The organism is Egicoccus sp. AB-alg6-2, assembly GCF_041821025.1.
Lineage (GTDB): Bacteria > Actinomycetota > Nitriliruptoria > Nitriliruptorales > Nitriliruptoraceae > Egicoccus.
This window is the reverse complement of the sequence record NZ_JBGUAY010000012.1, coordinates 1-56923: the sequence shown is the minus strand read 5'-3', so window position 1 is coordinate 56923 and position 56923 is coordinate 1. Positions and strand designations below refer to the sequence as shown.

At 71.6% G+C, this 56923-nt stretch carries 53 protein-coding genes and 2 tRNA genes (1 of these 55 cut by a window edge); 29 read left to right on the top strand and 26 right to left on the bottom strand.

Translation table 11 applies throughout. From position 1 onward, the window contains the following. A protein-coding gene (locus tag ACERMF_RS17425; RefSeq protein WP_373670423.1) for a hypothetical protein crosses the window boundary here: on the bottom strand, positions 1-1860 show its 5' portion. It extends 351 nt beyond the left edge of the window; 1860 of the gene's 2211 nt are visible here — the first part of the coding sequence; it begins with the start codon at positions 1858-1860; the stop codon falls past the left edge of the window. Continuing rightward, positions 1860-2390: a SigE family RNA polymerase sigma factor gene (locus tag ACERMF_RS17420; protein WP_373670441.1), complete on the bottom strand. Its 531-nt coding sequence runs from the start codon at positions 2388-2390 to the stop codon at positions 1860-1862. Before ACERMF_RS17420 ends, ACERMF_RS17425 begins: the two co-directional genes overlap by 1 nt. 241 nt (positions 2391-2631) lie before the next feature. Between ACERMF_RS17420 and ACERMF_RS17415 the strand changes: the two genes are divergently transcribed. Then, on the top strand, positions 2632-3213 hold the full coding sequence (locus ACERMF_RS17415; RefSeq protein ID WP_373670422.1) for an AbrB/MazE/SpoVT family DNA-binding domain-containing protein: 582 nt from the start codon (positions 2632-2634) through the stop codon (positions 3211-3213). Here the strand turns inward: ACERMF_RS17415 and rsmI are convergent. Beyond that, complete coding sequence (gene rsmI / locus ACERMF_RS17410; RefSeq protein WP_373670421.1) at positions 3183-4019, bottom strand: 16S rRNA (cytidine(1402)-2'-O)-methyltransferase; 837 nt, start codon at positions 4017-4019, stop codon at positions 3183-3185. The two genes, ACERMF_RS17415 and rsmI, sit on opposite strands and share 31 nt — an antisense overlap. 98 nt (positions 4020-4117) lie before the next feature. Between rsmI and ACERMF_RS17405 the strand changes: the two genes are divergently transcribed. The 6 genes from ACERMF_RS17405 to ACERMF_RS17380 all read left to right on the top strand — a co-directional run bounded on the left by ACERMF_RS17405 (position 4118) and on the right by ACERMF_RS17380 (position 8499). After that, positions 4118-5740 (top strand): phospholipid carrier-dependent glycosyltransferase, encoded by a 1623-nt coding sequence (locus ACERMF_RS17405; RefSeq protein WP_373670420.1) that lies wholly within the window; start codon positions 4118-4120, stop codon positions 5738-5740. Between the two features lie 113 nt (positions 5741-5853). Next, positions 5854-6042, top strand: a complete 189-nt coding sequence (locus ACERMF_RS17400) for a hypothetical protein (RefSeq protein WP_373670419.1) — start codon at positions 5854-5856, stop codon at positions 6040-6042. Beyond that, positions 6042-6293 (top strand): hypothetical protein, encoded by a 252-nt coding sequence (locus ACERMF_RS17395; RefSeq protein ID WP_373670418.1) that lies wholly within the window; start codon positions 6042-6044, stop codon positions 6291-6293. Before ACERMF_RS17400 ends, ACERMF_RS17395 begins: the two co-directional genes overlap by 1 nt. Positions 6294-6323: 30 nt before the next feature. Next, a complete protein-coding gene (locus ACERMF_RS17390) occupies positions 6324-7283 on the top strand; it encodes an anion permease (protein WP_373670417.1) in 960 nt (319 codons plus the stop codon). A gap of 22 nt (positions 7284-7305) precedes the next feature. After that, positions 7306-7947, top strand: a complete 642-nt coding sequence (locus ACERMF_RS17385) for a DUF47 domain-containing protein (protein ID WP_373670416.1) — start codon at positions 7306-7308, stop codon at positions 7945-7947. 63 nt (positions 7948-8010) lie between these two features. Further along, the gene (locus ACERMF_RS17380) at positions 8011-8499 is read left to right on the top strand and encodes an OsmC family protein (RefSeq protein WP_373670415.1); all 489 of its coding nucleotides are present in this window, start codon (positions 8011-8013) and stop codon (positions 8497-8499) included. 132 nt (positions 8500-8631) lie between these two features. Here the strand turns inward: ACERMF_RS17380 and ACERMF_RS17375 are convergent. The 6 genes from ACERMF_RS17375 to galU all read right to left on the bottom strand — a co-directional run bounded on the left by ACERMF_RS17375 (position 8632) and on the right by galU (position 12750). Further along, positions 8632-8708: transfer RNA gene (locus tag ACERMF_RS17375), tRNA-Ala, on the bottom strand. An 82-nt stretch (positions 8709-8790) separates the two neighbouring features. Further along, complete coding sequence (locus ACERMF_RS17370) at positions 8791-9453, bottom strand: haloacid dehalogenase (protein WP_373670414.1); 663 nt, start codon at positions 9451-9453, stop codon at positions 8791-8793. After that, on the bottom strand, positions 9450-9989 hold the full coding sequence (locus ACERMF_RS17365; protein ID WP_373670413.1) for a hypothetical protein: 540 nt from the start codon (positions 9987-9989) through the stop codon (positions 9450-9452). Before ACERMF_RS17365 ends, ACERMF_RS17370 begins: the two co-directional genes overlap by 4 nt. 114 nt (positions 9990-10103) lie before the next feature. Next, positions 10104-10616, bottom strand: a complete 513-nt coding sequence (gene moaC / locus ACERMF_RS17360; protein ID WP_373670412.1) for a cyclic pyranopterin monophosphate synthase MoaC — start codon at positions 10614-10616, stop codon at positions 10104-10106. Continuing rightward, positions 10613-11875 (bottom strand): gephyrin-like molybdotransferase Glp, encoded by a 1263-nt coding sequence (glp, locus tag ACERMF_RS17355; RefSeq protein ID WP_373670411.1) that lies wholly within the window; start codon positions 11873-11875, stop codon positions 10613-10615. The genes moaC and glp overlap by 4 nt, the downstream gene beginning before the upstream one ends. Then, positions 11872-12750, bottom strand: a complete 879-nt coding sequence (galU, locus tag ACERMF_RS17350; RefSeq protein WP_373670410.1) for a UTP--glucose-1-phosphate uridylyltransferase GalU — start codon at positions 12748-12750, stop codon at positions 11872-11874. The genes glp and galU overlap by 4 nt, the downstream gene beginning before the upstream one ends. A 113-nt stretch (positions 12751-12863) precedes the next feature. On the opposite strand from galU, the gene ACERMF_RS17345 reads away from it, so the two are divergent. The 3 genes from ACERMF_RS17345 to ACERMF_RS17335 all read left to right on the top strand — a co-directional run bounded on the left by ACERMF_RS17345 (position 12864) and on the right by ACERMF_RS17335 (position 14594). Further along, positions 12864-13454: a 5-formyltetrahydrofolate cyclo-ligase gene (locus ACERMF_RS17345; RefSeq protein ID WP_373670409.1), complete on the top strand. Its 591-nt coding sequence runs from the start codon at positions 12864-12866 to the stop codon at positions 13452-13454. 99 nt (positions 13455-13553) lie between these two features. Beyond that, positions 13554-13871, top strand: a complete 318-nt coding sequence (locus ACERMF_RS17340) for an FmdB family zinc ribbon protein (RefSeq protein WP_373670408.1) — start codon at positions 13554-13556, stop codon at positions 13869-13871. Between the two features lie 138 nt (positions 13872-14009). Then, the gene (locus tag ACERMF_RS17335) at positions 14010-14594 is read left to right on the top strand and encodes an SAF domain-containing protein (RefSeq protein ID WP_373670407.1); all 585 of its coding nucleotides are present in this window, start codon (positions 14010-14012) and stop codon (positions 14592-14594) included. Here the strand turns inward: ACERMF_RS17335 and ACERMF_RS17330 are convergent. Continuing rightward, a complete protein-coding gene (locus ACERMF_RS17330) occupies positions 14583-16067 on the bottom strand; it encodes an SDR family oxidoreductase (protein WP_373670406.1) in 1485 nt (494 codons plus the stop codon). The two genes, ACERMF_RS17335 and ACERMF_RS17330, sit on opposite strands and share 12 nt — an antisense overlap. A gap of 88 nt (positions 16068-16155) precedes the next feature. On the opposite strand from ACERMF_RS17330, the gene ACERMF_RS17325 reads away from it, so the two are divergent. Beyond that, on the top strand, positions 16156-17046 hold the full coding sequence (locus tag ACERMF_RS17325; RefSeq protein WP_373670405.1) for an undecaprenyl-diphosphate phosphatase: 891 nt from the start codon (positions 16156-16158) through the stop codon (positions 17044-17046). A gap of 22 nt (positions 17047-17068) precedes the next feature. On the opposite strand, the gene ACERMF_RS17320 is transcribed toward ACERMF_RS17325, so the two are convergent. After that, positions 17069-18958, bottom strand: coding sequence for an alpha/beta fold hydrolase (locus ACERMF_RS17320; protein ID WP_373670404.1), 1890 nt, complete (start codon positions 18956-18958; stop codon positions 17069-17071). Positions 18959-19083: 125 nt separating this feature from the next. Here ACERMF_RS17320 and fdhD point away from each other — a divergent pair, with 125 nt between their 5' ends. Further along, positions 19084-20577 (top strand): formate dehydrogenase accessory sulfurtransferase FdhD, encoded by a 1494-nt coding sequence (fdhD, locus tag ACERMF_RS17315; RefSeq protein WP_373670403.1) that lies wholly within the window; start codon positions 19084-19086, stop codon positions 20575-20577. Between the two features lie 8 nt (positions 20578-20585). On the opposite strand, the gene ACERMF_RS17310 is transcribed toward fdhD, so the two are convergent. After that, complete coding sequence (locus tag ACERMF_RS17310; protein WP_373670402.1) at positions 20586-20957, bottom strand: cupin; 372 nt, start codon at positions 20955-20957, stop codon at positions 20586-20588. A gap of 259 nt (positions 20958-21216) precedes the next feature. On the opposite strand from ACERMF_RS17310, the gene ACERMF_RS17305 reads away from it, so the two are divergent. Continuing rightward, entirely contained in the window at positions 21217-23913 is a 2697-nt protein-coding gene (locus ACERMF_RS17305) for a S8 family serine peptidase (RefSeq protein WP_373670401.1), read from the top strand. Between the two features lie 67 nt (positions 23914-23980). Here the strand turns inward: ACERMF_RS17305 and ettA are convergent, their stop codons facing one another. The 5 genes from ettA to ehuB all read right to left on the bottom strand — a co-directional run bounded on the left by ettA (position 23981) and on the right by ehuB (position 29064). After that, positions 23981-25660 carry an energy-dependent translational throttle protein EttA gene (gene ettA / locus ACERMF_RS17300; RefSeq protein WP_373670400.1) on the bottom strand — a complete coding sequence of 560 codons (1680 nt, stop codon included), beginning with the start codon at positions 25658-25660 and terminating at the stop codon, positions 23981-23983. Between the two features lie 77 nt (positions 25661-25737). Next, positions 25738-26490: an ectoine/hydroxyectoine ABC transporter ATP-binding protein EhuA gene (gene ehuA, locus ACERMF_RS17295; RefSeq protein ID WP_373670399.1), complete on the bottom strand. Its 753-nt coding sequence runs from the start codon at positions 26488-26490 to the stop codon at positions 25738-25740. A 25-nt stretch (positions 26491-26515) separates the two neighbouring features. Next, positions 26516-27133 (bottom strand): ectoine/hydroxyectoine ABC transporter permease subunit EhuD, encoded by a 618-nt coding sequence (ehuD, locus tag ACERMF_RS17290; protein WP_373670440.1) that lies wholly within the window; start codon positions 27131-27133, stop codon positions 26516-26518. Between the two features lie 218 nt (positions 27134-27351). Next, positions 27352-28086, bottom strand: a complete 735-nt coding sequence (locus tag ACERMF_RS17285) for an amino acid ABC transporter permease (protein ID WP_373670398.1) — start codon at positions 28084-28086, stop codon at positions 27352-27354. Positions 28087-28158: 72 nt separating this feature from the next. After that, the gene (gene ehuB, locus ACERMF_RS17280) at positions 28159-29064 is read right to left on the bottom strand and encodes an ectoine/hydroxyectoine ABC transporter substrate-binding protein EhuB (RefSeq protein ID WP_373670397.1); all 906 of its coding nucleotides are present in this window, start codon (positions 29062-29064) and stop codon (positions 28159-28161) included. Positions 29065-29373: 309 nt separating this feature from the next. Here ehuB and ACERMF_RS17275 point away from each other — a divergent pair, with 309 nt between their 5' ends. Then, positions 29374-30861 carry a fused MFS/spermidine synthase gene (locus ACERMF_RS17275; protein ID WP_373670396.1) on the top strand — a complete coding sequence of 496 codons (1488 nt, stop codon included), beginning with the start codon at positions 29374-29376 and terminating at the stop codon, positions 30859-30861. Here ACERMF_RS17275 and ACERMF_RS17270 read toward each other — a convergent pair. Continuing rightward, positions 30847-31170, bottom strand: coding sequence for a helix-turn-helix transcriptional regulator (locus tag ACERMF_RS17270; protein WP_373670395.1), 324 nt, complete (start codon positions 31168-31170; stop codon positions 30847-30849). The genes ACERMF_RS17275 and ACERMF_RS17270 overlap by 15 nt on opposite strands. A 35-nt stretch (positions 31171-31205) precedes the next feature. After that, positions 31206-32978 carry an ATP-binding protein gene (locus ACERMF_RS17265; protein WP_373670394.1) on the bottom strand — a complete coding sequence of 591 codons (1773 nt, stop codon included), beginning with the start codon at positions 32976-32978 and terminating at the stop codon, positions 31206-31208. 263 nt (positions 32979-33241) lie between these two features. Between ACERMF_RS17265 and ACERMF_RS17260 the strand changes: the two genes are divergently transcribed. Continuing rightward, the gene (locus ACERMF_RS17260; protein ID WP_373670393.1) at positions 33242-33697 is read left to right on the top strand and encodes a response regulator transcription factor; all 456 of its coding nucleotides are present in this window, start codon (positions 33242-33244) and stop codon (positions 33695-33697) included. Here ACERMF_RS17260 and ACERMF_RS17255 read toward each other — a convergent pair. Continuing rightward, on the bottom strand, positions 33694-34776 hold the full coding sequence (locus ACERMF_RS17255; RefSeq protein WP_373670392.1) for a serine/threonine-protein kinase: 1083 nt from the start codon (positions 34774-34776) through the stop codon (positions 33694-33696). The two genes, ACERMF_RS17260 and ACERMF_RS17255, sit on opposite strands and share 4 nt — an antisense overlap. A 351-nt stretch (positions 34777-35127) precedes the next feature. Between ACERMF_RS17255 and ACERMF_RS17250 the strand changes: the two genes are divergently transcribed. The 4 genes from ACERMF_RS17250 (at position 35128) to ACERMF_RS17235 (ending at position 39359) form a co-directional block, all read left to right on the top strand. Continuing rightward, positions 35128-36450: a DEAD/DEAH box helicase gene (locus ACERMF_RS17250; protein ID WP_373670391.1), complete on the top strand. Its 1323-nt coding sequence runs from the start codon at positions 35128-35130 to the stop codon at positions 36448-36450. Positions 36451-36554: 104 nt separating this feature from the next. Continuing rightward, positions 36555-37679 carry an LLM class flavin-dependent oxidoreductase gene (locus ACERMF_RS17245; protein WP_373670390.1) on the top strand — a complete coding sequence of 375 codons (1125 nt, stop codon included), beginning with the start codon at positions 36555-36557 and terminating at the stop codon, positions 37677-37679. Then, on the top strand, positions 37676-38296 hold the full coding sequence (locus ACERMF_RS17240; RefSeq protein WP_373670389.1) for an FMN reductase: 621 nt from the start codon (positions 37676-37678) through the stop codon (positions 38294-38296). Before ACERMF_RS17245 ends, ACERMF_RS17240 begins: the two co-directional genes overlap by 4 nt. A gap of 1 nt (position 38297) precedes the next feature. Continuing rightward, positions 38298-39359, top strand: coding sequence for an NAD(P)-binding domain-containing protein (locus ACERMF_RS17235; RefSeq protein WP_373670388.1), 1062 nt, complete (start codon positions 38298-38300; stop codon positions 39357-39359). Between the two features lie 19 nt (positions 39360-39378). On the opposite strand, the gene ACERMF_RS17230 is transcribed toward ACERMF_RS17235, so the two are convergent. Then, positions 39379-40347, bottom strand: coding sequence for an NADPH:quinone oxidoreductase family protein (locus ACERMF_RS17230; RefSeq protein ID WP_373670387.1), 969 nt, complete (start codon positions 40345-40347; stop codon positions 39379-39381). Positions 40348-40510: 163 nt separating this feature from the next. Here ACERMF_RS17230 and ACERMF_RS17225 point away from each other — a divergent pair, with 163 nt between their 5' ends. Continuing rightward, positions 40511-41404, top strand: a complete 894-nt coding sequence (locus tag ACERMF_RS17225; protein ID WP_373670386.1) for a neutral zinc metallopeptidase — start codon at positions 40511-40513, stop codon at positions 41402-41404. 6 nt (positions 41405-41410) lie between these two features. Here ACERMF_RS17225 and ACERMF_RS17220 read toward each other — a convergent pair whose 3' ends face one another. Continuing rightward, positions 41411-43003 carry a helicase HerA-like domain-containing protein gene (locus tag ACERMF_RS17220; RefSeq protein WP_373670385.1) on the bottom strand — a complete coding sequence of 531 codons (1593 nt, stop codon included), beginning with the start codon at positions 43001-43003 and terminating at the stop codon, positions 41411-41413. Positions 43004-43176: 173 nt separating this feature from the next. Here ACERMF_RS17220 and ACERMF_RS17215 point away from each other — a divergent pair. From ACERMF_RS17215 to ACERMF_RS17185, 7 genes are all read left to right on the top strand, one after another. After that, positions 43177-43249: transfer RNA gene (locus ACERMF_RS17215), tRNA-Arg, on the top strand. A 198-nt stretch (positions 43250-43447) separates the two neighbouring features. Next, positions 43448-44599 carry a galactose-1-phosphate uridylyltransferase gene (gene galT, locus ACERMF_RS17210; protein WP_373670384.1) on the top strand — a complete coding sequence of 384 codons (1152 nt, stop codon included), beginning with the start codon at positions 43448-43450 and terminating at the stop codon, positions 44597-44599. Next, positions 44599-46380: a glycoside hydrolase family 2 protein gene (locus ACERMF_RS17205; protein ID WP_373670383.1), complete on the top strand. Its 1782-nt coding sequence runs from the start codon at positions 44599-44601 to the stop codon at positions 46378-46380. Before galT ends, ACERMF_RS17205 begins: the two co-directional genes overlap by 1 nt. A 34-nt stretch (positions 46381-46414) precedes the next feature. Next, positions 46415-47758, top strand: coding sequence for an ABC transporter substrate-binding protein (locus ACERMF_RS17200; protein ID WP_373670382.1), 1344 nt, complete (start codon positions 46415-46417; stop codon positions 47756-47758). Between the two features lie 7 nt (positions 47759-47765). Further along, a complete protein-coding gene (locus tag ACERMF_RS17195) occupies positions 47766-48722 on the top strand; it encodes a carbohydrate ABC transporter permease (RefSeq protein WP_373670381.1) in 957 nt (318 codons plus the stop codon). Further along, positions 48719-49615 carry a carbohydrate ABC transporter permease gene (locus ACERMF_RS17190; protein ID WP_373670380.1) on the top strand — a complete coding sequence of 299 codons (897 nt, stop codon included), beginning with the start codon at positions 48719-48721 and terminating at the stop codon, positions 49613-49615. The genes ACERMF_RS17195 and ACERMF_RS17190 overlap by 4 nt, the downstream gene beginning before the upstream one ends. Beyond that, positions 49612-50637 carry a family 43 glycosylhydrolase gene (locus ACERMF_RS17185; RefSeq protein WP_373670379.1) on the top strand — a complete coding sequence of 342 codons (1026 nt, stop codon included), beginning with the start codon at positions 49612-49614 and terminating at the stop codon, positions 50635-50637. The genes ACERMF_RS17190 and ACERMF_RS17185 overlap by 4 nt, the downstream gene beginning before the upstream one ends. A 37-nt stretch (positions 50638-50674) precedes the next feature. On the opposite strand, the gene galK is transcribed toward ACERMF_RS17185, so the two are convergent. Further along, positions 50675-51757 carry a galactokinase gene (galK, locus tag ACERMF_RS17180; RefSeq protein ID WP_373670378.1) on the bottom strand — a complete coding sequence of 361 codons (1083 nt, stop codon included), beginning with the start codon at positions 51755-51757 and terminating at the stop codon, positions 50675-50677. Positions 51758-51832: 75 nt separating this feature from the next. Here galK and galE point away from each other — a divergent pair, with 75 nt between their 5' ends. Continuing rightward, entirely contained in the window at positions 51833-52795 is a 963-nt protein-coding gene (gene galE, locus ACERMF_RS17175; protein ID WP_373670377.1) for a UDP-glucose 4-epimerase GalE, read from the top strand. Beyond that, on the top strand, positions 52792-53604 hold the full coding sequence (locus ACERMF_RS17170; protein WP_373670376.1) for a DeoR/GlpR family DNA-binding transcription regulator: 813 nt from the start codon (positions 52792-52794) through the stop codon (positions 53602-53604). Before galE ends, ACERMF_RS17170 begins: the two co-directional genes overlap by 4 nt. A 41-nt stretch (positions 53605-53645) precedes the next feature. Here the strand turns inward: ACERMF_RS17170 and ACERMF_RS17165 are convergent, their stop codons facing one another. The 3 genes from ACERMF_RS17165 to ACERMF_RS17155 all read right to left on the bottom strand — a co-directional run. Beyond that, the gene (locus ACERMF_RS17165; protein WP_373670375.1) at positions 53646-54440 is read right to left on the bottom strand and encodes a hypothetical protein; all 795 of its coding nucleotides are present in this window, start codon (positions 54438-54440) and stop codon (positions 53646-53648) included. Positions 54441-54651: 211 nt separating this feature from the next. Continuing rightward, a complete protein-coding gene (gene metG, locus ACERMF_RS17160) occupies positions 54652-56352 on the bottom strand; it encodes a methionine--tRNA ligase (RefSeq protein ID WP_373670374.1) in 1701 nt (566 codons plus the stop codon). Between the two features lie 46 nt (positions 56353-56398). Continuing rightward, on the bottom strand, positions 56399-56923 hold a 525-nt coding region (locus ACERMF_RS17155), incomplete at its 5' end, for an HNH endonuclease signature motif containing protein (protein WP_373670373.1).

Sequence of the window (56923 nt, the reverse complement as noted above, 5' to 3'; positions counted from 1 at the left end):
GATGGGGATCGCGACCCATTCGGTCGTGGCGTCCTCGGCGACCGCCCGGATGCCGGTCCGGACGGGGCCGTCGATCTCGACCCAGTCGACCGGCTCGAGGGCGACGCCCTCGTACTGCTCCAGCGGCCAGCTGGCATTGTCGTCGGCGGTGTCACCGGTCCCCGGTCCGGCGTCGGTCCAGCCGATGATGCGTAGGTGCGGCATGCCGCCGGTGCCCATCTCGATCCAGGCCAGCTTGTCACCCGCGGGGTGCCAGACAGGTCCGAACGCGGCCACCCCGTCGCCGGCCCCGCCACCGAAGCCGGGCTGCAGGTCCTGACGGTCCCAGTACTCGACCGACAGTTCACCGTCGACGAAGCGGTAGGTGCGGAAGTCGTGTCCCCCCTCGGCGAGGTGCAGGCCGACGATCGTGAGGTCGTCCACGGTCGATCCGGGCCGCACCGCGACCGACCGGAAGCTCGACTCGCCCTCGTCGGGCAGGGTGTAGAGCACCTGCTCGCCGTCGGGGCCGTGCAGCACCAGGTCCTTGATCGTCGCCGTCACGACCGGTTCGGGCAGCGCCGCACCCACGCCGGGCGCCGGCTCGGCGTCCGTCTCGGTCGGCGCGGGCTCCGGTTCGGGACCGGGGTCGGTCGTCGGTTCGCCGGTCGGCTCGGGCTCCGGCGTCGGCTCGCCGGGCCGGACGGCGTCGTACAGCGCCGCCCAGCCGTCGACCTGCACCTCGATGGCGGGGACGAAGTGGCCGCTGCCGTCGTGGGCGTACAGGAAGGTGCGGTTGCCGTCGCCGACCAGGGCAGCGTCCTGCTTGGCGTCCAGCCACAACGTGGCCGGGTCGACGTCGCCGAACGCACCGGTCAGGGAGATCTCGCCGGAGCGGTCGCCGTCCGCGCTCCACCGGAGCACGGCACCGTCCGCACCGTCGGCGATGGCGTAGTCGGGCGACTCGAGCGATCCGGGCAGCACGTGCGAACCTGCCAGGTCGGTGACGCCCTCGAGCACCCGCCCCTCGCCGGGCGTCATGCTGCCGTCGTCGGCCACCGTCAGAGGCTGCAGGTGCACGCCGAGGTCGTCACGGAAGACCAGCACGCTCTCGTCACCGGTCGTGGTGGTGCGGCCGAACCAGTCGAGCAGCTCCACGTCGCCGACGCCGAACACCAGTGCCGGCTCGGTGGTGACCATGCGGCTGTCGACGGGGCCATCACCCTCCGTCGCGCCGGGCTCCCACAGCACCAGCTTGGCCTGGTCGGTCTCGGGCATCGTGAACGCGACCAGGTCCTGGTCGGGGGTCCACGTCACGCTCGGCCGGAACCCACGCAGCGCGTTCTCGTCCGCGAGGGCGTGTGCGAGCGACTGGATCCACACCCGGTCCCCGTCGGCCGGGCCGGTCTCAGCGACCTCGAGGTAGGGAGAGCCGGTGCCGCTGCCGCGAATCGCGGCCACCGCACCCCCGTCGCGGGTGGAGCCGGGCCGCACCGCGAGGTCGTCGACCGCGTCCGCGAAGCGTCCGTCGTCGGCCGTGACCTCGGGAGTGAGGCGGTCGCCGGTCGTCAGATCCCGGATCTCGAGGGAGCCGTCGACATCGGTCACGTAGAACTCGGGCAGCACCCCGCCCGCCGGCAGGACGTCCACCGGCTGGATGTCGATGTCGGGACGGTCGTCGGTGACCAGGTCCAGGATGGCGGGCACACCCAAAACGCCGGCGAGCACGGCGGTGGCGCCCGCCAGCGACCAGGTGACGGCCTGGAACCGCTTGCGGCGCGACACGCGCCGGTCGACCTCGAGCCACAGCATCGGCGTGGGCTCGACGTCCTGCGCGCGGGCCTTGAGACTCTCGCGGATCAGTTCCTCGACGCGATCCATCAGAACGCACCTCCCTCGCTCGTCGCGGTGAGGCCGGACGCAGCGAGCAACTCCTGCATCCGGGCCAGACCGCGCGAGACCTGGGACTTCACCGTGCCGACGGAGCAGCCGAGGATCTCGGCGGTCTCGGCCTCGGAGAGGTCCTCGTAGTAGCGGAGCACGACCGCCTGCCGCTGACGGTCCGGCAGGCGTTGGATCGCCTGCCACACCAGGTCGTGGTCGGCCGCCTGGTCGTCGGCGAGGCGCACGCCCCGGTCGTCCCCGGACCGCTTCGCCGCCTCACGGCGCTCGAGATAGCGCCGTCGGAGCTTCGAGTTGGCCTCGTTGGCCACCGCACGTCGCAGGTACGCCCCCACGTCGCGGACCTCGCCCTTCTTCCAGCGGGCGTACACCTTCGTGAAGGCATCGGCGACGATGTCCTCGGCCTGGTGCGGATCGCTGGTGAGCAGGTACGCGAGCCGGACGGCCTGCCGGTGATGAGCGTTGAAGACCGCGGCGAACGAATCGCTCTGCGTCCCCTGTCGCACCATCGCGAGCACGTCAGCTCCTTCGCGGCGCGCCACGGGTGGGGCGTGCCTGCGCCTCACGGTCGAGACGGCCATCGGTCGTGTGACGCGGTGCCGGCACCGTGCCGACATCTCGCGTCCCTCCGCCCCCCACGACGCCGGGCACCGCGGGGAGGTTGCAACGGATCGAACGGAGTGTGCCGGGCCGGTTCCCGTTGCGGCCTCGATACGCTGCCCGACTCGCACCAGTGATCAGGAGGCGCACGTGGCCACCAGCGGGATCCGCCGCAAGGTCGACGACCTCGGGCGCGTCGTCATCCCGGCCAGCATGCGACGTGGCCTCAACATCCGCGAGGGCGACGCCGTCGAGGTGACCGTCGAGGGCGAGCGGGTCGTCATCGCCAAGCCACGTGACGCGTGCGTGTTCTGCGGCCGCGAGGAGGAGGGGCTGCGCGGCTTCCGGGGCCGCCTGGTGTGTCGCGACTGCCTCGGCAGCCTCGGTGTGCTCGACGAGCGCGCACGTGCGTTCGATATCGCCGAGCGCGAGCCTGAACCGGCGCATGTGGTCACGGAGCCGGCGGTCGCGCAGGCTGCGGTGCCCGAACCGCTGTCCGGGCCGGCTCCGGCGTCCGAACCCTCACGCCGACGGCCGGCCCCGGCAGCGGCCACCGCCGACGCGGGCGGCACGGAGGACACGACGCCCCAGCGGACCCCTTGGGAGCGCGCACGCCGCCCGGCGGCGCTGACGGGTCCGATCGACGGTGACGCGTACGCACGCCGGGCCGAGGAACCGCCGGTCGTGCGACGCCGACCGCCTCAGGACCCCGCGTCCACCACCGCCTGGTAGACGACCTTCTTGGGCACCCCCGCGGCCGTGGCGACGTCGGCGATCGCGGCCTTCTTCGGCACGCCCGTGGCGAGCAGTGCCCGCACCCGCTCGACCAGCTCGTCCTCCTCGAGCGCCGCGGGCGCCTCGTCGGGCGCGCCACCGACCACGAGGGTCACCTCCCCGCGCACGCCGTCGTCCCCGACACGCCGGGCGAGTTCACCCAGCGACGCGCGCACCACCTGCTCGTGGAGCTTGGTCAGCTCACGCGTCAACGCCGCAGGTCGGTCGCTGCCGAGCGCCTCGGCGAGGTCGGCGAGATCGGCGTCGGCACGGTGGGGCGAGACGAACAGCACCATGGTGCGTGGTTCACGGCGGAGTTCGTCGAGGCGGGCGCGGCGGGCGGCGCCCTTGCGCGGAAGGAAGCCCTCGAACGCGACCCGGTCGGTCGGGAGCGCCGACGCGATCAGCGCGGTGAGGACCGCCGACGGCCCGGGCACCACCTCGATGGCCAGGCCCTGCTCGGCGCAGGCCGCCAGGAGCCGGTACCCGGGGTCGGACACGGCCGGCGTGCCGGCGTCACTGACCAGGGCGATGCGCTGACCGGCGTCGAGGCGTTCGACGATCTCGGCGATGCGCTCGCGCTCGTTGTGCTCGTGCAGGGACCGTTGCGGCACCTCGCTGCCCACGTGCTGCAGCAGGCGGCCCGTTCGGCGCGTGTCCTCGGCCAGCACGAGATCGGCGGTGCGCAGGGCGTCGGCGGCCCGCGGCGAGAGGTCACCGAGGTTGCCGATCGGGGTCGCGACGACCACCAACGTGCCACTCACCCTCGCTCCGATCCGCGGTCCGTCCCGCGCGGTGGCGGGCCCCGAGCGTAGAGCCGCCGCCTGCGTGCCCTCGCCTACGCTTCCCCGCGATGCGACGCATGCGGCCGACCTGGGTGGTGCCGACGGCGGTCCTGCTGGCCGGCACCGTCCTGCTCGTCGCGCGGCTGGCCCACCCGGCCGAGATCGTCTTCGACGAGACGTACTACGTCGCCGATGCCCGCGCGATGCTGGCGACAGGCGTCGAGGACGGCTTCGCGGTCCATCCGCCGCTCGGAAAGTGGCTGATCGGCGTCGGCATCGCGCTGGCGGGCGACACCCCGTTCGGGTGGCGCGTCAGCGGCGCGCTGGCCGGCGCACTCGTCGCCATGCTGGTCGTGCTGGTCGTACGGCGCCTGACGGGCCGTGCGGGCCTGGCCGGCTTGGCGGGCATGCTCGTGCTGCTCGACGGGGTGTTCGTGGTCCAGGCCAGGACCGCCATGCTGGACATCCACCTCGCGCTGTTCGTGGTGCTCGGGGCGTGGCTGCTCCTGGCCGACCGCGACCGGCCCGTCGACCGCGACCGGCCCGACCAGCGCGACCGGCCCGTTGACCGCGGCGGTGGCGTCGATCGCGGTGGCGTGCGGTGGTGGTTGCTCGGTGCGGGGACGGCGTTCGGTGCCGCGGTCGCCGTCAAGTGGTCCGGCGCGTTGGCGCTCGTCGGCGCGGCCCTGCTCCTGCTGCTGTGGGAGCGTCACCGCGCCCGCGCAGAAGGTCACGGCGCGGCGGGGGCGACCGGTCGCGCGCTGGCCACCGTTGCGCTGTACCTCGGTGTCGTCCCCGTCGTCGTCTACGCCCTGACATGGGCGCCGTGGCTGGCCATGTTCGAGCGGACGGCCGCGGCGCCGGAACCCGCCGCGTCGGCAGGTCCCGACGGGGACGCGGGCGGCCACGCCCTGGACGAGCGGGTGCGCGGGCTCGTCGCCTACCACCGGCAGATCGTCACGTTCCACCTGGGCCTGGATGCCGAGCACCCGTACCGGGCACCGGCGTCGACCTGGCCCCTGCAGCAACGTCCGGTCGTCTACCACTACGAGGCCTGCGGCGACGACGGGCGCGACCGCGACGGCGAGCGGTGCGTGGGCCCAGCGGGCCTGACCTCGGAGATCGTGGCCGTCGGCAACCTGGCCCTCTGGTGGGGCGCACTCCCCCTGCTGCCGATGCTGATCGGCGGCGTCGTCCGTCGTGACCGACGCTCCGGGCTGCCGCTGACCCTCCTGCTGGCGCAGTACCTCCCCTGGCTGGTCGTGGCGCGACCGGTGTTCTCGTTCTACGCCGTCCCGCTGGTGCCGTTCCTGGTGATGGCGATCGCCGTCGCCTGTGACCACCTCGATCGGCCCGCCAGGCAACTGGGACTGGTCGCCGGCACGCTGGCCGGCGCCGGCCTGGCGGTGGCCGCCGCCACGGCAGCGGCCAACGTCGTCGCTGCGGGGGCTCCGCCGGGCCGCCTGCTCGTCGCCGCGGTCCTCGGTGCGCTCCTCGGCGCGATCGCGGGCACCACGTCAGACCTCCGGCTCGAGGCACTGCAGGGCGCGCCCGTCCGTGCCCGGCACGGCACGGCCCTGGCGGTCCTCGTCGCGGTCGTGGCGGTCGGGTTGTTCGTCTACTTCGTCCCGGTCTGGTACGGCCTCCCGCTTCCCGACGAGGTGATCCGCGCGCGGTGGTGGTTCGATGGCTGGGTGTGAAACGCACGCAGGCCGACGGCGCACGGCGTCGGCCGTCCGGTCAGAGCGTCCGGACGCGACGTCCGCCGCTCGTACGGGAAGGTGTCGCCCCATGTCACACGGAGGAACCGCCGATGAGTGATGCTCGCCGCCCAGCGGGCCACGAGAACGAACCCGCCCCGCCGGAGCAGGAGCTGTCGCAGGAGGAGCTCGAGCGCACCAGCCGTGACGCCGGTGGGGACGCCGAGGCCGCGGGCACCACCGAGGAACGCGAGAAGCTCGCCCTCGACGAGGACGACACCTTCGGCGGGGAAGACACCTGATGCCTCAGGACGAACCCACCGGCATCCGCCCCGACCGGGGCTTCGTCGACCAGGTCGCGGACGGCCGCGCCGTGCTGCTGGTCGGTGCCGGCCGGACACCGCTCCACCTCGACGTCGAGGAGCTCCCGCGCGACGCCGCCGCCGGGTCGTGGGTCGTGCTCGACCTGCAGTCCACCCCGCCCCTGGTCCTGGGTGTCGATGCCGAGCTGACCCGCAACGGCCCTGCGGGGCGCCCGAGCGACCCGCGCTAACGTTCGCCCGTTCGTGGCGGGAGGCGACGGGTGACGTGGTTGCTGGTCGTCGCCGTCGCCTTCGCGTTCGTCAACGGCTTCAACGACGGTGGCGCACTGCTCTCCGTCGGTCTCTCGGTCCGCGGTCACCGGCCGCTGGTGGGGCTCCTGGTCGCCGCGGCGGCGGTCGCGGTCGCCCCGCTGGTCCTCGGCACCCGGGTGGCCTCGACGCTCGCGAGCCGGCTGGTCGCCTTCGACGGCGCGGACGGCCGACTCGCGCTGACGGTCGCGGTCGTCGCGGCGGTCGGCGTGACGTGGTGGCTGGCCGCGCACGGTCAGCCCACCAGCCTCACCCTCGCGGTCGTGGGATCGATCGCCGGCGCAGGTGTCGGTGCAACGCTGCCGGTCGCCTGGGGCACCGTCGTGCTGGTGCTGGCGCTGGCGGCGGTCGCCCCCGTCGCGGGACTCGTCGTCGCGTGGCTGTTGACCCGCGTGGTGACCGCGTGGCCCTCCACCCGCCCGCTCGACGGCCGCATCCGGCGCTGGCACCTCGCCGGATTCTCGTTGCAGTGCCTCGCCTACGGCGCGAACGACGGGCAGAAGATGCTGGCCGTGCTGGCCGTCGCGGCGGGCAGCGCGACGGCCGAGGGTGTCCCCGTGATCGGTGCGCACCTCGCCGTCGCCGCATCCGCATTCCTCGCCGGAGCGGTCGTCGGACTGCCCAGGGTGGCCCGCACGATCGGGACCGGCGTCGTGCCGGCGCGACCCCACGAGGCGGTCGTCACCGAGGTGTCGTCCGCGACCGTCGTGCTGGCGACCGGCGCGATCGGGTCGCCGGTCTCGATGACGCAGGCGATCTCGGGCGGCCTGGTCGGCAGCGTCCTCGGTCGCGGACTGGGCAGCGTGCGCTGGCAGGCGGTCACCCGGCTCGCCGCGGCCTGGGTCGTCACGCTGCCGAGCGCGTTCATCGCGGCCGCAGCCCTGACCGCGGCCCTCCTGGCCATCTCCTGACATCCGACGAGAGGACCTGCAGATGCGCGGACGCTTGAAGCGTTTCCTCCGCAACCTGGCCGGCAACAACGACGAGATGTTGCTCGCACCACTGCTGGCCCAGCTCGAAGCGACCGTGAGGGCGGCCGCTCTCGCCCGATCCCTGGCTGCCGGCGAGGTCGCCACCGACGTGGGCGATCGGCGGATGGACGAACTCGAGAGCGAGGGCGACACCGCCAGGCGCGCCCTCATCGAGGAGCTGCGACACGCGCTGGCCGTGCCCATCGACCGCGAGGACCTCAACCGGGTGTCGCGGTCGATCGACGACGTCCTGGACAACCTGCGCGACCTCGCCCGGGAACTGCACCTGTACGGGCTCGGGGAAGAGCCGCTGCTCCTCGATCCCATCGCCAACCTCGAGGCCGGGGTCCGGGGGATGGACGCGGCCACCCGGTGTCTGCTCGACCGCCCCCAGGACGCGGCGCGGCTCGCCGCCGAGTCCAAGAAGAACGACGTGCGGCGCAGCTACCAGTTCGCCATGGCCAGCCTGCTGACAGCGTCCGACACCGTCGACACCACGCTGTTGCGTCGACGCGAACTGCTGCGGCGCATCGACATCACCGGCCTGCGGCTGGCGGAAGCCGCCGACGCCCTCGCCGACGGGGCCGTGAAGCGCAGCCACTGAGCGGACCCGGTCCGGTACACCTGACGGTGACCTTGTTGCACCATCGAGGAACGGAGCAGCACGATGACCGTACGCGTTGAGGACGCCGACGCCCGTTCGGAGCCGATCATCCGCGGCAAGTCACTGACCGCGGTGAACGAGGCCACCTTGCGCACGGTCATCGACACCGGCGAGTTCGGCACGTTCGTCACCGACGAGCCGGTACCGCACGGCGGCACCGGCGAGGGACCGTCGCCACTGCAGACGGTGCTCGGGGCGCTGTGCGGGTGCGAGGGCGTGACGTTCAAGCGGGCCGCCGACGACCTCGGGCTCGACTACGAGGGCATCGAGTTCGAAGCGTCGTACACGATCGACATCCGGGGACGGAAGGGCGACCGCACCGTGCGGCCCCACTTCCAGACGATCAAGGTCGTCGCCAGGGTCTTCACGGCGGCGAGCCAGGAGGACCTGCGCGCGGTCGTCGAGGAGACCGAGGCCCGCTGTCCGGTGCTCAGCCTGGTCCGCGACGCCGGCGTCGACGTCACGATGGTCTGGCAGCGCGAACCGGTCTGACCGCGCCCGTTCATGTCGCGCCAGTCACGCCATGTCGCGCCGATCCCGCAGCTGTGCGACATCGGCGCGACAGCGACGTGCAGGCGCGACACCGCTCGGAACGCGGAAAGCCGCCCACGAGGGGCGGCTTCCTGGTGGAGGTGATCGGATTTGAACCGACGGCCCCTTCGTTGCGAACGAAGTGCTCTGCCGAACTGAGCTACACCCCCAGGTGTGGGTCCGCGCTCAGCAGGGAGCGCAGCGGGCGGCAGGGTAGCGCGAGCCGCCGACCGTGCGCGAACGGGGACCGCGTCACGAGGGCTGGTCGAGGACGCGTTCGAGGGCCTCGCGGTGGGCGTCGAGGGCGCGACGCAGCTCGCGCTGGCCGGCCGCGGTCGTGAGGTCGCCCCGGGTGCGCTCGGTGATGGCGCGTCCGGCGTCGGTCGCGCGTCGCAGCCCGCGGCTGAGCCCGTCCGGCACGTCGATCGTCATCAGTGCGGCCAGGATCTCCTGCATCAGGGCGAGCGCGGCTTCCGCCTCGTCGACGCGGCCACCACGGACGTGGTCGAGGCTCGCGCGCCGGAGCTCACCGATCGTCTCGGCGAGGCCGTGCAGCCACGAGACGTCGTCGACACCGACCTCGTCGGGCCCCGGCAGGGGCTCGCCGGCAACCGCGGCACGTGTCAGGACCGCTTCGGCGACCTCCTTGGCGGCGTCCTGGACGAAGCCGGCGTGCAGGACGTCGGGGAAGGAACCGCAGGCCCGGTAGGCGGCCTGGAGCGCCTCGCGCGCCTCGTCGATCAGGGCGTCGGCACGGTCGATCTCGTCGCGGTGGGTCGCCCGGATGGCGTTCGCGGCCGCCCGGATCGCCTCACGACCCGCGGCCAGCCCGACCTCGCGCGCCTCGTGCCGGGCGACGAGGCGGCCGCGGACCGGCTCGGTCAACCCGAGCAACGCGCCCTCGGCCGGGCTCACGCCTCCCAGCGGCGCAGTCGCACGCCGCCGCTGACGCCCCACAGCTCGTCCGCGTCGATGGCCGTGACGACGCCGCCCGGCCGGTGCAGGTCGAGTTCCGCGACGACCTTGCGGGCCTCGTCGCGCTGCAGCTTCAACTGGCGGAGCAGCGCGGTGTAGCCACCCGTGCCGAGCAGTGCCAGCGCGGCGGGGAACCACAACCAACCCCCGACCACGACGGCGAGCAGCAACGACGCCGAGGTGGCCGCCAGGGCGCGCAGAAACCAGGTCCGGCGCTGGACCACGACCGGGTCCTCGGGACGGCGGAGGGCGACCGGGCGCACCGTCGGATCGACGTCCCGCCGGACGATGCGGCTGGCGTCACCGGGCACCAGCAGCTGACGGGAGGTGCTGCTGCGGTTGTCGCGAAGGACGTCCATGGCCCGCTCGAATCCTCCGACCGTCGCGTGGGGTGAGGAGTTCCGGGAGCGGCGCAGTGCCCCGGGAACCAGGAGCACGGCCCAGAGAAGGACCAGCACCGCGAAGGACTCCGTCACCGCAACTCCACGCGCCTTGCCTGTCCGACCGGATCCGCGGGTCGCGGCGGTCGCCGGACGGTAACCCACGCGTGCGGTGTCACGAAGCATCCGCAACAGGTTGTACGCGGTCCGTCAGGGCAGTTCGACGTCGCCCGAGCGGCCGCCGGTCTTGCGGCGTAGCCGGACGTCGGTGATGACGACGTCGCGCTGCACCGCCTTGACGAGGTCGTAGAGCGTGAGCCCGGCGACGGTAGCGGCGGTCATCGCCTCCATCTCGACGCCGGTCCGGTCCGCGGCGTGCGCGGTCGCGGTGACCACGGCGACGCCCGTGTCCGCGTCCACCTCGATGTCGATCTCCACGGACGTCAGCGCGATCCCGTGGCAGAGCGGGATGAGGTCGGGGGTTCGCTTCGCCGCCTGGATGCCGGCGATCCGCGCGACCGGCAGGGCGTCGCCCTTCGGCAGGTCGCCGCTCAGCAGGCGTGCGGCGACGTGGGGGTGCATGACCACGCGCGCCTCGGCGACCGCCGTTCGTGCCGTGACGTCCTTGGCGCCGACGTCGACCATGCGCGCCTGGCCACGGTCGTCGAGGTGGGTCAGCCCGTCGGGGTCGGGCGCGCGTTCGGGGGTGGGGCTGCTGCTCATCCCTCCACCAGCACCTGGACGCGGACGTGGTCGCCGGCGGCGATGACCTCGACGTGCTCGGGCACGACCGCCAACCCGTCCGCGGCGGAGATGGAACTGAGCAGGTGCGACCCCTGGGCCCCGGTCGGGGTGGCAGTCCAGCCGTCGTTCTCGCGCGCGAGCCGGACCCGCACGAAGTGGCGCTTGTTCGCGGCACCGCGCAGGTCCTCGGTCGCCCGGGCGGTGACGACCGGGCGCGCCATGTCGCGGCGCCCCTGCAGCCGACGGATGGCGGGGCGCACGAAGACCTCGAAGGAGACGAACGCCGACACGGGGTTGCCGGGAAGACCGATGACGGGCGTGCCGCCGATGAGTCCGCGGATCTGCGGCATCCCCGGGCGCATGGCGACCTTGGCCGTGTGCACCTCTCCCATCGCGCCGATGACGTCGGGCAACAGGTCCCGCGTACCTGCGCTGGCGCCGCCCGTGCACACGAACAGGTCCGCGTGCCCGAGGTTGGTGTCGAAGGCGTACATCAGCGCCTTGCGATCGTCGGGCACGATGCCGGACGTGAACGGGATGCCGCCGGCCGCGCGCACCATCGAGGCCAACATCGGGCCGTTGGAGTCGCGGATCTGACCCGGCCCCGGTTCACGGGTCGCCTGCACCAGCTCGTCGCCGCTGCTGAGCACCACGACCCGTGGCGGCGGGACGCAGAGCACGCGTGCGACCCCGGCGGCCGAAAGCAGACCGACGTCGGCGGGCTGGACCCGGCGGCCGGCCCGCAGCAACACCTGGCCCGGTTCCAGGTCCTCGCCGGGCAGACGGACGTGGGCACCCGCTTCGACGGCCCGGTGGAAGGCGATCTGGCCGTCCGAGCCGGAGGTGGTCTCGACCGGCACGACGGCGTCGGCGCCGCGCGGGAGCGGTGCGCCCGTCATGATGCGCACGACCCGGCCGGGCGTGACCTCGGGGGTGGACTGGGCGCCGGCGACCACCTCACCGACGACGGGGAGGCGGACCGGCTGCTCGACCGTGGCGCCGACGAGGTCGTCGGCGACGACGGCGTACCCGTCCATGGCGGCGTTGGCGAACGGCGGCAGCGTCGTGTGCCCGACGACGTCCGCACCGAGCACCAGTCCCAGTGCGTCGATGACGGTGAGTTCGATGGCGTCCTGGCCCGGCAGCGAGTCGAGGATGGCCTGCAGATGCGCGTCCACCGGGACCAGTTCCTCGGCGGTGGTCACCTCACCCCGGCCATGGCCGACGAAGCGGGTCATCCCTGCTGCTCCGCGAGCCAGCCGCGCAGCCAGGTGAGGAAGTCGGGACCGATGTCGTCGCGGGCGGCGGCGAGTTGCACCGTGGCCTTGACGAAGCCGAGCTTGTCGCCGGTGTCGTACCGTTCGGCGTCCAGACGGATGCCGACGATTGGTTCGTCCGCGGCCAGCGTCTGCAGCGCGTCGGTGAGCTGGATCTCGTCGCCGCGCCCCGGTGGAGTGTCCCGCAGTACGTCGAAGATCGTGCCGGGTAGGACGTAGCGGCCGACGATGATCAGGTTCGACGGCGCCTCGTCGGCCGATGGCTTCTCGACGAGGCGGCGGATCCGGAACTCGCCGTCGGCCTCGCCGGGCTCGACGTCGGCGACGCCGTAGAGGTGGACCTGGTCGTGGGGCACCTCCATGAGGGCGACGACCGGCCGGCCGGTGCGCTCGTGCGCCTCGATCATGCGTTCCAGGAACGGCTCGTCCGGATCGACGATGTCGTCGCCGAGCAGGACGGCGAAGCTCTCGTCGGCCGTCACGTGCCCGGCGGCCATCAGGACCGCATGCCCGAGTCCGAGCGGCTCTCCCTGGCGGACGCTGTGGACCTGGGCGAGTTCGGCGAGGTCGCGGACCGCGGCCAGTTCCTCGTCCTTGCCCTTCTCTGCCAGTGCCGCTTCGAGGTCGACCCGGCGGTCGAAGTGGTCCTCGATCGCGGACTTGCCGGTCGAGGTCACGAGCAGGACGTCGTCGAGGCCGGCCCGCGCGCACTCCTCGACGATGTACTGGATGGCCGGGCGGTCCACCAGCGGCATCATCTCCTTCGGCACCGCCTTCGTCGCCGGCAGGAAGCGGGTACCGAGCCCGGCGACGGGAAGGACGGCCTTGCGGACCATTGCGGCTCCTGGGACGGCAGGGACGGGACGACCGAGCCTAATGGGCCGCGGGTCCGCCATCCGGACGTACGATCGGCTCGTCGCACGCGGCCCGGACGGCGGAGGGGGCACGGGTGCCGGCCACCGACAAGTCCGCGCTCCGGGCGACCGCCCGGGCGGCGCGGGGCGCGCTCTCGCCCGACGAACGTGCGGCGGCGTCGGCCCGAGCGGTGGCACGCCTCGAGTACCTGCCGGAGATGCGCCGGGCCCGGGTCGTGCTGCTCTACGCCGCCTCGCCGCAGGAGATCGACCCGGCGGGACTGGTGCCACGGTTGCGGGCGCGTGGGGTGCGCACGCTCTACCCCCGCGTGGACGGCGACCGCCTGGAGCTGGCGGTGTCGGACGATCCAGGGGCGTTGTTGGTCGGTTTCCGCGGCATCCGCGAACCGCTCGGGCCGGCGATCGATCCGTCGGTCGTCGATCTCGCGGTGGTGCCAGGGGTCGCGTTCGATCCGGCGGGTGTGCGGCTGGGCCAGGGCGGCGGCCACTACGACCGCCTACTCGCCGCGCTGCCGCGTACGGCGGTGCGCGTCGGGGTGTGCTTCGCCTGCCAGGTGGTCCCGCGTGTGCCCCGGGAACCGCACGACGTTCCAGTCGACGTCGTGGTGACCGAACGCGTCACCCACCGCGTCGACGAACGGGGCCGGCGGATCGGGCGGCCGTGACGGCAGCGGTTGCGGCACCGCCCGACGTACGGCAAAATCAGCACTCGTCCCTGCCGAGTGCCAGTCGTCGCTCGTGCGCGAGTGTCGGAGCCTGTGCCCATGCCAACCTACGAGTACGCCTGCCGTGACTGTGGGGAGCACCTCGAGGTCGTGCAGTCGTTCAAGGACGACGCGCTGACCGAGTGCCCGAGCTGCCACGGCTCCCTCCGCAAGGTCTTCAGCGCCGCCGGCCTGATCTTCAAGGGCTCGGGCTGGCACGTGAAGGACTACGCGGCCTCGTCCACGTCCTCCGGCAAGGCCGGTACGGGGTCCGGGTCGACGGAGTCGTCTGACACGTCGAGTTCCTCCCCCTCCTCGGAGAGCACCGCGAAGACCGCGGACAGCGGATCGTCGGGAACCGAGAAGAAGAGCGCCTGACCGGTCGGGCAACGCCAGCTTTCCACAACGCGCCTGCGATCCGATGGGACGCAGGCGCGTTGCCGTGATGGGCTGGGTGGCATGCGACCGCTGCTGCCCTCCCGAACCCCGCTCCGTCTCGACGGCGCTCCCCCGACGTTGCCGCGGCCTCTGGACGCCGTCAGCGAGTGGTGGTTCCGCGCCGGCCCGCGCCTGCGTTTCGTGCTGGCCGCTCTGGTCGTGATCGCCGCACTCGGCGGCTACGTCGTGCGGATGACCGCCTCGCCGTGGGGGCCGCCTGTCGCCGTGCTGGTCGCCGCGACCGACCTGCCGCTCGGCCACGAGCCGACGTCCGGGGACGTCCGCAGCGTGCGGTGGCCGGCGCAGGTGGTCCCCGACGACGTCGTCACCGAGGTGGATGGAGCACGGTTGACCGTCGCGGTGCCCGCTGGGACGGCACTGACGAGCCGTCACTTCGCCGATGGCGGGATCGCGGGCGCCTTGTCGGCCACCGCCGCCGCCATCGCGATCGAACGCGAGTTGCTCCCCGAACTGCCGCCCGGCGCACGGATCGACCTGGTCGGGGCGGGGCACGACGGCACCGGCACCGTGCTGGCCGGCGACGTCGCGGTGCTCCGGGTCGACGACGCCCGCGTGTGGGTCGAGGTGCCGCGCGAGCTGGCCGCCGAGGTCGCCGGAGCGGCCGCGGCCCGAGCCCTCACGGCGGTCCTGCTACCGCCGTGAGGCACGGCCGATGGACCGCTCGGCCTCGCGGGCGATCTGGCGCGCCATCCGCGGGAAGATCAGGGCATGGAACGGGGTGAGGGCGTACCAGTACAGCCGGCCGAAGAGTCCACGGGGATGGAACCGCGCCCGCTGGTCGAGGCGGCTGCCGTCACCGTCCGGCTCGATGCGGAACTCCAGCCACGCGGCGCCGGGAACCTTCATCTCGGCTCGCAGCCGCAGCAGTCGGCCCGGCTCGAGCGCCTCGACGCGCCAGAAGTCGATCGGCTCGCCGATCGACAGCTCCAAGGGGTGACGCCGCCCCCGCCGTAGGCCCACGCCGCCCACCAACTTGTCGAGCAGACCGCGTACCTGCCACAGCCACCCGAACCCGTGATAGCCGCGCTGGCCACCGATGCCGCTCACCACCGAGAAGACGGCCTCGGGCGGCGCCGACACGTGGACGCACCGCTCGTCGGCGAGCACCGTCCCCCCCGACCAGTCGGGGTCCTCCGGCCGCGGCGCCTCCGGGCCCTGCGGTCCGGGCCGACGCCTCGCCGGCCCACCGGCTCCGGCCCAGGTGGTGTCGACCTGCAGGTCCTGGACCCGCTCCAGCGCCAGGGTCAGCGCCTCGCGGATCGGCATCAGCTCCCGGGGCACCAGGCGCTGCGCGGTGTCGTCGCGGACGACGACCTCGTTGACCAGGCTCTCCACCAGTGGCCGGGCCAGGCCGGTCGGCAGCGGGGTGACCAACCCGATCCACAGCGACGACAGCGCCGGTGTGAGCACCGGCACCGGCACGATGACGCGGGGACGCAGACCCGCGACCTCGGCGTACAGGTGCATCATCTCGCGATAGGTGAGGACGTCCGGGCCCCCGATCTCGAGGACCTGTCCCGCGGTCTCCGGCGCGTCCAACACCGCGACGAGGTAGCCGAGGACGTCGCGCACCGCGATCGGCTGGCAGCGGGTGTCCACCCACCGCGGCGTGGTCATCACCGGCAGCACCTCGACGAGGTTGCGCAACATCTCGAACGACGCGCTGCCCGAACCTATGATGACGGCGGCGCGCAACTCGGTGACCGGCACGCTGCCCTCGGCCAGGACCCGGCCGACCTCCTGACGGGAGCGCAGGTGCGGAGACAGGTCCTCGCCGTGGCCCATCCCGCCGAGGTAGACCAGCCGGGCGACCCCCGCGGCAGCCACCGCGTCGCGCACGCCGCGGGCGGCCTGCCGGTCGCGTTCCTCGAACGACCCCCCGCCGTCCATCGCGTGCACGAGGTAGTACACGGCGTCGCAGTCGGTCGCCGCCTCGCGGATCTGCTCCGGCTCGGCGACGTCCACCCGCGCGACCTCGACCCGGTCGCGCCAGGGCCTTCCATCGAGCTTCTCCGGCGTCCGGGCACCACACCGCACGTCGTGGCCCCGGGCGAGCAGTTCGGGCACCAACCTGCCGCCGATGTATCCCGTCGCACCGATCACCAGCACGCGCACGACGCAGGCCTTTCGGTCGACGTGGGCAACGACAGTAATCTCCGCCCGCTCCGCCGCGTGGTCCCACCCCCTCCGGCCTGCCTCCACCGTGCTGTTGATCCAGGCGATCGTCCTCGGACTGCTCCAGGGCCTGACGGAGTTCCTGCCCGTGTCCTCCTCCGGGCACCTGCAGGGAGTGCCGTACCTACTGGGTTGGTCGTCCGGGAGCCTGACCTTCGACGTCTTGGTCCACACGGGGACGCTGCTGGCGGTCCTGGTCTACTTCCGCGGCGACCTCGCATTCCTGGCCACCCGGGCGACGGGCCTGGGCGGCGACCATCCGCCCGAGGAACGCCGGCAGGCCTGGCGGGTCATCGGCCTGCTCGCGATCGGCTCGGTGCCCGCAGCCGTCGCCGGGCTGCTGTTCGAGGACGTCTTCGCGGCCGCTTTCCGCTCGATCCGGGTCGTGTCGGGCTTCCTGCTGCTCACGGCGCTGCTGCTGTGGTTCGCCGAAAGACTGCGCACCCGCCGCGCCGCGGACGAACTGCGCAAGGACGTCCGTGACCTCGACGAGCAGGAGCGACGCCGGGACCCGGGCCGGCGCGAGGACACCATCACGCTCAAGGACGCCGGGACGATCGGCGTCGCGCAGGCGCTGGCGATCTTTCCCGGCATCTCCCGCTCGGGCGCCACGATCGCGGCCGGCATGTACCTCGGCCTCTCCCGGGCGGCCGCGGCCCGGTTCTCGTTCCTGCTCTCGATCCCGGTGATCGTCGGCGCGACGGTGTTCAAGCTGCCCGACTTCGGCACGGTCGAGCCGGGCAGCCTGCCGTTCGAGCCCGTCCACCACCTCGTCGGGGTGGCCGTCGCGGCCGTCAGCGGCTACCTCGCGATCACCTTCCTGCTCAAGCTGGTGCAGCGCGAGACCCTGCTCGGGTTCGCCCGCTACGTGGTCGTCTTCGCCGTGCTGCTGTTCGCCGCCACGTTCTGGATCGGATGAACCGCGGAGACGGGCCGCCCGGTCAGTCGCCGAGCACCTCCCGCAGGAAAGCGGCGACCCGCGGGTAGCAGTCGATGCGGTTGGCCAGCTTGCTCAAGCCGTGCCCCTCGTCGTCGTAGACGAGCAGCTCGTTGCGGACCCCGCGTTCCTCGAGCACCGCGTGGATCTGCTGCGCCTCGGACAGCGGAACCCGGGGGTCGTTGGCGCCGTGGACGATGAACAGTGGGGCGCGCAGGTTGTCGACGTGGGTGATGGGCGACGCCTCGAGGAGCACGTCGCGGTCGTGCTCGAGGGAGCCGTACTCCCGCTCGCGGAAGGCGCGCCGCCACGCCGAGGTGTTCTCCAGGAACGTCACCAGGTTCGACATGCCGACCACGTCGACGCCGGCGGCCCAGCGCTCGGGTTGCATCACCAGGCCCATGAGCGTCATGTAGCCGCCGTACGAGCCGCCGTAGAGCGCCGCGCGCGAGGCATCGAGATCGGGCTGCTCCTGGAGCCAGTCGTGCAGGGCCGCGAGATCACGGACCGAGTCCAGTCGGCGCTCGACGTCGTCGAGGTGCTGATAACGACGGCCGTAGCCGGTCGACCCGCGGACGTTGGGTGCCACGACGGCGAACCCCTGCGCGACCAGGTACTGCGTCAGCGGAGTGAAGGTGGGGCGGTACTGGCTCTCGGGGCCGCCGTGGATCACCACGACGACGGGTGCCGGGCCGCGGTCGACGGCCCGAACCGGCCGGTAGACGAAGGCGGGCACCTCCAGTCCGTCGAACGAGGCGAAACGCACGAGCTCCGGTGCGACGAAGCTGGCGGGGTCCACCTCGCACGGCGACACCGTGACCCGCTCCAACCGCCGCTCCTGCGTGTCATAGCGCCACACGTCACCGGGCACGCTGGCCGAGGTGAACGCGAACGCCACATGGCGACCGTCACGGGTGAAGCGGAAGCCCCCCGCGACGCCCTCACCCGGCAGCGGAACCTCGTCGGTCACGGCCAGCGTCAGCGGGTCACGGAGCTCCGCCCGCGTGCGGCCGTCGTCGTTCCAGGCCACCAGCAGGTGCCGTCCGGACCAGTCCACGGTACAGCCGGCGTCCCAGCCCTTCTCGATCACCACCTCGAAGACCCCGTCCGGCGTACCGCGGGCGATGGCGCTGTGGTCGCGCTCGACGTCGGTCGAGAAGAAGAACGCCGAGCTGTCCGGCAGCCACGACGGGGTGCCGACGCTCGACTCGCGTTCGGGGTGGGGCGCCAACTCGACGACACCGGGATCCGCGGCCCCCAGCGGCTGGTCACCCACCTGGTGCAGGTCGACGAGATGGACGACGTTGTCCCCCGGCCGGGTCGTCATCTCCGAGACCGCGAGGTAGCGGCCGTCCGGCGAGAAGCCGCCCGGACCGGTCCAGCCCCCCGTCGCGAAGACGCAGCGCTCGCTGCCATCGGTCAGGTCACGGACCCAGGTGTCGAACGCGACCCCGTCACCCCGGTTGGTCGCATAGGCGAGCAGACGACCGTCGCGCGTCACCCCGCCCGGGCGGTGGATGAACTCGTCGTCGACGACCAGTGGCTCGAGGTCTTCGGGGCCTGCGTAGGGCGCATCCGGATCGTGTCCGGCCAGAAACAGCTGGTGACGCTCGTTGCCGCCACGGTCGGCGGCGAGGAGCAGGCGGTGTCCCGGCCCGCCGTCGGGCGCCGCGGGGAGGTAGCCGGCCCCGATCGGCTCGGCGAACCGGGTCACCGGCACGAGCTCGTCTGCGGTGACCGGCAACGTCGTTCCGTCGAGGTCGAGCCGGTGGACCTGGGCACTGCCGGGCAGGTCCGACGAGACCAGCAGGTTCTGGGCGTCCGGCGACCAGCCGCTGGGCGCGGCGGTGCGGATCTCGAGATAGGCGCGGATGTCTGGGCTTGGAGGAGTCATGGCGTCGAGGCTAAGGGATGACCCTCGCCCCACGGTCGCCGCACCTGTCCGACCGTGAGGTTCGTACCCACGCGGGTGCCGAACCGTTTACGTTCGGCGGGCGGCGGACCGACGGGAGTCCAGCGGTGGAGACGGACAGGGAGGCCCACGACGCCGGGTCCGAGTCGGCACGCGCTTCGGTCGTGGGTGCGGTGCTCGCCGGTGGGCGGTCCAGCCGGATGGGACGTGACAAGCGCTTCGTCACCCTCGACGGCCAGCCCCTGCTCGCCCGCGCCGTCGGCGCCGTGGCCGCCGTCTGCGACGAGGTGACCGTCGTCGTCGCCACGGCCGAGCCGCTGCCCGCGCTGCCCGTGCAGGTGGGGGTCGTCGTCGACTCGACGCCGGGACAGGGGCCGCTCGGCGGGCTGATCACGGCGCTGGAGACCGCCGCGGGCGACGTCGTCGTCGTCGTGGCGGGCGACCATCCCGACCTCCAGCCCGCCGTGCTGGGATTGCTGGCACGAACTCTTGCCGCGGCCGACGTGGACGCGGTGCTGCTCGGCGACACGCATGGCGTCGCGCAGCCGCTCGTCGGCGCCTACCGGCGGTCGGCGCACGCACCGCTGTCGGGCGCATTCGCCTCGGGCGAGCGACGCGCCACGGCGGTGCTCGACCACCTCGACGTCCTGGTGCTCCCGCCCGGTGACTGGCGGGCACACGATCCGGCGGGCACGACGCTGGTGGACCTCGACACGCCCGACGACGTCGCCGCGTTCGTCGCTGGCTCGTCGGACGGCCGGTCCGCCGACACCGTGCCGGTGACGCAACTCCGCCACGATACGGGGCGGGTCGTGGCGCACACCGGTCGTGACCAGCTGACGGCGGAGGAGCCGCTGCTCATCCGCGCGGCGGGGCCGGACGAGGAGCCCGTCGACCTCGTCACGACCATGCGCAGTCCCGGGGCCGAAGCGGACCTGGCGATCGGATGGCTGGTCACCGAAGGCCTCTACGACCCCCGGCTCGGGCCGGCGACGGTGCGGACGGGCGACCCTCGGGAGCTGTCACGGCCCGAAGACACCGTGACCGTTCGGCTCCCCCATCCATTGCCGCTGACGGCCGCGGCCCACCGTCACGTCATGGCGACGGCGTCCTGCGGCGTCTGCGGTCGGGCCTCCATCGACGAGTTGGCCGCCAGGTGCACGCCGCTACCGCCGGGACCGACCGGGGGCGGGCCAGCCGCCGAGGTGCTCCTCGCGCTCCCCGACCGGCTGCGCGAGGCCCAGACCGTGTTCGCCGTCACGGGCGGGACCCACGCGACCGGTCTGTTCACGACCGACGGCCGGCTGGTGGGTGTTCGTGAAGACGTGGGCCGGCACAACGCCCTGGACGCCGTCATCGGCGCCCAGGTGCTGGCCCGCGGGATGGCGTTCGGCGACAAGGTCGCGGTGTTGTCGGGACGCGTCGGTTTCGAACTGGTCGCGAAGGCGGCAGCGGTCGGTCTCCCGGTCATCGTTGCAGTCGGAGCGCCCACCGATCTGGCGGTGCGCACGGCCGATCGGCTCGGCATCACCGTGGTCGGGTTCGTCCGGGACGGCCGCGGCAACGTCTACACGCACGGCCGACGGATCCGCCGGGCCTGACCGGCGACTCAACTCTGGACGACCGTGAGGATCGCGAGCAGGTCGTCCTCGGCTGCCAGTCCGTGCTTGTCCAACGGGATCGGCGCCCAGGTCCCCGGCGTCAAACGCGTCGAGGCGCCACCGTGCGTCAGCGATCCGGTGCCGCTGATCACCTGGATGGCCGCGGGGCCCGGCGACGGGTGCTCCGTCAACTCCTCACCGGCACACAGGGCGATCAGCGTCTGCTTGAGCGGCCCACCGTCGGAGGGGGTGAGGGTGACGGCTGACCGGCCGCTCTTGTCGCGAGCCTCCTGCATCAGCTCGGCTCCGACGGCCTCGAGGTCCACGGGCGGCTTCGGGGTGCGTTCCTCGACGTTGGGATTGTCGCTGGACTGGTCCATGGGCTGCCGCTCCTGTCTCGATGGTACGGAAACCCGAGTCTGCGCAGGTCTCAGCAGGGGCCGCCTGCCGCCACGGTGGCCGGCGGGGCACCCCTGAACGTCCGGCGGCCCGATGGCCGGCCGGGGGACGAACCGCATGGCTGATCACAATGGGCTACTTGTGCTCGGCCCGCACACCTCCATACGCACCCCTCCTTTCGGTCTAGCCTCCCTCGTCCGCCGGCCGGCCACCCGGTCGGAAACCACAAGAGGGGATGCAATGAGAGGGAGCCGCAAGTTCGTCGGCCCCGCGTTCCTCGTCGGTGCCCTGGTCGCAGCCATGGCCGCACCAGCGAGCGCCGCGGGACCGCGGGTCGAACCGACCCAACCAATGCCGTGGGAGCTCGCCGACCGGGACGGCGAGGCCGAGTTCGTCGACGACCTCTGGTTCGTCGAGTTCGAGGCCGCGCCGACGAGCCGCGGTGGGAGCCGCGCCGCCCAGAACAACGAGCGCAACGCCTTCCGGGCCGAGGCCCGCGCCGAGGGCCTGCGCGCCGAACAACAGAAGGACTTCCGGACGCTGTGGAACGGCATGACCGTCCGCGCGGACGCCGCGGAGGCCGGCGCGCTCTCGACCCTGCGTAGCGTCAAGGCGGTCTACCCCGTGGCGCTGGTCGAGCGACCAGAACCCACGTCCGTCAGCCCGGAACTGGGCACCGCACTCGGCATGACCGGCGCCGACGCCGCCCAGTCCGAGCTCGGACTGACCGGCGAGGGCCTCTCGGTGGCCATCATCGACACGGGCATCGACTACAACCACCCCGACCTCGGCGGTGAGGGCGACGACGCCAACCGCATCGAGGCCGACGCCAGCACCCGCGCGATGGACCACCCGCGCATCACGCACGGCTGGGACTACGTCGGTGAGACCTTCAACCCGGCGGATCCCGACGCGCCGCAGACGCCACAGCCCGACCCGGACCCGCGCGACACGCAGGGCCACGGTTCGCACGTGGCGGGCATCGTCGGCGCCAGCGCCGCCGACGAGGACGGCGTCACCGGTGTCGCTCCCGGCGTCACCTTCGGCGCCTACAAGGTGTTCGGTCCCGGCTCGACCACCTCGGACGTGATCGTCGAGGCGCTCGAGCACGCCTACCTCGACGGCATGGACATCGTCAACATGTCGCTGGGCGCCGCCTTCGCCTGGGGCCAGGACTACCCGACCACCGCCGCCAGCAACACGCTCGCGGCCAACGGTGTCGTGGTCGTCAACTCCGCCGGCAACAGTGGCGGCGACGGCCTGTGGACGCTGTCGGCGCCGGCCAACGCCCACGACATCATCTCGGTCGCCAGCGCGGACAACACCCACGTCAACGCGCGGGCGTTCGTCGTCGAGCAACTCGACGACCCGGTCCCGTACATGGAGATGACCGGCGCCGAACTGCCGCCGACCGAAGGCGAGTCCGAGGAGCTGGTCTGGCTCGGCCGCGCCTGCACCGCAACGGAAGGTGACACCCTCGAGGGCGATCCCGCGGGCAAGGTCGCCCTGATCACCCGTGGTACCTGCACCTTCGCGGAGAAGTACGAGGCAGCCGCCGACGCGGGCGCAACCGGCGTCATCATCCACAACAACGCCGCCGGCCTGTTCGCCGGCACGGTGGGTGACGACGGCCGGGACGGCATTTGGAGCGCGGGCATCAGCCTGTCGTCCGGGGAGGCGCTGCGCGAGCTGCTGACCGACGGTGAGACCGTGACCCTGCAGTTCACCGACGAGCAGGTCACGGCGGTCAACCCGACCGGGGGCCTGGCCTCGTCGTTCACCTCCTACGGCCAGGACGTCGAGCTCGCGTTCGGACCAAGCGTCATGGCACCGGGCGGGCTGATCGTCTCGACCTACCCGTTGGGTCGTGGCGGATACGCCAGCCTCTCGGGCACCTCGATGGCCGCACCGCACGTCGCGGGTGCCGTCGCATTGCTGCTCGAGGCGGAACCGGACCTCGACCCGTTCGCGGTCCGCGACCGGCTGCAGAACACGGCCGAGCCGGCTGAGTGGTCGCTCGCGCCAGGGTTCGGCTACCTCGAGCACACGTTCCGCCAGGGTGCCGGCATGATCCAGGTGGACCAGGCGGTGCTCGCCGACCAGTCGGTCGCACCGGCACAGCTCGCGCTCCGCGACGCCGCGGAGACCGTCACGGAGCTGCTGGTCACCAATCGAGGTGACGAGAGCGTGACGTACGCGATCAGCCATGAGGGTGCGCTCAGCTTGGCCGGCAGCACCTTCACACCGAGCGCCTACCTGCCCGGATCCGAACTGACCGCCCCGGACACGGTGGTCGTGCCCGCCGGAGCGACGGTCCCGGTTCCGGTCGCCATCACCGCGCCGGGGTACGGGGCCGCCAACCACCAGTACGGCGGCTACGTCGTGCTGACTCCCGACGACGAGCACGGGCAGACGCTGCGCGTGCCCTACGTCGGCTTCGACGGCGACTACGTCGGCGAGATGGGACTGCTCGGTCATTGGCAGAACCCGAGCACCTTCGCCGAGGTGGATCCCGTCATGGCGCGCAGCGCAGACGGCGGCCTCGTGGTCGCGGAACCGGACCACGTCTACCGGCCGGCGCAGGGCGACCACCCGGTCGTCGCACCGTTCTTCGGCCACTTCCCGCAGCGGCTCGAGCTGTGGGCGAGCAAGGTCGGCGACGACGAGCGGTTCCTGGTCGGCGAGCACAGCTACGTCCCGCGCAGTCCCCAGCCGGGCGTGCGCCGGACCTTCGCCTGGGACGGCCGCGTGGCCCGAGGAAGCAGCGGCGGCGACCGCATGGTCCCGAGTGGCGAGTACACCCTCGAACTGCGGGTGCTGCGCGCGACCGGCGATGCCGGGAACGCCGACCACTGGGAGACCTGGGAATCCGACCCGTTCCGGATGGTGACGGGCCAGGGCCGACCGGGTCAGCCCGGTGGAGGTCCGAGGGGCTGACCCAGCACCACCACAACGAGCGGGGCGGGCCCATCCGGGCCCGCCCCGCTTCGTTCTGTCGTCGCCGTCAGGACGAGCGGCGGGTGAGCGGGCGGTACTTGATCCGGGTCGGGTTGAGGGCCTCGTCGCCCTTGCGGCGGCGCAGGTCCTCTTCGTACTCCGAGTACCCGCCCGGGAACCAGGTGACCTGCGAGTCACCCTCGAACGCGAGGATGTGGGTGGCGACCTTGTCGAGGAACCACCGGTCGTGGCTGGTGATCACCGCACAACCCGCGAACTCCAGCAGCGCCGACTCGAGCGAGCGCAGCGTGTCGACGTCGAGGTCGTTGGTCGGCTCGTCGAGCAGCAGCAGGTTTGCCTCGTTCTGCAGCAGCTTGGCGAGGTGGATGCGGTTGCGTTCCCCTCCCGAGCACGAGCCGACGTTCTTCTGCTGCTCGCCGCCGGTGAACCCGAACGCGGCGACGTAGGCGCGCGACGCCATCTCGGTCTTGCCGAGTTGGATCCAGTCCCCGCCGCCCGTGATCTCCTCGAAGACCGTCTTCTCCGGTGCCAGCGCCTGCCGGGACTGGTCGACGTAGGACAGCTGCACGGTCTCGCCGACCCGCAGCTCGCCCTCGTCGGGTGTCTCCTCACCGACGATCATGCGGAACAGGGTCGTCTTGCCGGCACCGTTGGGGCCGATGATGCCGACGATCCCGCCCGGCGGCAGGGTGAAGTTGAGGTCTTCGTACAACAGCTTGTCCCCGAAACCCTTCATCACGCCCTTGGCGTCGACGACCACGTCACCGAGGCGCGGCCCCTCGGGGATCATGATGATCGGCTTGGTGACCTGCTTGGGCCGGTCCTGGTTGAGCAGCGACTCGTAGGCCTGCACGCGGGCCTTGGCCTTCGTACGCCGGCCCTGCGGCGACGCCTTGACCCACTCCGCCTCCTCGGCGAGCTGACGCTGGCGCCCCGACTCCTCCTTCTCCTCCTGGCGCAGCCGCTCCCGCTTCTGCTCCAGCCACCCGGAGTAGTTGCCCTCGAACGGGTGGCCCTTGCCACGGTCGAGTTCGAGGATCCACTCGGCCACCTGGTCGAGGAAGTAGCGGTCGTGGGTGATGGCCACGACCATGCCGGGGTAGTCGGCGAGGTGTCGCTGCAGCCAGGCCACGGTGTCGGCGTCGAGGTGGTTGGTCGGCTCGTCGAGCAGCAGGATGTCCGGCCGCGACAGCAGCAACTTGCACAGGGCCGCGCGACGCTTCTCGCCGCCCGAGAGCACGGTCACGTCGTCGGCATCCGGTACGCGCAACGCGTCCATCGCGATCTCGATCTTGCGGTCGAGGTCCCAGGCGTCGGCGGCGTCGATCTTGTCCTGGACCTCGCCCATCTCGTCGTAGACCCGCTGCATCTCGTCGTCGTCCATCGGCTCCGACAGCTTGGCGGTGAGTTCGTTGAACCGGCCGACGAGCTGCGCCGTCTCCCCCAGGCCCGCCAGGACGTTGTCGCGGACGGACTTGTCCGGGTCGAGTTCCGGCTCCTGGGGCAGGTAGCCGACCGACAACCCCCTGGCGGCCCATGCCTCGCCCTCGAAGTGGGTGTCGACCCCGGCCATGATCCGCAGCAGCGTCGACTTCCCGGCGCCGTTGGGGCCGATGACGCCGATCTTGACGCCCGGCAGGAACGACAACCAGATGTTGGACAGGACCTCCTTGCCGCCCGGGACGGTCTTGGTGAGGCCCTTCATCACGAAGCAGTACTCGGCCACGGAAGCCTCCGGCGTGCGATCGGTTCGCGGGTTCTTTGTCCGAACCGTACCGAGGTGCCGTCGACCCGGATGCGGGCTCAGTGCTCGAAGACGGCCGCGAGGAAGTCCTTGGTGCGCTGCTCCCGGGGGGCGCGCAGCACCTGGTCCGGGCTGCCCGCCTCGAGCACCTGCCCGTTGTCGAACATGACGACCTTGTCCGCGATCTCGCTGGCGAACCCCATCTCGTGGGTGACGAGCATCATGGTGGTCCTGCCCTCGGCCGCGATGTCGCGTAGCACGTTGAGGACCTCGCCGACGAGCTCGGGATCCAGCGCGGAGGTCACCTCGTCGAAGAGCAGGACGGCCGGTTCGGTCGCCAGCGAGCGGGCGATCGCCACGCGTTGCTTCTGCCCGCCCGAGAGCTGGCCCGGCGTCTGGTCGGCGGCGTCGCCCAGGCCGACCTGCTCGAGCAGTTCCATGCCGCGTTTCCTGGCCTCGTCGCGGCTGCGACCATGCACCTTCATCGGTGCCAGCATGATGTTGTCGAGCGCGGTCATGTGCGGAAACAGGTTGAAGTGCTGGAACACCATCCCGACGTCCGAGCGGACCGTGCGGATGTGCTTCTCGCTGGCGGGCCGGAGCTCGCCGTTCCGCGGCTCGTGGTAGAGGTGGCGGCCGTTGATCTCGATGGTCCCGCTGTCGGGACGCTCGAGCGTCATGCAGACCCGCAGGATCGTGGTCTTGCCCGATCCCGACGGCCCGATGATCACGACCTTCTCGCCCGGCGCGACGTCGAGGTCGAGGTCGCGCAGCACGACGTTGTCGCCGAACGCCTTGTGCACGCCGCGCATGCGCACGGCCGGCGTCGCAGCAGGGTCAGGTGCGTTCGTAGCCAACGCGGTTCTCCAGACGACGGACCAGCCAGGCGGCCGGAAGACTGACGATGAGGAAGCCGACGCCGATGAGCAGGAACGGCTCGACGGGACGGAAGGTGCTGCCGTTGATCGCGGTCGCGAAGGCGAGCACCCCGGTGATCTGCACCGCCGAGCCGAGCGGTGCGTCCTTGAAGGCGGCGACGAGGAAGTTGCCGAGCGCCGGCAGGACGTTGGGGATGGCCTGCGGCAGGATCACCTGGGTCCAGGTGGTACGCGGACCGAGGTTGAGCGCGGTCGCCGCCTCCCACTGGCCCTCGGGGACGCTGTTGATCCCGGCCCGGTAGGCCTCGGAGCAGTAGCAGCCGTAGTGGACTCCGAGGCCCAGCACCAGCGTCTGCAGCGGCGTCAGGACGATGCCGAGGTCGGGCAGCGCGTAGTACAGGAAGATGAGCTGGACCAGCAGCGGCGTGCTCCGGACGAACTCGATCACCGCCGCGAACGGCCAGCTCACCAGCCGGATCGACGACCGTCGGCCGACGGCCAGCAGCAGGCCGAGCACGGCGGCCACGGCGAAGGCGAGCACGGTCGAGGCCGCCGTGATGGCGAGCGCATCGAGCATCTGCGGCAGGAGTTCGCGGGCGAAGACCGGGTCGAAGTCGAGCGCCGGGTCCGCCCGCCGTTGCGGACCGGAGAACCGCAGCCGGCGCGACGCCACGCGGTACAGGCCGTAGATGCCCGCCAGTACGGCCAAGGCGACCGCAAGTGACAACGGTGAACGCCACGCCCGACGGCCGGCACCAGTCGGCCGCGGCGGACTCGACACCCCGGTCACGTCGTTCACTTCGCCACCTTCAGCGCATCGGCCTCCGTCAACGTCGTCGGCTCGCCCCCGGTGCCGACGAAGCGACGCTCGACCCGACGCTCGGCGAACCGGAACGCGAGGTTGATCAGCTGGGCGAGCACGAAGTAGATGAGCAGGGCGTTGAGGAACAGCGTGGTCGACCCCGCCGGTGCCTCCGACACCACGCGGCTCGTGCGCATGCGCTGGGTGACCCCGAGCAGGTCGGCGAGCCCGATCAGGTAGACCAGCGAGGTGCCCTTCAGGATCTCGATGGTCAGGTTGCCCATGGGCGGCAGGATCACGCGCAGTGCCTGCGGCAGCACGACATGGCGCAGCCGTTGGGCCTCGGACAGGTTGAGCGCGATCGACGCCTCGGTCTGGCCCTTGGGCACCGACAGGATGGCCCCGCGGATGATCTCGGCTCCGTACCCGCCCATGTTCACGCCGAGCGCGATGGAAGCGAGCAGCATCAGGTCGCGCTGCGGCAACCCCAACAGGATGGGGATGGCGTACGCCATGATGAACAGCAGGATGATCGAGGAGATGCCACGCGCGAACTCGACGAAGACCAGCGCCGCACCGCGAATCCACGCATGCGAAGAGAGGCGGGCGATACCGAAGACCAGCGACAGCACGAGCCCGAGCAGGAACGCGTTGCCCAGCAACTGCACCGTGAGCACGGCACCGTCGAACAGGCGCTCGTACTGGCTCGATCTGAGCAGCAGTTCCATGCCGGCGTTCTCCTGGCCCGCATCGACGGTGGTGGACCGGCTCCGACGGCCGGTCCACCGCGTTCGCGGGTGTCAGCCCGTGAGGTCGTCGACCGTCAGCTGCTGCGCCCGCTCGATGTCCTCCTCGGCGAACCCGAAGTCGGCGATGATCGGCAGCAGCTCGCCCTCGTCCTGGAGCCGATTGAGCTCGTCGTTGAAGGCGTCGCGGAACTCCTGGTCGTCGTTGCGGAACCCGAAGCCACCGCAGCCGAGGATCTCCTCACCGTCCTCGTCGACGGGGAAGAACGATTCGGTGGCCTCGTAGCCGTCCATCGCCTCGACCTGGGTGAGCACGGTGAGGGTGGTGCCGACCACGGCGTCGACCCGGCCGGCCTCGAGGGCGTCGTACTGGGCGTTGACGTCGTTGAAGAGTTCGATCTGGTCGTCGGGCACGCCGGCGATGTCGGCATAGCCCTCTTCGACCGCGCCGCTGAGGATGGCGATGGTCGCGTCGGGCGACTCGATCACGGACGCGAAGTCCGACAGGTCGTGCGGGTTGCCCGCTTCGACCGCGAAGGCCTCGCCCACGCAGTAGTCGGGGTCGGAGAACAGGATCTGCGCGGCGCGGTCGGCATTGATGTACATGCCGGCCGCAATCATGTCGAACTGGCCCGCCTGCAGCCCCGAGATGAGGGCGTTGAAGTCGACGATCTGCGCGTCCATCTCGTCGATGCCGAGCTCGGCGAGCACCACGCGGGCGACCTCGGGCGCCTCGCCGGTGATGTTGCCGCCGTCGTCCTCGTAGCCATACGGGACCTCGTTGGCGATGCCGACGGTGATACTGCCCTGCTCCTGCAACCGAGCGAGCGTGTCGCCGCCGTCCCCGCCCTGGGCCGTGGCGTCATCGGTTTCGTCACCGGCGTCGTCGTCGGTGGGCGCCCCGTCGTCGATGCCGGTCGCCGTGGTGGTTTCGTCATCGCCGACGCCACAGGCGGTCAATGCGAGCGCGACGGCTGCGACAGATGCCAGCGCGCGTCGCCGGAAGGTTCGGGTGGTACCGAGAATCGCTCGTCTCCTGGTCGGAAGCTTGGGTTCGTGGTCGGCGCCACCAACCGCGCAGCGCCGCCCCCGAGGCGCATCCGCATGACGACGGCGGCGAACGCCGACGTGACGACCCTACGAGTCCACCTGCGTACGGCCAGGAGGACACCTGTACGAAGGGGGTGTTGCGTGGCGATGTGGATCCACTAACAGCCCGGCGTCGGCGCGCGTCGGATGCGTTGCGGGGACGGCGTACCCTGCGCGCCGATGCCTGCCCTCGCCACCGCCCTGCTGGTCTTTCTCTCCTCCGCCGCCGTGCTGGTGCTGGAGATCCTCGCCGCGCGCCTGCTCGCCCCCTACGTCGGCGTGACGCTCGAGGTCTACACCGCCATCATCGGCACGATCCTCGCGGGCATCGCGTTCGGATCGTGGTGGGGCGGCAAGTGGGCCGACCGCCGGGATCCGCGGCTGCTGATCGGGCCCTTCCTCATCGCGGGAGGTGCGCTCTCGTTCGTCACCATCCCGGTCGTCGACGCCCTGGGGACGGGACTGCGGGGCGCCAACGCCCTCACGACGGTGGTGCTGACCTTCGCCGCCTTCTTCGCGCCGGCGGCCGTGCTGACGGCGGTCACGCCGGCGGTGATCAAGCTCGAGCTCGCCGATCTCGACCAGACCGGGCGCGTCGTGGGGCGCCTGTCGGCCATCGGCACCGCCGGTGCGATCATCGGCACGTTCGTCACCGGCTTCCTGCTGGTGGCCGCGGTGCCGACGCGCCCGACCATCCGCGTCGTCGGGGTCCTGCTCGTGGCCATGGGTGTCGGCACGGCCGTGTGGCTGCGCGGCGGACGACAGGCCGTGTCGACCGGCACGCTGGTCGCGGTGGTGGTCGCGGGGCTGTTCTCCTTCGCCGCGCGACACCCGTGCGACTACGAGTCCGCCTACTACTGCGCACGCGTCGAGGTGGACGCCGAGCGGCCGTCGGGCCGTGCCCTGTGGCTGGACACCATGCGACACAGCTACGTCGACCTCGACGATCCCACCCACCTCGAGTTCACCTACACCCAGTGGTTCGGCGACGTCATCACGGCGATGGCTCCCGACGGTGAGCCGCTTCGCACGCTGCACGTCGGTGGTGGTGGTTTCACCATGCCGCAGTACCTGCGTGCGGTGCATCCCGGTTCCCGATCGACGGTACTCGAGGTCGACCCGCTGCTGGTCGAGCTGGCACAGGACGAGCTCGGGCTCGAGCTCGGCGGGGACATCGAGGCACGAACCGGTGACGCCCGGGTGACGGCCCCAACGGTGGACGCCGACGCCTTCGACCTGGTGGTCAACGACGCGTTCGGGGGCGTGGCCGTGCCCTGGCATCTCGCCACCCGGGACTTCCTCGAGAAGATGGACCGTGCCGTCGACCACGAGGGCGTACTGGTCACCAACGTCATCGACTACGGCCCACGCGACTTCCTGCGGGCCTACCTCGCCACCACGGGTGCCGTGTTCGACCACGTCGCCGTGCTCGGCCGTCCCGACGCCTTCGGTCCCCGGGACAGGCGCGGCCTCGGTGGCAACTACGTCGTGATCGCCTCCGACGCCCCCCTGCCGTTGGACGCCGTCGCCGACGTCAACCGCAACCGCGCGCAGGTCGACGAGCTCCTGCACGGCGACGCCCTGCGGGACTTCGTCGGTGACGCCGTGGTCCTCACCGACGACTACGCGCCGGTGGACCAACTCCTCACGCCGCTACCCGACGCCTGACGAGCCGGTGTCGTCCGCGACGGCGGTGCGGCTCTGCTCGAGCACCCCGAGCAACTCGCCGACGCGCGAGTCCGCCTCGAGTTGGTGGCGCAGGGGCCGGTCGAGGTTGACGTCGTAGCGGTTGCGGCGTCCGACCCGGTGACGCACCACGTATTCCGCCGCGACGAGGTCGGCCACGATGGACTGGGCCGCCCGCTCGGTGATGCCGATGCGGTCGGCGATGTCCCGGATGCGGATGTCGGGGTCGCGCGAGATGCAGACCAGCGCATGACCGTGATTGGTCAGGAAGGTCCAGTTGCGCTCGGTCACGTCGGAACTCCGGGGTCGTCCACGAGCGGCGAACGCTAGCCCGCGCTGCCCGGTTCGTTCGCCATCCCGACCTCGACCGAAGCGTCGAGCAGCACCTCGTTCGGGAACGACACGACGAACGTGGCACCGGTGTCGGTGTCGGCCAGATCGACCGCGCCGCCGTAGTGCTCGGCGATTCTTCGCACCATGCCCAGGCCCACCCCCGACCCGGCGGCGCCCGCGCCCCGACCGCGCTGGAACAGGTCGAAGATGCGGTCGCGGTCCTCGTGCCGGATGCCGGTGCCATCGTCGGCGACCCGCAGCTCGAACCCGGTGGCGGTCTGGTGACTGCTGACCTGGACCCGCAGATCGTCGCGGCCGCCGTGCTTCACCGCGTTGCTGACCAGGTTGTCGACCAACTGTTCCGCCCGGACCGGGTTGAGCAGCACGACGGGGAGGTCGTCGCCGATCTCGATGGTCGCCTGCGGGCGGGTCACCGCCACCCGTTCGCGCACCCCCTTGGCGACGGCCGCGAGGTCGACCGGCTGGACCTCCGTCTGGGTGCGACCGATCCGGGACAACTCGAGCAGGGCATCGACCAGGCCGTTGAGGTAGTCGCTGCTCGCTGTGATGCCCTCGAGCAGATGTGCACGCTCCTCGTCGCTGTCCGCGGCGCGAAGCAGCGTCGCATAGCCGTTGACGGCCACCGCCGGACTACGCAGGTCATGGGCGAGACCGATCAGCGTCGTCTCGAGTTCCCGACTCGCGCGCTCGGCGTCGTGGCGGGCCTCGAGGTGCTTGGCCGCCAACTCACTGCGCTCGAGCGCCAGTTGCAGCTGCCACGCGTAGGCCGCGACCAGCTCGCGCTCGTAGTCCCCGAACAGCGGGCTGTAATTGGTCATCCGAACCACCAGCGTGGCGTTGCCGACGGGAACGACCTGGGTGCCCGGCAGTGGGGGCGCGTCCTCCGCGAACCGGTCGGCAGCTTCGGCGAGGTCCTCGGGGTCGATGTCCACGGCGGCGAGGACGGTGCCGTCGGTCGCGAGCACCGCGACGCCGGCCCCGATGTGCCCGGCCAGGATGGGCGCCACGGCGCGAGCGGCGTCCTCGGGCGTCACCGCCGAGATCAGTCGTTGCTGCATCTCTCCGAACGTCTGCGTGCCCTGTCGGCGCCACCACAACCGGAGCGGGAGCGGCGGCGCGAAGCCGGCGTGGGCCATCCCGGCCGCGACGAGCGAGGCGGCGTAGGCGACCGCGCGCATCCCGTACCTGCCCTCGGGTGGCGCCAGCACCGTGACCACCACCGCTGCGGTCAGCAGGACCAGCGCACCGGCGATCAGCCGCATGCGAGCCCGGACGATGCGAGACGTGCTTCCGCCGGCGGCGAACAGGCGGCCGGCCGTCGCGATCGACGGGACGAGCCAGGCCACCGTGAAGCCCACGAGGAAGACGATGTCGTCCGCGTCGCGTCCGACCGAAGCCCCCGGGTTGGTCACCGCGAACAGCGCAGCGACGGCCAGCACGCCCAGCCAGGCACGACGCAGCCAGGCGGGCAGCTCACCCTCGAAGGACCACGCGAAGGCCGCCAGCAGCCACGGGAAGCTGACCACGCCGATGACGGCGAGCAGGCGGACGACTTGTGCGGGGACGCCGGTCAACAGCGCCGCCACGCGCCCGGCCCCGAGCCCGAGGGCGATGGCGGCGAACGCCGCGGCGAGATAGCCGGCCGGAGCCAGGCGCCGGCGTCGGTACTGCCACAACGCCGTCGCCGCCAGGAGCCCATAGGCGACGAGCAGCAGGTCCCTCAGCGTCGCGGCGACCTGCTGCACGGCTCCCACCAGTTCCCGGCCGGCGCCCCCGCACCAGGCGACTTCTCCCCGGCCGTCGAGCTTAGGGACTCCGCGCGTACGGACGCCGCAACCGAGGGTCCGGCGGCCGGTGGCCGGAAGGTCGGATACAGTGACCCGCCACACGGCCGCCGCACCCACGAGCCGCTCGAAGACCGAGTGCGCGTGGTCGGCTACGGTGACCCATTCTGTTTCGCCGTTCAGACCACGAGCGCGCGCCCGGCCCCTCCTACACAGGGTTCTTCGTGCACGCATCCACCGAACTGCCACGGATCGTCGTGGTGGACGACGATCGCACCATCCGCGACGTCGTCAGCCTGACGTTGCGGAGCAGCGGTCAGGTCGAAGTCGTCGGCATGGCCGCCGATGGGGCCGAGGCACTGGACGTCGTCAACGCCGAGCAGCCCGACGTCGTCCTGCTGGACCTGATGCTGGGCGCCGAGCGGGGCACCGACCTGATCGCGCCCCTGCTGAAGTCGGCGCCGCGCACGATGATCGCGATGATGACCTCGGTGCCGGCCGAACTCGAGGAACTGAACTCGCTGCGGGCCGGCGCGTTCGTCTACTACGAGAAGACGATGCTGAGTGCGCTCGCGCGCTTCATCGCCGACGACCTGGCGCTGTTCCAGCGTGCGCTCGGCGGCGAGGACGTCGTCGCGCCGTCGTCGCTGCGCCGGCGCGCCGAGCCGACGGGCTCCTAGTCGCGTCTGGTCGCCCCGAGAGCCGCGAGCACGTCCAACGGTCGCGGCGGCGTCAGCGGCGTCAGGGCATCCACGACCTCCCACGCGGAGCGGTAACGCCCGCGGGGATCGAGCCGGGTGAGCCGCCGCACGACCTCGCTGAGGTCGCGTGCGTCGGTCGCCCCGATCTCACGCAGGTCGGGCACCTCCGCGGTCAGCCGTGCCAGGGCGGTCGCCGTGTTGGTGTCGCCGGAGAACGGCCGCTTGCCGGTCGCGGCCTCCCACAACACCAGGCCCAGGGCGTAGAGGTCGGTCCGCTGGTCGCCGATGCGACCCTCGACCTGTTCGGGGGCGAGGTAGGCCGGGCTCCCGGCGACGTGGCCCGTGGGCGCCGGCGTCAGCTCCGAGGTGAGCTGACGCGCCGTGCCGAAGTCGACGACCTTGAGCGTCCCGCGTTCGGTGACGACCACGTTGCGGGGCTTGAGGTCGCGGTGGACCACGCCCTGGGCATGGATCGCCGCCACGCCGGTGGCCAGCTGCAGCCCGACGGCGGCGACCACCTCGTCGGGGAACGGGGCGTACTCGTTGATCAGGCCGCGCAGGCTGATGCCACCGACGTACTCGGAGATCAGGCACAGCTGGTCACCGACGGTCTGGACGTCGAAGAGGCGCATGACGTGCTCGTGCTCGACCTTGGCCAGCAGGTCCGCCTCGCGGCGGAACCGTTTCATCGCCATGCCGTGGTCGAGCAGTTCGGTACGCATCAACTTCACGGCGACCACGCGACCGAGTCGCAGGTCGGTGGCGCGCCAAACCGTGCCCGCGCCGCCCCGGGCGACCAGCGCGTCGATGCGCCAGCGGTCGCCGATGACCGTGCCCGGCCGCAAATCGGTGTCATGGGCGACACGCGGCGAGGACTCCTCGCGCTCCGCGACCAGCCGCTCCCGCTCGTCGACCTGCCGATCGCGTGCCTCGGCGCGGCCTTCGCGGGCGTCGGCCCGGTCCTCGCGGGCTCGCAGCACCGCCTGGCGGGCGTCGAGCTCGCGCTCCCGTGCCGCCAGCGTGTCCTCGCGCTCACCCGCGCCACGGCTCTCGCTCACCCGTCCAGCCTACTCCCGAAGTGTTTCTCCCCACGTACGGAACCGCTGACCGCATCGGATCGGCGCAATCCGTGGACCGCCCGGTACGCTGCTCCCCACGGGGCGGTCCTGTCCGCCCTGGAACACGTCGTCACCTCCCGTCCGCCGCCGCGCTCCGGCAGCGATCGGCCCGGTGACCATCAGGCTCTCGGATGGGCCCGCGGCACCGCCGCACTCCTTCCCGGCTGCGTGTTCGACACGCACCGCGATTGCCGGCTCCGGCCGCCTCCTCGCCGTGCTCGCGCCGGCGGAACCTGTCGGTGCGCCACACCGACGTGCCCGCCAGGACGGCTGGGCCGACAAGGTTTCTTCGTGACCACCACCTTCTCCGAACTCGGCGTTCCCGCCGCTCTCGTCTCGCGGCTGCGGACGCTCGACATCACCGCACCGTTCCCGATCCAGCAGCTGACCCTGCAGGACGCGCTCGCCGGGCGCGACCTGTGCGGCAAGGCCCCGACCGGCTCGGGCAAGACACTCGCCTTCTCCCTGCCGGTCGCCATCCGCGTCGGCGAGGGTGCGGCGCGTCGCCCGCGGGCGCTGCTGCTCGTCCCGACCCGGGAGCTGGCCTCGCAGGTACGTGACGTGCTCGCCCCCCTGCTCGAGGTGACCGACCGTCGCATCGTCACGCTGTACGGCGGGACCAGCGTCAACCGCGACCGCCAGCGCCTCGCCAAGCGCGTCGACGTCGTCGTCGCGACTCCCGGCCGTCTCGAGGACCTGCTGCAGCAGCGGGCCATCTCGCTCGCCGACGTCGACCTCGTCGTCATCGACGAGGCCGACCGCATGGCCGACATGGGGTTCCTGCCCGTCGTGCGCCGCATCCTCGACCAGACCCGGAGGCAGCGCCAGACGCTGCTGTTCAGCGCCACGCTCGATGGCGACGTCGACGTGCTGGTGCGCCGCTACCAGCGCGACCCGGCCCGCCATGAATTCGACACGCCTGCCGAACAGCGCGGGGACGTGCGCCACGTCTTCTGGGCCGCCGAGCGCAACGAGCGGCGGCGCCTGACCGCGCAGATCGTGCGGAAGACCGGACCGGCCATCGTGTTCACCCGCACCAAGCACGGTGCCGACCGCCTCGCCAAGCAGCTGGCACAGGACGGCATCACCACGGCCGCGATCCACGGCAACCGCTCGCAGAACCAGCGGGAGTCGGCGCTGGCCCGCTTCGCCGACGGCCGCGTTCACGTGCTCGTCGCCACCGACGTCGCCGCACGTGGCATCCACGTCGACGACGTCGCCGCCGTCGTGCACTACGACCAGCCGGCGACCGACAAGGACTACGTCCACCGCTCGGGGCGGACCGGTCGGGCCGGGGCCGAGGGCGTCGTCGTCTCGCTCGTCGGCGCCGAGGAACGCAAGGACGTGCAGAAGCTGCAGCGCGACCTCGCCATGCCCGAGGGTTTGCACGACCTCACCATGGAACTGCTGACGGCCGACACGCTGCCGACGCCACGGCGTGACGCGGCAGCCACCCCCACCGCCGCCCGGCCGCGTCGGGTGAGCGCCAACGGCGGGCCGGCCCCGGCCACGAGCCGCCGTCGCGCGCGCCACGGTCGCGACAACGGTGGCAGCCAGGGCGGCAGCAACGGCGGTGGCAACGGCGCCGGCGCCAAGCGGGCACGCCGCCGCTGACCGGGGAATACCTCGCGGAGCACCGGGCGTTCTGGTAGATAGTTGCAAGTGAAATCACCGCCCGTGCGCCCCTTGTGGGCGCGCCCATCGCGAAGGTCCCAGGCATGCAGTTCGGCGTCTTCTCCGTCAGTGACATCACGCCCGACCCGACCACCGGGCGCACGCCGACCGAGGCGGAGCGCCTCCAGGCCGTCCTGCAGATCGCCAGGACCGCCGAGGAGGTCGGGCTCGACGTGTTCGCCCTCGGCGAGCACCACAACCCGCCGTTCTTCTCGTCCTCACCGACGACCACGCTTGCCAATCTCGCGGCGCAGACGCAGCGGCTGATCCTGTCCACGGCGACCACCCTGATCACGACCAACGACCCGGTCAAGATCGCCGAGGACTACGCGATGCTGCAGCATCTCGCTGGCGGCCGCATGGATCTGATGCTCGGACGCGGCAACACCGGTCCGGTCTACCCCTGGTTCGGCTACGACATCCGCGCCGGCATCGACCTCGCCGTCGAGCACTACGCCCTGCTGCGCCGGCTGTGGCGCGAGGACGTGGTCGACTGGGAAGGGAAGTTCCGCACCCCGCTGCAGGGCTTCACGTCGACGCCCCGGCCACTCGACGGCGTGCCGCCGTTCGTGTGGCACGGTTCGATCCGCACGCCGCAGATCGCCGAGCAGGCCGCCTACTACGGCGACGGGTTCTTCCACAACAACATCTTCTGGCCGATGCGACACACCAGCCAGATGGTCCAGCTGTACCGCAGCCGCTTCGAGCACTACGGCCACGGCTCCGCCGACCAGGCCGTCGTCGGCCTCGGGGGACAGTTCTTCGCGCGACCCAACTCGCAGGACGCCGTCCGGGAGTTCCGCCCCTACTTCGACGTCGCCCCGGTCTACGGCCACGGACCCTCGCTCGAGGACTTCACCGCGCAGACCCCGCTGACCGTCGGGTCCCCGCAGCAGGTCATCGAACGCTATGCCGGCATGCGCGACGCCGTCGGCGACTACCAGCGCCAGCTGTTCCTCATCGACCACGCCGGGCTGCCCTTGCGGACCGTGCTCGAGCAACTCGAGATCCTGGGTGGCGAGATCGTCCCGGCCCTGCGCCGGGAGTTCGCCACCAATCGCCCGGCCCACGTCCCGGATGCCCCGACCCACGCCTCGCTCCGGGCGGCCCTCGAGGCCGAGGACACCGACGTCCTGGCGGGCGCCGAGACCGTGGAGGAGTTGCGATGACCACCCGCACGCTGGCCGTGGTGTCGGCCGGGCTCGGCCAGCCGTCGTCGACGCGGTTGCTGGCCGACCGCCTCGCCGAGGCGACCGTTGCCGCCGTCCGCGACCATGGCGACGACGTGGTCGTCGAGGTGATCGAGCTGCGCGAGCTCGCCCACGACCTGACCGATCATCTGCTGACCGGCTTCGCGAGTGAGCCGCTCCAGGCGGCCAAGGACACCGTCTCGGGCGCGGACGGGGTGATCGCCGTCACGCCGATCTTCAGCGCGTCGTACAACGGGCTGTTCAAGAATTTCTTCGATGTCCTCGACGATCACGCATTGACGGATGCGCCGGTGCTGATCGCGGCGACGGCCGGCACGGCGCGCCACTCGCTGGCGCTCGAACATGCCCTTCGGCCCCTGTTCGCCTACCTGCGGGCGGTCGTCGTGCCGACGGCGGTCTTCGCCGCAGCGGAGGACTGGGGTGGAGGTGGCGAGGTCGACGGGGGGCTCGCCGCGCGGATCAAGCGCGCCGCCGGACAGCTCGCCGACCTCGTCGTCGGCGCGCCGACCCGACGGTCGGCAAGCAATCCATTCGCCGACCCGATCCCGTTCGAGCAGCTGCTGCGGGGGCAGTGACATGGACGACGTCGAGGTGGTCGTCGTCGGCGCCGGCCAGGCCGGGCTGTCGGCGGCGTACTTCCTCGGCACCCGCGGCTTCCTCCCGGGCGAGGACCACGTGGTGCTCGACGGCAACGCCGCCGCCGGCGGCGCCTGGCGACATCGCTGGCCGACGCTGACGATGGGGGCGGTCCACGGGCTGCACGACCTGCCCGGTCTGCCGCTCGGCGACGTCGATCCCGAGGCGCCGGCGAACGAGGTCGTCGCCGCGTACTTCGCACGCTATGAGCGGCATTTCGGGCTGCCGGTGCGCCGGCCGGTGCGCGTCGGCGAGGTCCACGAGGCGGGTGACGGCCGACTGCTGGTCCAGACCGACCGGGGGACGATGCGCACGCGTGCGCTGATCAACGCGACCGGGACGTGGACCCGGCCGTTCTGGCCGCGGTATCCCGGCATGGCGGATTTCCGGGGCCGCCAACTGCACACCGCCGACTACGCCGGTCCACGCGGGTTCGCCGGTCAGCACGTGGTCGTGGTCGGCGGCGGGCACTCGGCGATCCAGCACCTCGCCGAGATCTCGTCGGTCACCTCGACGACCTGGGTCACCCGGCGCGAGCCGCAGTGGCGCGACGAGCCGTTCGACACCGAGGCAGGACGTGCGGCGGTCGCCGAGGTGGCCGAGGCGGTTGCCGCGGGCCGACGACCCGACAGCGTCGTCAGCGTGACGGGCCTGGTGGCCACACCGCCGGTCCTCGAGGCGCGCGGCCGCGGCGCGCTCGACCGGCTGCCCACGTTCGATCGCATCACCGCCGACGGCGTGGCATGGGACGACGGCCGCTTCATTCGGGCAGACGTCATCCTGTGGGCGACGGGCTTCCGCCATGCCCTGGACCATCTCGCACCGCTCGACCTGCGCGGGCGGTCCGGTGGGATCCGCATGGACGGCACCCACGTGGCCGGTGACCGTCGCATCCACCTGCTGGGCTACGGACCGTCCGCCAGCACCATCGGTGCCAATCGGGCTGCCCGCGCGGCGGTCCTGGACGTCCGCGACTTCCTCGGGCACGTACGCGCCGCGTGAGCACCATGGCGCGCACGGCTCATCGCACGTCGAGGACGACCTTGCCGGTGGCCCGGCGTTCGTCGAGCTCACGCAGCGCCTCGACGGCGCGCTCGAGCGGGTAGCTGCCGCCAAGGATCGGGCGGAGCGCACCACGCCGGATCAACGGGAGCAGGTCGGCCCACTGGATCTGCGGGTAGCTCAGGTCACGCAAGAAGTGCGCGCCCCACGCCACTCCGACCACCGACGTGTTGCCGAGCAGCAGCCGGTTGACCTTCACCGTCGGGATCTCGCCGCCCGTGAAACCGATGACCAGCAGCCGCCCCTCGGGAGCCAGACACCGCAGCGAGTCGGTGAACCGGTCCCCGCCGACGGGATCGACGATCAGGTCGACGCCACGGCCGTCGGTCATCTCCTTCACGCGGTCGCGGAAGCCGTCGGCCGACACCACCTCCTCGGCTCCGGCCTGACGCGCGACCTCGGCCTTGGCGTCGCTGGAGACGACCGCGATGACGCGGGCGCCGTAGGCGTTGGCCAGCTGGATCGCCGCCGTGCCGACCCCGCCGGCGGCCCCGTGGACGAGCACGCACTCGTTGGGCTGCAGCCGGCCACGACGGATCAGGGCGAAGTGCACGGTCAGGTAGTTCATCGGGAGCCCGGCCCCAGCGGCGAAGCCGACGTCGTCGGGGAGCGGGAACACGAGTCGGGGGTCGACCACGACCGTCTCGGCGAACCCACCGAAGCCCGGGAACGCCGCCACCCGGTCGCCAGGTCGCAGCGGGCCGTCCGACGGTGCCTCGCGGACGACGCCGGCGACCTCGGACCCCGGCGCGAACGGCGGGTCGGGCTTGATCTGGTACTCGCCGCGGGTGAGCAGCACGTCGGGGAAGGTCACCCCGGCGGCGTGCACGTCGATGACGACCTGGCCGTCGACGGCTGCAGGCTCGTCCACCTCGACGACCTCGACCGCATCCGGTCCTTCCAACCGTGTCACGTGAACGGCGCGCACCGTGGCTCCTCTTCGTCGTGGTCGAGGTGCGCAGGCAAGCACGCCGGAGCGGAAGAGGCGTGACGGCCGCCACCGGAGGAACACCGTCGTGGGGGTACGCACGCGTTCGGCGCTCGTAGTCTTCGGCTCTTCCGGCGTCGCGACCGGTCCAGGGAGTGCCCCGATGAGCTTCAACGACGACGTGCGCATCGATTCGGGTCGTGCCTCGCGCGGGCGCCGCGGCGGAGCGGGTGTGGCGATCGGTGGCGGCGGTGGCCTGCTGCTGCTGTTGCTCGCGCTGGTGTTCGACATCCCGCTCGACGCCTTGGCCGGTGGCGGCGATCCGGGCGCCGGGTCTGCCGGCGGCCAGGAGATCGAGGGTGGCTTCGAGCACTGCCAGACCGGTGCGGACGCCAATGAGCACGTCGACTGTCGCATCATCGCCACCGCGGAGAGTCTCGACGTCGTCTGGGAGGAGCAGCTGCCCGCGGCCGGCGGCCCGGCATACGAGCCTCCGGGACTGACCATCTTCGAGGGTCAGGTTGCCACGGGGTGCGGCACCGCGACGAGCCAGGTCGGCCCGTTCTACTGCCCCGCCGACCGCACGACCTACTTCGACACCGGCTTCTTCGACACCCTGCGGGAGCGTTTCGGCGCCGGCGAGGGACCCCTCGCGGAGCAGTTCGTCGTGGCCCACGAGTTCGGCCACCACATCGAGCACCAGCTCGGACTGCTCGACCGCGCCCAGCGCGACCCCAGCGGCCCCGAGTCGGGCGCCGTACGGGTGGAGCTCATGGCGGACTGCCTGTCGGGCGTGTGGGCCCACCACGCCACGCAGGCGCTCGACCCCGAGAGCGGCGAGGCGTTCCTGCGCCCGTTGACCGAGGACGACATCGCCGACGCGCTCAGTGCCGCTGCCGCCGTCGGCGACGACCGCATCCAGGAGCGGGTGCAGGGCCAGGTCACGCCCGAGACGTTCACGCACGGCACCAGCGAACAGCGGCAGTCGTGGTTCTCACGGGGCTACCGTGAGGGCGAGCTCGCCGCGTGCGACACCTTCGCGACCGACGAGCTGTAGTCGGGGTCAGCGGCCGAGGTTGCCGAGGATGCCACGGATCAGCGACCGGCCGACTTCGCGGCCGACGCTGGCCGCGGCGTTCTTGACCATGCGCTCGGTCGCCGTGTCGCGGTTGCTCGCCCGCCGTCCGGTGGGGGCACGGCGGGTCCGCTGCTGCTCCGCGACGAGTTCCTTCTCGCGACGTGCGAGCGCGTCCGCCTCCTCCTGGGACCGGGCGTGTTCGACCGCCGCTGCGGCCTTCTCCTCGGCCCGCTTCGCCAGGATCTCGGCGGCCGATTCACGGTCCAGTCGCTGGGCGTACCTCGCCAGCAACGGGCTGCCCTCGATCAGCCGCTGGACGGTCGCCTCGTCGACCGTGTCCATCTGCGATACCGGCGCGACGAGCCGGGTCGGCACCGTCGGTGTCGGCCGACCCTTCGGACCGAGGACGGTGACGAGGGCCTCACCGGTGCCCAGACCGGTGAGGGCCTCCTGCACGTCGTAGTGCGCACTGACCGGGAACGTCGCCGCGGTCGCCTTCAGGGCCTTCTGGTCCTGGGGGGTGTACGCACGCAACGCGTGTTGGACCCGGTTGCCCAGCTGCGCCAGCACGTCCTCGGGCACGTCGCGGGGCTGCTGGGTCACGAAGAAGACGCCGACGCCCTTGGAGCGGATCATGCGGACGGTGAGCTCGACCGAACTGCGCAGCGTCTTGGACGCGCCGTTGAACAGCAGGTGCGCCTCGTCGAAGAAGAACACCAGCCGCGGCTTGTCCGGGTCCCCCACCTCGGGCGAGGTCTCGTAGATCTCGGCGAGCAGCCACATCATGAAGGTCGAGAAGATCCGCGGCTTCGTCTGCACGTCGACGAGGTTGAGGATGGTGATGACGCCCTTGCCGTCCTGGGTCCGCACCAGGTCCTCGACGTCGAACTCGGGCTCGCCGAAGAACGTGTCCCCGCCCTGGGTCTGCAGCTCCATGGTCTTCCGGAGCAACACGTTGATGGTCTGGGTGCTCATACCCCCGTAGGTCGCCTGGACCTCGCGGCCGTCGTCGGAAGCCAGGAACTTCAGCAGCTCGATCAGGTCGACGAGGTCGAGCAGGGCGAGCTGCGACTCGTCCGCGTACTTGAAGATGACCTGCAGCACCGACTCCTGCGTGTCGCTGCACTCCATCACCTTCGCCAGCAGCAGCGGTCCGAAGGAACTGACGGGGACACGCAGCGGCGTGCCCGACCGACCCGAGATCGACAGCAGCTCGACAGGGAACGACTCCGCCTGCCAGGGCAGGTCCATGCCCGACATGCGGGCGTCGATGTGCTCGTTGCCTGGGCCTGGCACCGCGAGCCCGGTCAGATCACCCTTGAGGTCGGCGAGAAAGACCGGAACACCGGCACGCGACAGCTGTTCGGCGAACACCTGCAGGGTCTTGGTCTTGCCGGTACCGGTCGCGCCGGCGACCAGGCCGTGCTTGTTGAGCATGCGCAGGGGCACCTGCACGAAGTGGTCGTTGAGCGGGCTCTGCAGCGCGGCGTCGAGGGGCCGACCGAGGATGACGGCCTCGTCGTCGAAGCCATAACCAGCCCGCAGGTCCGCGTCGAGTGTCCCGCCGTCCGACTCCATTGCCAGCCTCCCCGCATCGTCGGCCGAGCCTACTCAGCGGCCCTGCCATGACGCCCCCGTAGAGCGGCGGTCGAGATGGCCGGCACCGCCGACCGTGTGCCCCGGCCGCCGTAGCCGCCCTACCATGGCCCGCCGGGAGTGGTGAGGACGCCAGTGTTCCGCCCACCCGGTCTGCCCCCGTAGCTCAGTGGATAGAGCGTCGGTTTCCTAAACCGTGCGTCGCAAGTTCGATTCTTGCCGGGGGCGCGAACGCTGCGGACGGACGGACCGGTCGTGGTCGCCTGACCCAGTTGGGCTCCCCCGTTGCGAAACGTTTCCCAAGCCAAACGTAGGTATTGACAAGAAAACGAAAGTCGCTCTAGAGTCGTCTCATCGCGGCGTGACGCCGCGGGACGATGCAGGAGTTACGGGGTGACGGCACGGCGACCTTCCGACGATGCCCGTGTGCCGACGCTCGCGCGCCACACCCTGGTGCATGCCGGCGGTCGCCACCTCTACGTCTACGGCGAACTGCGCGGTGAGCTTCCGGCGGACGCCTCGGCTCCTGGGGAGCCACCACAGCTGCACCGCCGGCTCGACCCGCTGACCGGTACCTGGATCGCCGTCTCGCCCGCGCGCAACACGCGCCCGCAGACCCGGCCAGCCCCGTTGTCCGCCGACGCTCCCGACGGCACGCCGTCGTGTCCGTTGTGCCCGGGAGGACCGGAGCTGCCGTTCTCCTACGAGGCAGCGGTCTTCGAGAACCGGTTCCCCTCGTTGATGGCCGACCCGCCGCCACCGCCAGCCGCCGAGGACGCCACGATCGCCCCGACGGCGGCGTCCGTCGGGCGGTGCGAGGTGGTCCTCTACACCGAGCAGCACGAAGGATCCCTGGCCACGCTCGACCCGGCACAGGTCGCCCAGGTCATCGCGGTCTGGACCGACCGCAGCAACGCGCTGTGGTCACAGCCCGACATCGCGTTCGTACTCATCTTCGAGAACCGCGGGGAAGGCGTGGGCGCGACGCTGTCACACCCGCACGGCCAGATCTACGCCTTCGACCACCTGCCGCCCAACATCGCCCTGCGCAACGACCACCACCACGCCCACCGCGCCGAGCACGGCAACTGCCTCGGATGTCGCGTCGTCGCCATGGACGCCGCCGCGACCGAGCGGCAGGTCGCCGCCAACGACAGCTTCACCGTCGGCGTCCCCTTCGCGCCGCACTGGCCCTACGAGGTCCACGTCCGCGCGCGCCGTCACGGCGCCAGGCGGCTGGGCGACCTCACCGGCGACGAGCAGTGCGACCTCGCCGCCGCCCTGCGCGACCTGGTGCTCCGCTACGACCGACTCTTCGGCCACGACCTGCCCTTCATGATGGTGGTGCACGAGGCTCCGCACGACCAGCCCGACTGGCACCTGTCGTTCGAGTTCCTGCCGCCCCACCGTGGCGCCGACAAGCTCAAGATCCGGGCGTCCGTCGAGACCGCCACCGGGCTGTTCATCAACGACACGCTGCCCGAGACCACGGCCGCCGCCCTTCGTGCCACCGACCCACCGGCGATCGACGCGCGGGGCTGCCTCGTCCCCGAGGTGCGACCGACCGAGGAGTTGTGATGACCACGCCGCGTCCCGACTACCCCCGCCCGCAGCTCCGGCGGGAGCGGTGGCACAACCTCAACGGCACGTGGCGGTTCGCGTTCGACGACAAGGACGTCGGACTGGCCGAGGGCTGGTTCGTCCCGCACGGCGACGGGGACGGTCCCTTCACCCACCGCATCACCGTGCCGTTTGCGTTCCAGAGCGAGCGGTCCGGCATCGGCGTGAACGACCGTCACGACGTGGTCTGGTACGCCCGCCGCTTCGACGATCCACGCGACGGCGACGACGAGCGGCTGCTCCTGCACTTCGGCGCCGTCGACTACGAGGCGACCGTGTGGGTCGACGGCCAGCAGGTCGCCCACCACGTCGGCGGGCACACCCCGTTCACGGCGGACGTCACCGACGCGCTCGAGGGGTCCGGGGACCACCTGGTCGTCGTGCGGGCCTTCGACCCGCTCGACGACCTGACCATCCCGCGCGGGAAGCAGTTCTGGCAGCCGCGGTCGGAGAACATCTTCTACACCCCGACGACCGGTATCTGGCAGACCGTCTGGCTCGAGCCCGTCGGCGTCGAACGCGTCCACGGTTGGGAGCTCACACCGGACCTCGCGGCGGGTGAGGTCGAGGTCGTCCTGCACCTCGATCCCGCGTGTGTGGGCGCGACCGTGCAGGTCGTCGTCGCCCACGACGGCAACGTCCTCGCCGACGACCGGATGCAGGTCACCCAACCCCGCCTGACGCGCCGGTTTCCCGTCATCCCGGTGCGCGGCCACCACACCGGCGCGGTCGCCGACTGGCAGAACATCGCCACCTGGTCGCCCGAGCAGCCACGCCTGCACGACATCGAGGTCACGCTGCAACGCGGCGACCGTGTCACCGACCGCGTCGTCGGCTACTTCGGGATGCGCTCGATCGAGACCCGCGACGGCGAGGTCCTGCTCAACGGACGGCCCTACCACCAGCGGCTCGTGCTCGACCAGGGCTACTTCCCCGGCGGGCTGATGACCGCGCCCACCGACGACGACCTCCGCCGTGACATCGAGCTCGCCAAGGAGCTCGGGTTCAACGGTGCGCGCAAGCACCAGAAGGTCGAGGACCCGCGCTGGCTGTACTGGGCCGACCGCCTCGGGTTCCTGGTCTGGGACGAGATGCCGAGCGCGTACGAGTTCTCCCCGGCCATGGCGCACCGCCTCGCCGACGAGTGGCAGCAGGTCGTCGCGCGCGACCGCAACCACCCGTGTGTCGTGACCTGGGTGCCGATGAACGAGAGCTGGGGCGTCCCGCGCCTGGCCTCGGATCCGCGCCACCGGGCCCTGCTGCAGGCGCTGTACCACCTCACGCGCGCACTCGATCCCACACGTCCGGTCGTCGGCAACGACGGCTGGGAGCAGGCCGAGACCGACCTGCTGACCGTCCACGACTACGGCACCGCCGACGCGCTTCAGGACCACTTCGCCGACCTCGAAACGGCCCTGTCGGCGCAGCCCGCCGGCCGCCCGCTGTACACCGCCGGGCACGCGCACCGCGGGGAACCCCTGCTCGTGACCGAGTTCGGCGGCATCGCCCTGGTCAGCGACGGCGACACGTGGGGCTACCACACCGTCGACAGCGAGGCCGCCCTCCTGGAGCGCTACCGCGAGCTGCTGCAGGCGCTGGCGGCGTCCGGACCCGTCAAGGGCTTCTGTTACACGCAGTTGACCGACGTCGAGCAGGAGGCGAACGGCCTGCTGACCTTCGACCGCCGCTCGAAGCTCGACGTCGCGTCGGCGCGAGCGGCCACCACCACCACGAGTTGAGCCAGCAGCACCTCGGAGAGCAAGGGAGAGCGTGATGGAGCACCTACGCAACAGTCGGCCGGTCCTGACCCGGCGCGGATTCATCCGTGTGGGCCTGGGGGCCAGCGCCGCCGTGGCACTCGCCGCGTGCGGACGCGGTGGCAACGGAGGCGGCGCCGGCGGCGAACTCGCCGACGTCGACGTCGCACGCGAATACGACGGCCCCGCCGTCGCACTCGCCTTCTGGAACGGCTTCACCGGCGGCGACGGCCCGTTCCTGCGTGACCTCGTCGAGCAGTTCAACGCCGAGCACGACAACGTCGACGTCGAGATGAACACGCTGCAGTGGGCGGACTTCTACAGCAGCGTGCCGCCCGCGGTCAGCCGCGGCGAAGGCCCCGACGTGGCGGTCATGCACCTCGACCAGCTCGGCACCAACGCCTCGCGCGGGGTGATCCTGCCGCTCGACAACGTCACCGAGGCCCTCGACCTCAACGCCGGCGACTTCGACCAGGCGGTCTGGGACGCCGGGATGTACCAGGACCGCCGCTACGGCATCCCGCTCGACGTCCACCCGCTCGGCTTCTACTACAACAAGCGGGTCATGGAAGCGGCCGGTCTCGACCCCGACTCGCCCCCGACCGACCGCGACAGCCTGATGGACGCACTGGACGCCATGCGCTCCAACGACATCCAGGGTCACTGGGTGTCGCCGTTCATGTTCACCGGCGGACTCACCTTCCAGTCCCTGGCCTACCAGTTCGGCGGTCAGCTCTACAACGAGGACGCCTCGGAGGCCACCTTCGACGCCGCCGAGAACGTCGAGGCACTCGAGTGGTACCTGAGCCTGATCGAGGAGGGCCACAGCCCCTCCGACGTCGGCCAGGACGCCGAGCACGTCGCCTTCACCAACGACAACAACGCGTTCATCTGGAACGGCATCTGGATGATCCAGGGCTACGGCGAGGACGACAACCTCGACTGGGGCGTCGCCGAGGTGCCCCAGATCGGCAGCGAGCGCGCCGTCTGGGCCTCCAGCCACAACTTCGTGCTGATGAACAAGCAGAACCAGGACGAGAACAAGGTCCGCGCCGCGGCCGCCTTCGTGAACTGGATCTCCGAGCACTCGCTGCAGTGGGCCGAAGCGGGCCAGATCCCCGCGCGTGCCAGCGTCCGCGAGAGCAGTGAGTTCGAGGCACTGGAGCACCAGCCGACCTTCGCCAACCAGCTCGAGTACGCCCGCTTCGCGCCCCCGGTCCCCGGTGTCGGCGACGCGCAGGGCGAGCTCGAGACCGCAGTGGGCGAGGCCGTCCTCGGCCAGAAGAGCGCCGAGCAGGCGCTGGCCGATGGTGTCGCCCGCGCCAACGAGGTGCTGGAGTCCGCGCAGCGGGAAGCGTGAGACGCCGATGACCACGACGGCGCCCGAAGCGACCAACGGCGGCTCGACCGCGGCCGGTGCCGTGCCCACGGGGCGCGGCACCCAGGGCGCGTGGTGGACCCCCTACGTCTTCATGGCCCCCTACCTGGCCCTGTTCGTGATCTTCGTCGCGATCCCGGCCGTCTACGGGTTCTGGATCAGCCTGCACCAGTGGGAGTACTTCGGCGCCCCGATCTTCCTGGGGGTCGAGAACTACGTCCGTCTGTTCGCCGAGGGATCCCAACGCGGCGCCGCGTTCTGGCAGAGCATGCGGGCGACCGGCATCTTCGTGGTGCTGAGCGTCCCGCTGCTGCTCGTGCTCCCCCTGCTGGTGGCGCTCGTGCTCAACCTGCGGCTGCGCGGACGAACGTTCTTCCGGGCGGTCTACTTTACGCCCTACGTGCTCGGCGTCGCCGTCGTCGGCCTGCTGTGGCGCTTCCTCGGTGACCCCAACATCGGCGCCATCAACTACCTGCTCGGCCGGATCGGGTTCGCGAGCAACTACCCGTGGACCACGGCGCTGCCCTGGGGCTGGATCCTGCTCACGGTCCTGACCGTGTGGTGGACGCTCGGCTTCAACACCGTCATCTACCTCGCGGGCCTGCAGGAGATTCCTCGCGAGCAGTACGAGGCCGCCTCCGTGGACGGCGCCAACGCGTGGAACCGGTTCTGGCACGTCACCCTGCCCGGACTCCGACGTGTCCTGGTGTTCGTCGTCACGGTCACGGTGCTCGCGTCGGCCAACATGTTCGGCCAGGCGTTCCTGGTGACCCAGGGCGCACCGGGCAACCGCACCCGTACCGCCGTCATGCTGATCGCCGAGGAAGGGCTCGGATCCTTCCGGCTCGGCAGCGCGGCCGCGATGAGCTACATCCTGGCGCTGTTCCTGATGGGCGGAAGCCTGCTGCTGTGGGGGTTCTTTCGCCGCTGGGAGGACGAGGCATGACCGCCGTCGACCACGAGCCGGACCAGACCACCGCCGCGGCGACCGGGGACGCGGGGGTGCAACCCCGACGCCCTTGGACCCGGCCGCTCGGGTACGCCGTCCTGATCCTGCTGAGCGTCATCTACCTGGCACCGCTGCTGTGGATGCTCAGCACCTCGTTCAAGACCAGCCCCGAGGCGACCCGCTGGCCGCTGGAGCTGTTGCCCTCGCAGATCACGACGGCGGCCTACGAGCTGCTGTTCCGCCCGGGCACCGACACCCCGGTGCTGCGGTGGTTCCTCAACAGCATGATCGCCGCGACCGCGCACGCCGTCCTGGTGGTCGCCACGGCCGCCCCGGCGGCCTACGCGCTGGCACGGATGGACTTCCGTGGCAAGAAGCTGCTCTTCGGCGTCATCCTGTCGACGCTGTTCATCCCCCCGATCATCTTCCTGGTCCCCAACTACCTCATCGTCGACACGTTCGGCTGGCTCGACAGCCTGTGGGCCGTCATCGTGCCGCAGGCGGCCGGTGCGCTGGGGGTGTTCCTGCTGCGCCAGTTCTTCCTCGGGCTGCCCGACGAACTCGAGGAGGCGGCGCTGATCGACGGCGCCAACCAGTTCCAGGTCTTCTGGCGGGTCGTCCTGCCGTTGTCGAAGCCGGCACTGGCGACCCTGCTGGTCCTCGCGTTCCTGACCAACTGGAACGACTTCCTGTGGCCGGTCTACGTGCTCTTCAATCCCGACAGCCTGACCCTTCCCCCCGGCCTGGCGCGGCTCCAGGGCGCCTACACGGTCAACTACCCCGTGATCATGGCCGGTGGGGTCATCGCGTCCGCACCGGTCATCGCCCTGTTCGTCTTCGCGCAGCGCTACGTCATCGAAGGGGTCGCGCGCTCGGGCCTGAAGGGATGAGAGCCGTCACGGGGTCGTTGGTCGCGCTGGGCGCGAGTGTGGTACTCCTGGCCGCCGGGTGCGGCGAGTCGGGACCCACCTACGCCAACCCGGTCTTCGAGCCGATCCTGGCCGACCCGGGTGCGGTCCGCGGTGCCGACGGCGCGTGGTACGCCATCGGCACCGAGGACGACTGGGGCGACGGCGCCGGCAGCCGTCCGTTGCCGGTGCTGCGCTCCGACGACCTCGTGGAGTGGGAGCATCTCGGGGAGGCCTTCGAGCGGCGGCCCCGCTGGAAGGACGGCTACCTGTGGGCGCCGGAGGTCATCGAGCACGACGGCCGCTACCTGCTGTACTACGCCATCTCATTGTGGGGCGACCCCGATCCGGGCATCGGGGTCGCGACCGCCGACGAACCGGCGGGCCCGTACGAAGACCTCGGGCCGCTGTTCCTCAGCAGCGAGATCGGGGTCGGCAACTCGATCGATCCCGCCATCGTGACCACCGAGGACGGCCTCCACCTCGTGTGGGGTTCCTTCCACGGCATCTACCTGGTGGAGCTCTCCGACGACGGTCTCGAGGTCCGCTCCGATCCCGTTCGAATCGCCGGCGATGCCTGGGAGGCGGTCAAGATCGAGCAGCGCGACGGCGCCTTCTGGTTCTTCGGCTCCCTCGGGTCCTGCTGCGAGGGCATGCAGAGCACCTACCGGATGGCGGTCGGCCGGGCCGACGCCCTCACCGGCCCCTACCTCGACCGTGACGGTGAGGACCTCGAGCACTCCCACGGCACGCTGCTGCTCGAAGGCGGTGAGGACTTCGTCGGTCCCGGCCACCACGACCTCGTCACCGACGACGACGGCCAGGACTGGCTGCTCTACCACGCCTACGAGCGCGACCGGCCAACGGCCCCGAGCGGCGCGCCGCGGCGCGTGCTGATGCTGGACCCGCTCGACTGGGACGACGACGGTTGGCCGCAGGTGCGCGGTGGGACGGTCCCCCAGACGGGCGAGCGGCCCATGCCCGCCGTCGACGACCAGGACTGACACGGTGGCGCGACAGCAGCCGGCGGCGGGCGCGGGCTCAGTCGTCCAGCCGGCGTGCGCCGTCGGCGATCCGGCAGCGGTGCAGCTGCAGCGGATGCTGGGGGTAGTCCCGCCCGTACCCGTCGCGGATGGTGGCTTCGACCGCGGTCACCCGGTCGCTCGGGACGAGCGCGATGATGGCGCCGCCGAACCCCCCGCCGGTCATGCGCGCCGCCGTCGCTCCGCCCTCGCGCGCGAGCTCGACGAGTCGGTCGAGTTCGGGGATCGTGACCTCGTAGTCGTCGCGCAGGCTGGCGTGGCCAGCCGTGAACAGCCGGCCGAGGTCGTCGAGGCGTCCCTCGTGCAGTGCCTGTTCGGTCTGGCGCACCCGCTCGTTCTCGGTGACCACGTGCCGCAGACGGCGGGCGGGCACCTCGGGGACGCCCGCCAGCAGTTGGTCGAGTTCCTCGACGTCGACCTCACTGGGTCGGCGGCCCTCGAGCACCGGCAACGCGGCCGCGAGCTCCTCGGAACGCTGCGCGTAGCCGGAGGTCTCGAGCTGACGGCGCACGCCGGAGTCGGCGACGAGCAGCACGTGGTCACCCGGCAGCGGCACGTGCCGGTACTCGAGCGAACCGCAGTCGAGCAGGACCGCGTGGTCGGCGCGTCCCAGGATCGACGCGGCCTGGTCCATGATCCCCGACGGCACGCCGACGGCGCGCCGTTCCGCCCGCCGACACAGGGAGGCGAGCTCGAGTGGCGCGATCTCGAACTCCGCGGCGTCGGCGAGGGCGAGCCCGAGCACCACCTCGAGTGCCGCCGACGACGACAGCCCGGCTCCCTGGGGCAGGTCGCTGCTGAGGGCACCGCGCATGCCGACGGGACGCCGCCCGGCCTGCGCGAGTTCGGCCGCGACGGCGGCGACGAACCGGCCCCAGCCCTGCTCGGGGGTGTGGCTGCCGTCGGCCGGAACCTCGACCTCGCCGTCGGCGTCGGCCGAGCGCAGCGCGATGGCGTCGCCCCCGAGGTCGACCTCGAGGGTCACCCCGCGGTCGATCGCCACCGGCAGGACCAACCCGTCGGTGTGGTCGGTGTGCTCACCGATGAGGTTGGCACGACCGGGAGCGAGGTAGCGGGGCACGGTGGGGTGCCTTTTTCGGGTACGGGGGTTCGGAACCGATACAAAGCCTAGGGCAAGCAATCGAAAGGAAGCGGCGTGCGCGTTCTCGTCACCGGAGGTGCGGGTTTCATCGGCTCGACGACGGCGGCGGCGCTGGTGGATGCCGGCCACGACGTCACGGTGGTCGATGACCTGTCGACCGGTCACCGCGAGGCGGTGCCCGACGGCGTCCGGCTGGTCGTCGCCGACATCGCCGACGCCACCGCCCTCGCCGACACCGTCGCCGGCGCCGGTTTCGAGGCCTGCCTGCACTTCGCCGCGCTGATCGAGGCGGGCGAGTCGATGCGTAGCCCCGAGCGGTTCTTCGCCGTCAACACCGGCGGCAGCGCGATGCTGTTGCGCGTCCTGCTCGAACACGGCGTGGAACGCTTCGTGCTGTCCTCCACCGCCGCCGTCTACGGCGAGCCCGAGCGCACGCCCATCAGCGAGGACGACCGTCTGGCCCCGACCAACGCCTACGGCGAGTCCAAGCTGCTGGTCGAGCGGATGCTGGCGTGGCACCACCGGATCCACGGGCTGCGCACCGCCAGTCTGCGCTACTTCAACGCCGCCGGAGCCACGCCGGGGCGCCCCGAACGGCATGCCCCCGAGACCCACCTGGTGCCGCTGGTGCTGCAGGTGGCCGCCGGTCAGCGCGAACGGATCTCGGTCTTCGGCACCGACTACCCGACTCCCGACGGCACCGCCGTCCGCGACTACGTCCACGTCGCCGACCTCGCCGACGCACACGTGCGGGCGCTCGAGTCGCTCGACCGGCATCCCACGCTCGTCTGCAACCTGGGCAACGGACGCGGGTTCAGCGTCCGCGAGGTGATCGAGGCGGCACGGGAGGTGACGGGTCACGCCATCCCCGCCGAGGAGGCCGACCGCCGCAGCGGTGACCCGGCGTCGCTGGTCGCGTCCTCGGCCCGCGCGGCCGACCTGTTGGGGTGGCGTCCAAGACGGACCGAGCTGCGGGAACTCGTCGAGGACGCCTGGCGAGAAGGATTCCGCGCGTGAACCGCGACGAACGTGAAGCGCCCCTGTCGACGCCGGTGCCCGCACGTATCCGGCGCGACCGGATCCTGACGCTCGTGCGCGATCGCGAGTTCGTGCGGGTGACGGAACTGGCCGACCGCTTCGAGGTCTCCGAGGTCACGGTGCGGACGGACCTCGACGCGCTCGCCGAACGGGGCCTGTTGCGACGCGTCCGCGGTGGCGCCGTGCCGGGAACCGGACCGATCGTGGAGCGCCGCTTCGAGGAGTCGACGGTGGCGGCGGCGGCCGAGAAGGGCGACATCGCGCGGGCGGCGGCGGCGAAGGTGCAATCCGGCGACACGGTGATCCTCGACGTCGGGACCACGACCACGGCGATCGCGAAGGCGCTCGCGATCCGCGACGACCTGAGCGACCTCACCGTGTTCACGAGTTCGCTGACGATCGCGATGGCCCTGGAGGTGGCCACGCCCCGGTTCACGGTGGTGGTCACGGGCGGGACCCTGCGCCCGACGCAGCACTCGCTGGTCGAGCCGCTCGCGGGGCTCGTGCTCGCCAAGATCCACGCCGCCATCGCCTTCATCGGCTGCAACGGCGTGGACGTCCGGGCGGGCGTCACCAACGTCAACCTGCCCGAGACACAGGTCAAGCGCCTGATCCTGCAGGCGTCACAGCGACGCATCGTGTGCGCCGACCACTCCAAGCTCGGCGCCGTGGCCCTGGCGCACGTGTGCGACCTCGATGACGTCGACCTGCTGCTCACCGACGGTGGCGCCGACCCCGAACTCGTCGCCGGACTGCGGGAGACCGGCCTCGCCGTCGAGCTCGCGTAGGCCGGTCTCCCGCTGGTGTCGCGTCAGCGGCTGGTGTCGCGTCAGCGGCTGCCGTCGGCGGGCGGCGGGGGCAGCGGCCGTCCCTGGTCGTCGGTGACGGCCATGCCGCCGGTGTCGACGTGCTCACGGCGTCGGTCGTGCGGCGTGAGGTCGATGGTGCCGTCCTCGTGTCCGTTGGACGCCGCACCGTGCCGTTCCGCGCGTGCCGAGGTCTCGCCCTCGACGGGTTCCTCGGTGACCAGCTCCTGGAACGGGGTCGGCGGCGTGTCGGTCGAGCCGGGCTCTCCCTGGTTGAGCATGGTCTCGAACAGGTCACGCGAGGCCAGCAGGGCGGCCCGCAACTGCTCGGTCGACTGGTCGTCCTTGTCGCTGTCCGGGCGCGACGAACAGTAGCGCTCCACGGCGGCCGGGTGATCCACGCTCAGGTCGGCGAGGCGCTGCTCGCGGGCGGCATCGGGGTACCCGCGGGCGACAGCGACCTCGTCGAGCAGTTCGTCGGCCTTGCGCAAGGTGGCGTGCGGCGCGTCGACGAAGCTGCTCTGGATCTCGTCCCAGCGTGCGCGCAGACCCTCGCGCTGGTCCGCCGGCACCGGCCGCACCTCGAAGGACTGCCGCCGTCGCTCCCGCGCCAGCAGTTCCTCCTCGGCGGCGCGGCGGTTCTTCGCCTGGCTCACCGTGCGGTCGTACTCGGAGCCGAACCGGTCCTTGAGGTGGCGGCGGGTCTCGTCACGCTTGCGACGCTTCTTGCGCAGCACGAAGAACATCACGACGAGTACGGCCACCACGACCACGGCGAGGATGATCCACACGAGTGGGTCCACTGCGGTCAAGTCCATCAGGCGTTCTCCACGGCCTCGGGAAGCCCCCATGGTCCGCCCCGTCCGTCTTGCGGGGACCGTACGACCGGTGGGGGTGGCACCGACGAGCCTGGCCAACTTCGCCACGGCCACCACCGAAGGTCGCCCACATCTCGCAAAGCGCACGCCTGCGGCCGCCGGGCCGCCCCGGGTTGCGGACGTCCCAACGGGCCAGCGACGGCCGGAAAACTCAGGCTTCGGCGTCGTCCTCGGGCAACTCCACCTTGCGGAACAGCGGGGTCGGCTCCCCGAGGACCGTTCCGGAGCTGACGTCGCGGCGCGCCCAGCCGGTCCCCCGCAGGTCCTCGTCATGGCCCAGCCAGCCGCTGACCGTCGCGGCGGCGAAGGGGGTGAACGGCGCGAACGCGAGGTTGCAGCCGCTGATCGCCTGAATGGCGGTCCACAACGTCGTCGCCGTGCGGTCGCGGTCGGTCTTGGCGGTCTTCCAGGGTTCGGTCGCGTTCAGGTAGGCGTTGACCTCCTGGGTCGCGTCCAGTGCCTGCTTCAGCGCCGCGCGCAGCTCCACCTGTTCGATCAGCGCGGCCTCGGCGGCGAGGTTGCGGTCGACCGTGGCCAGGATCGCGTGGTCACCGTCGTCGAGTTCGCCGGGTTCGGGGACGACCCCGTCGAAGTTCTTCCTGGTCATGGCCAGCACCCGGTTGACGAGGTTGCCCCATGCCGCCACCAGCTCGCCGTTGATGCGGCGGACCAGTTCGTCCTCGGACAGGTCGGTGTCGTTGTACTCGGGCAGGATCGTGGCCAGCGCGTAGCGCAGCTCGTCGGGTTGGTAGTCATCGAGGTAGTCGAGCAACGACTTGCCGACGCCGCGCGACTTCGATGCCTTCGCGCCCTTGAACGTCACGTACTGGTTGGCCGGCACGTTGGTCGGCAGGTTCAGCGGTGGCTGCCCGTTCGTCGCCGATCCCAGCAGGTAACTGGGCCAGAACACGGCGTGGAACGGGATGTTGTCCTTGCCGACGAAGTAGTACGACTCGGCGGCCGGGTCCAGCCACCAGTCCTTCCACGCGTCGGGATCGCCCTGCTCCTGCGCCCACTCGCGCGACGCCGACAGGTAGCCGATCACGGCCTCGAACCAGACGTAGATGCGCTTCTCGGACGCCGCGGTGGAGATGTCGAGCTCGGGCGGTAGCGGGATGCCCCACGCCAGGTCGCGGGTGATGGCCCGGTCGATCAGTCCCTCGCGCACGAAGCCGAGCGCCCAGTTGATGACATGACCACGCCACCCCTCGCGCTGCTCGAGCCAGGCCAGCAGGTCGTCCTGCAGTCGAGGCAGCAGGATGAAGTAGTGCTCGGTCTCGCGCGGTTCGGGCGTGGCGCCGGTGAACTTCGACCGCGGCTCGATCAGGTCGATCGGGTCGAGCGTCTTGCCGCACGTCTCGCACTGGTCGCCGCGGGCGTCGGGCGAGCCACAGTTGGGGCAGGTGCCCTCGACGTAGCGGTCGGGCAGGAAGCGCTGGGCCTCCGGGTCGTAGAACTGCTCGGTCGTTCGCGTGTCGATGTAGCCGTTGGCGTGCAAGGCCCGGAACAGCTCCCAGGTCACCTCACGATGGTTGTCCGTCATCGTCGTCGTGAACAGGTCGAACGAGATCCCCAGCCGCTCCCACTGCTCGTGGAAGCGCGGGTTGTAGCGGTTGACGATCTCGGCCGGCTCCACGCCCTCCTGGTCGGCCTTCACCGTGATCGGCGTGCCGTGCGCGTCGGTGCCACTGACCATCAGGACCCGGTTGCCGCTGATGCGGTGGAAGCGGGCGAAGATGTCGGCCGGCAGGTAGCAGCCGGCGATGTGCCCGAGGTGCGACAGGCCGTTGGCGTACGGCCAGGCGACGGCGACGAGGACGTGGCGGGCGGCGGCGGTGTCGGAGGCAGTCATGCGCACGAGCCTATCCGCCGCCCGGAACCGTCCCGGCGGGGCGACGTCAGCCGTCGATGGGATGGCGGCGTAGGGGCGGGTCGGAGGTGGAGGTGTGGCGTCCGCGTCGGACGGTCACGGTCGCGTCGTCGGTCATGGTCAGACGCCAGCGTCCCTCGGTGACCGCCATGTGGTGGCGGCGGCAGAGTGCGACCAGGTTGTCCACGGTGGTCGGCCCGCCCCGCTCACGCCCGATCACGTGGTGCAGATCGGTCCAGCCCACCGGGGCCCGGCAGCCCGGAAACCGGCAGCCCTGATCACGGGCCGCAACCGCACGCCGCACCCGCGCCGGGATCTGGGAGGTCGGTGCACTGATCCCCAGCACCTGATGACCGTCGACCAGCAGGAACTGCAGGTCCGCATCACACGAGATCCGCTGCACCGCGTCGCTGGTGAGTGCGGGCGGAGCACCGGGCAGCCGCCACAACAGCCGCGTCCGACGGGCCGCGACCGAGTCGCCGACCAGTGCGGCGATGTCGGTCACCACCAGCATCGTGGGCCGTGCCCGCACCACCCGACCATTGCCGCGGCT

Coding starts and splice junctions, on each gene's coding strand:
- ACERMF_RS17420 (WP_373670441.1), bottom strand. CDS start 2,390: ATGGTGCGACAGGGGACGCAGAGCGATTCGTTCGCCGCGGTCTTCAAC.
- ACERMF_RS17405 (WP_373670420.1), top strand. CDS start 4,118: ATGCGGCCGACCTGGGTGGTGCCGACGGCGGTCCTGCTGGCCGGCACC.
- ACERMF_RS17400 (WP_373670419.1), top strand. CDS start 5,854: ATGAGTGATGCTCGCCGCCCAGCGGGCCACGAGAACGAACCCGCCCCG.
- ACERMF_RS17395 (WP_373670418.1), top strand. CDS start 6,042: ATGCCTCAGGACGAACCCACCGGCATCCGCCCCGACCGGGGCTTCGTC.
- ACERMF_RS17385 (WP_373670416.1), top strand. CDS start 7,306: ATGCGCGGACGCTTGAAGCGTTTCCTCCGCAACCTGGCCGGCAACAAC.
- ACERMF_RS17380 (WP_373670415.1), top strand. CDS start 8,011: ATGACCGTACGCGTTGAGGACGCCGACGCCCGTTCGGAGCCGATCATC.
- moaC (WP_373670412.1), bottom strand. CDS start 10,616: ATGAGCAGCAGCCCCACCCCCGAACGCGCGCCCGACCCCGACGGGCTG.
- glp (WP_373670411.1), bottom strand. CDS start 11,875: ATGACCCGCTTCGTCGGCCATGGCCGGGGTGAGGTGACCACCGCCGAG.
- galU (WP_373670410.1), bottom strand. CDS start 12,750: ATGGTCCGCAAGGCCGTCCTTCCCGTCGCCGGGCTCGGTACCCGCTTC.
- ACERMF_RS17340 (WP_373670408.1), top strand. CDS start 13,554: ATGCCAACCTACGAGTACGCCTGCCGTGACTGTGGGGAGCACCTCGAG.
- ACERMF_RS17320 (WP_373670404.1), bottom strand. CDS start 18,958: ATGACTCCTCCAAGCCCAGACATCCGCGCCTATCTCGAGATCCGCACC.
- ACERMF_RS17310 (WP_373670402.1), bottom strand. CDS start 20,957: ATGGACCAGTCCAGCGACAATCCCAACGTCGAGGAACGCACCCCGAAG.
- ACERMF_RS17305 (WP_373670401.1), top strand. CDS start 21,217: ATGAGAGGGAGCCGCAAGTTCGTCGGCCCCGCGTTCCTCGTCGGTGCC.
- ehuA (WP_373670399.1), bottom strand. CDS start 26,490: ATGCGCGGCGTGCACAAGGCGTTCGGCGACAACGTCGTGCTGCGCGAC.
- ehuD (WP_373670440.1), bottom strand. CDS start 27,133: ATGCTCGATGCGCTCGCCATCACGGCGGCCTCGACCGTGCTCGCCTTC.
- ACERMF_RS17285 (WP_373670398.1), bottom strand. CDS start 28,086: ATGGAACTGCTGCTCAGATCGAGCCAGTACGAGCGCCTGTTCGACGGT.
- ACERMF_RS17275 (WP_373670396.1), top strand. CDS start 29,374: ATGCCTGCCCTCGCCACCGCCCTGCTGGTCTTTCTCTCCTCCGCCGCC.
- ACERMF_RS17245 (WP_373670390.1), top strand. CDS start 36,555: ATGCAGTTCGGCGTCTTCTCCGTCAGTGACATCACGCCCGACCCGACC.
- ACERMF_RS17240 (WP_373670389.1), top strand. CDS start 37,676: ATGACCACCCGCACGCTGGCCGTGGTGTCGGCCGGGCTCGGCCAGCCG.
- ACERMF_RS17235 (WP_373670388.1), top strand. CDS start 38,298: ATGGACGACGTCGAGGTGGTCGTCGTCGGCGCCGGCCAGGCCGGGCTG.
- ACERMF_RS17225 (WP_373670386.1), top strand. CDS start 40,511: ATGAGCTTCAACGACGACGTGCGCATCGATTCGGGTCGTGCCTCGCGC.
- ACERMF_RS17220 (WP_373670385.1), bottom strand. CDS start 43,003: ATGGAGTCGGACGGCGGGACACTCGACGCGGACCTGCGGGCTGGTTAT.
- ACERMF_RS17205 (WP_373670383.1), top strand. CDS start 44,599: ATGACCACGCCGCGTCCCGACTACCCCCGCCCGCAGCTCCGGCGGGAG.
- ACERMF_RS17200 (WP_373670382.1), top strand. CDS start 46,415: ATGGAGCACCTACGCAACAGTCGGCCGGTCCTGACCCGGCGCGGATTC.
- ACERMF_RS17195 (WP_373670381.1), top strand. CDS start 47,766: ATGACCACGACGGCGCCCGAAGCGACCAACGGCGGCTCGACCGCGGCC.
- ACERMF_RS17190 (WP_373670380.1), top strand. CDS start 48,719: ATGACCGCCGTCGACCACGAGCCGGACCAGACCACCGCCGCGGCGACC.
- ACERMF_RS17185 (WP_373670379.1), top strand. CDS start 49,612: ATGAGAGCCGTCACGGGGTCGTTGGTCGCGCTGGGCGCGAGTGTGGTA.
- ACERMF_RS17165 (WP_373670375.1), bottom strand. CDS start 54,440: ATGGACTTGACCGCAGTGGACCCACTCGTGTGGATCATCCTCGCCGTG.
- metG (WP_373670374.1), bottom strand. CDS start 56,352: ATGACTGCCTCCGACACCGCCGCCGCCCGCCACGTCCTCGTCGCCGTC.